The sequence below is a fragment of the Bifidobacterium breve DSM 20213 = JCM 1192 genome, assembly GCF_001025175.1.
In the GTDB taxonomy this organism is placed as follows: Bacteria; Actinomycetota; Actinomycetes; order Actinomycetales; family Bifidobacteriaceae; genus Bifidobacterium; species Bifidobacterium breve.
In genome coordinates, this window is record NZ_AP012324.1 from 1095761 (window position 1) to 1153431 (window position 57671).

General features: G+C 59.4%; 46 protein-coding genes, 5 tRNA genes and 1 pseudogene (1 of these 52 cut by a window edge). 38 read left to right on the forward strand and 14 right to left on the reverse strand.

The window, feature by feature from the left end; translation table 11 throughout:
• The first annotated feature begins 5 nt into the window (after positions 1 to 5).
• The 14 genes from BBBR_RS04615 to BBBR_RS04680 all read left to right on the forward strand — a co-directional run bounded on the left by BBBR_RS04615 (position 6) and on the right by BBBR_RS04680 (position 17009).
• Entirely contained in the window at positions 6 to 563 is a 558-nt protein-coding gene (locus tag BBBR_RS04615) for a SixA phosphatase family protein (RefSeq protein ID WP_003829307.1), read from the forward strand.
• Positions 564 to 811: 248 nt separating this feature from the next.
• Positions 812 to 3115, forward strand: a complete 2304-nt coding sequence (gene metE / locus BBBR_RS04620) for a 5-methyltetrahydropteroyltriglutamate--homocysteine S-methyltransferase (RefSeq protein ID WP_003829308.1) — start codon at positions 812 to 814, stop codon at positions 3113 to 3115.
• Between the two features lie 145 nt (positions 3116 to 3260).
• Complete coding sequence (gene metF, locus BBBR_RS04625; RefSeq protein WP_025262964.1) at positions 3261 to 4115, forward strand: methylenetetrahydrofolate reductase [NAD(P)H]; 855 nt, start codon at positions 3261 to 3263, stop codon at positions 4113 to 4115.
• A 134-nt stretch (positions 4116 to 4249) separates the two neighbouring features.
• The gene (gene bsh / locus BBBR_RS04630) at positions 4250 to 5203 is read left to right on the forward strand and encodes a choloylglycine hydrolase (RefSeq protein WP_014483762.1); all 954 of its coding nucleotides are present in this window, start codon (positions 4250 to 4252) and stop codon (positions 5201 to 5203) included.
• Between the two features lie 56 nt (positions 5204 to 5259).
• The gene (locus BBBR_RS04635; protein WP_003829312.1) at positions 5260 to 8442 is read left to right on the forward strand and encodes a bifunctional [glutamine synthetase] adenylyltransferase/[glutamine synthetase]-adenylyl-L-tyrosine phosphorylase; all 3183 of its coding nucleotides are present in this window, start codon (positions 5260 to 5262) and stop codon (positions 8440 to 8442) included.
• A 310-nt stretch (positions 8443 to 8752) separates the two neighbouring features.
• Positions 8753 to 9715 (forward strand): aspartate carbamoyltransferase, encoded by a 963-nt coding sequence (gene pyrB, locus BBBR_RS04640; RefSeq protein WP_003829313.1) that lies wholly within the window; start codon positions 8753 to 8755, stop codon positions 9713 to 9715.
• Positions 9715 to 10134 (forward strand): aspartate carbamoyltransferase regulatory subunit, encoded by a 420-nt coding sequence (locus BBBR_RS04645; protein WP_003829314.1) that lies wholly within the window; start codon positions 9715 to 9717, stop codon positions 10132 to 10134. Before pyrB ends, BBBR_RS04645 begins: the two co-directional genes overlap by 1 nt.
• On the forward strand, positions 10131 to 11645 hold the full coding sequence (locus BBBR_RS04650; RefSeq protein WP_003829315.1) for a dihydroorotase: 1515 nt from the start codon (positions 10131 to 10133) through the stop codon (positions 11643 to 11645). Before BBBR_RS04645 ends, BBBR_RS04650 begins: the two co-directional genes overlap by 4 nt.
• Before the next feature lie 17 nt (positions 11646 to 11662).
• Entirely contained in the window at positions 11663 to 12616 is a 954-nt protein-coding gene (gene pyrF, locus BBBR_RS04655; protein WP_003829316.1) for an orotidine-5'-phosphate decarboxylase, read from the forward strand.
• A gap of 153 nt (positions 12617 to 12769) precedes the next feature.
• Positions 12770 to 13594, forward strand: coding sequence for a dihydroorotate dehydrogenase electron transfer subunit (locus tag BBBR_RS04660; protein ID WP_015438793.1), 825 nt, complete (start codon positions 12770 to 12772; stop codon positions 13592 to 13594).
• A 2-nt stretch (positions 13595 to 13596) separates the two neighbouring features.
• A complete protein-coding gene (locus BBBR_RS04665) occupies positions 13597 to 14568 on the forward strand; it encodes a dihydroorotate dehydrogenase (protein ID WP_015438794.1) in 972 nt (323 codons plus the stop codon).
• Between the two features lie 3 nt (positions 14569 to 14571).
• A complete protein-coding gene (gene pyrE / locus BBBR_RS04670) occupies positions 14572 to 15267 on the forward strand; it encodes an orotate phosphoribosyltransferase (protein WP_003829319.1) in 696 nt (231 codons plus the stop codon).
• 106 nt (positions 15268 to 15373) lie between these two features.
• Entirely contained in the window at positions 15374 to 15562 is a 189-nt protein-coding gene (locus BBBR_RS04675; protein ID WP_003829320.1) for a hypothetical protein, read from the forward strand.
• A gap of 325 nt (positions 15563 to 15887) precedes the next feature.
• Positions 15888 to 17009, forward strand: coding sequence for a DUF2974 domain-containing protein (locus BBBR_RS04680; RefSeq protein ID WP_003829321.1), 1122 nt, complete (start codon positions 15888 to 15890; stop codon positions 17007 to 17009).
• Between the two features lie 156 nt (positions 17010 to 17165).
• On the opposite strand, the gene BBBR_RS04685 is transcribed toward BBBR_RS04680, so the two are convergent.
• The 3 genes from BBBR_RS04685 to BBBR_RS04695 form a co-directional block, all read right to left on the reverse strand.
• Positions 17166 to 18089, reverse strand: a complete 924-nt coding sequence (locus BBBR_RS04685; RefSeq protein ID WP_003829322.1) for a LysR family transcriptional regulator — start codon at positions 18087 to 18089, stop codon at positions 17166 to 17168.
• A 40-nt stretch (positions 18090 to 18129) separates the two neighbouring features.
• A complete protein-coding gene (locus tag BBBR_RS04690; RefSeq protein ID WP_003829323.1) occupies positions 18130 to 18759 on the reverse strand; it encodes an HAD family hydrolase in 630 nt (209 codons plus the stop codon).
• A 191-nt stretch (positions 18760 to 18950) separates the two neighbouring features.
• Positions 18951 to 20714: a bifunctional ADP-dependent NAD(P)H-hydrate dehydratase/NAD(P)H-hydrate epimerase gene (locus BBBR_RS04695; protein WP_003829324.1), complete on the reverse strand. Its 1764-nt coding sequence runs from the start codon at positions 20712 to 20714 to the stop codon at positions 18951 to 18953.
• 171 nt (positions 20715 to 20885) lie between these two features.
• Between BBBR_RS04695 and BBBR_RS04700 the strand changes: the two genes are divergently transcribed.
• Together BBBR_RS04700 and BBBR_RS04705 are read left to right on the forward strand one after the other, a co-directional pair.
• On the forward strand, positions 20886 to 22487 hold the full coding sequence (locus BBBR_RS04700; RefSeq protein WP_003829326.1) for an ABC-F family ATP-binding cassette domain-containing protein: 1602 nt from the start codon (positions 20886 to 20888) through the stop codon (positions 22485 to 22487).
• A 61-nt stretch (positions 22488 to 22548) separates the two neighbouring features.
• The gene (locus tag BBBR_RS04705; protein ID WP_003829327.1) at positions 22549 to 23256 is read left to right on the forward strand and encodes an SDR family NAD(P)-dependent oxidoreductase; all 708 of its coding nucleotides are present in this window, start codon (positions 22549 to 22551) and stop codon (positions 23254 to 23256) included.
• Positions 23257 to 23321: 65 nt separating this feature from the next.
• On the opposite strand, the gene BBBR_RS11090 is transcribed toward BBBR_RS04705, so the two are convergent.
• The 5 genes from BBBR_RS11090 to BBBR_RS04725 form a co-directional block, all read right to left on the reverse strand.
• The gene (locus BBBR_RS11090; RefSeq protein ID WP_225851430.1) at positions 23322 to 23648 is read right to left on the reverse strand and encodes an ATP-binding cassette domain-containing protein; all 327 of its coding nucleotides are present in this window, start codon (positions 23646 to 23648) and stop codon (positions 23322 to 23324) included.
• A complete protein-coding gene (locus tag BBBR_RS11095) occupies positions 23603 to 23836 on the reverse strand; it encodes a hypothetical protein (protein ID WP_225851431.1) in 234 nt (77 codons plus the stop codon). The genes BBBR_RS11090 and BBBR_RS11095 overlap by 46 nt, the downstream gene beginning before the upstream one ends.
• A gap of 10 nt (positions 23837 to 23846) precedes the next feature.
• The gene (locus BBBR_RS11100; protein ID WP_003829329.1) at positions 23847 to 24026 is read right to left on the reverse strand and encodes an ATP-binding cassette domain-containing protein; all 180 of its coding nucleotides are present in this window, start codon (positions 24024 to 24026) and stop codon (positions 23847 to 23849) included.
• The gene (locus tag BBBR_RS04720; RefSeq protein ID WP_003829330.1) at positions 24026 to 24805 is read right to left on the reverse strand and encodes an MptD family putative ECF transporter S component; all 780 of its coding nucleotides are present in this window, start codon (positions 24803 to 24805) and stop codon (positions 24026 to 24028) included. The genes BBBR_RS11100 and BBBR_RS04720 overlap by 1 nt, the downstream gene beginning before the upstream one ends.
• Before the next feature lie 191 nt (positions 24806 to 24996).
• The gene (locus BBBR_RS04725; RefSeq protein ID WP_003829332.1) at positions 24997 to 26187 is read right to left on the reverse strand and encodes a pyridoxal phosphate-dependent aminotransferase; all 1191 of its coding nucleotides are present in this window, start codon (positions 26185 to 26187) and stop codon (positions 24997 to 24999) included.
• 195 nt (positions 26188 to 26382) lie between these two features.
• Between BBBR_RS04725 and uvrA the strand changes: the two genes are divergently transcribed.
• From uvrA to BBBR_RS04785, 11 genes are all read left to right on the forward strand, one after another.
• Positions 26383 to 29412 (forward strand): excinuclease ABC subunit UvrA, encoded by a 3030-nt coding sequence (uvrA, locus tag BBBR_RS04730; RefSeq protein ID WP_003829334.1) that lies wholly within the window; start codon positions 26383 to 26385, stop codon positions 29410 to 29412.
• 153 nt (positions 29413 to 29565) lie between these two features.
• A complete protein-coding gene (uvrC, locus tag BBBR_RS04735; protein WP_033892632.1) occupies positions 29566 to 31983 on the forward strand; it encodes an excinuclease ABC subunit UvrC in 2418 nt (805 codons plus the stop codon).
• Between the two features lie 235 nt (positions 31984 to 32218).
• Positions 32219 to 33199 carry a shikimate dehydrogenase family protein gene (locus BBBR_RS04740; protein WP_025332269.1) on the forward strand — a complete coding sequence of 327 codons (981 nt, stop codon included), beginning with the start codon at positions 32219 to 32221 and terminating at the stop codon, positions 33197 to 33199.
• Positions 33199 to 34164: an RNase adapter RapZ gene (gene rapZ / locus BBBR_RS04745; RefSeq protein ID WP_003829338.1), complete on the forward strand. Its 966-nt coding sequence runs from the start codon at positions 33199 to 33201 to the stop codon at positions 34162 to 34164. Before BBBR_RS04740 ends, rapZ begins: the two co-directional genes overlap by 1 nt.
• Positions 34165 to 34320: 156 nt before the next feature.
• Positions 34321 to 35271 (forward strand): DNA-binding protein WhiA, encoded by a 951-nt coding sequence (whiA, locus tag BBBR_RS04750; RefSeq protein ID WP_003829339.1) that lies wholly within the window; start codon positions 34321 to 34323, stop codon positions 35269 to 35271.
• Positions 35272 to 35429: 158 nt separating this feature from the next.
• A complete protein-coding gene (locus BBBR_RS04755) occupies positions 35430 to 36635 on the forward strand; it encodes a phosphoglycerate kinase (RefSeq protein WP_014483752.1) in 1206 nt (401 codons plus the stop codon).
• A 151-nt stretch (positions 36636 to 36786) separates the two neighbouring features.
• Positions 36787 to 37590 carry a triose-phosphate isomerase gene (gene tpiA, locus BBBR_RS04760; protein WP_025299821.1) on the forward strand — a complete coding sequence of 268 codons (804 nt, stop codon included), beginning with the start codon at positions 36787 to 36789 and terminating at the stop codon, positions 37588 to 37590.
• Between the two features lie 63 nt (positions 37591 to 37653).
• Positions 37654 to 37902 carry a preprotein translocase subunit SecG gene (gene secG, locus BBBR_RS04765; protein WP_003829342.1) on the forward strand — a complete coding sequence of 83 codons (249 nt, stop codon included), beginning with the start codon at positions 37654 to 37656 and terminating at the stop codon, positions 37900 to 37902.
• Positions 37903 to 37993: 91 nt separating this feature from the next.
• Positions 37994 to 38944 carry an L-lactate dehydrogenase gene (locus tag BBBR_RS04770; RefSeq protein ID WP_003829343.1) on the forward strand — a complete coding sequence of 317 codons (951 nt, stop codon included), beginning with the start codon at positions 37994 to 37996 and terminating at the stop codon, positions 38942 to 38944.
• The gene (locus BBBR_RS04775) at positions 38941 to 39792 is read left to right on the forward strand and encodes an HAD family hydrolase (RefSeq protein ID WP_003829344.1); all 852 of its coding nucleotides are present in this window, start codon (positions 38941 to 38943) and stop codon (positions 39790 to 39792) included. Before BBBR_RS04770 ends, BBBR_RS04775 begins: the two co-directional genes overlap by 4 nt.
• A 118-nt stretch (positions 39793 to 39910) precedes the next feature.
• Positions 39911 to 41446 carry an aminotransferase class I/II-fold pyridoxal phosphate-dependent enzyme gene (locus tag BBBR_RS04785; protein WP_003829345.1) on the forward strand — a complete coding sequence of 512 codons (1536 nt, stop codon included), beginning with the start codon at positions 39911 to 39913 and terminating at the stop codon, positions 41444 to 41446.
• A 491-nt stretch (positions 41447 to 41937) separates the two neighbouring features.
• Here BBBR_RS04785 and BBBR_RS04790 read toward each other — a convergent pair whose 3' ends face one another.
• The 4 genes from BBBR_RS04790 to tkt form a co-directional block, all read right to left on the reverse strand.
• The gene (locus BBBR_RS04790; RefSeq protein WP_003829346.1) at positions 41938 to 43122 is read right to left on the reverse strand and encodes a hypothetical protein; all 1185 of its coding nucleotides are present in this window, start codon (positions 43120 to 43122) and stop codon (positions 41938 to 41940) included.
• Positions 43123 to 43294: 172 nt separating this feature from the next.
• The gene (brnQ, locus tag BBBR_RS04795) at positions 43295 to 44632 is read right to left on the reverse strand and encodes a branched-chain amino acid transport system II carrier protein (protein WP_014483750.1); all 1338 of its coding nucleotides are present in this window, start codon (positions 44630 to 44632) and stop codon (positions 43295 to 43297) included.
• Positions 44633 to 44978: 346 nt separating this feature from the next.
• Complete coding sequence (gene tal, locus BBBR_RS04800; protein WP_003829348.1) at positions 44979 to 46082, reverse strand: transaldolase; 1104 nt, start codon at positions 46080 to 46082, stop codon at positions 44979 to 44981.
• Positions 46083 to 46155: 73 nt separating this feature from the next.
• On the reverse strand, positions 46156 to 48264 hold the full coding sequence (gene tkt / locus BBBR_RS04805) for a transketolase (RefSeq protein ID WP_003829349.1): 2109 nt from the start codon (positions 48262 to 48264) through the stop codon (positions 46156 to 46158).
• A 260-nt stretch (positions 48265 to 48524) separates the two neighbouring features.
• On the opposite strand from tkt, the gene hrcA reads away from it, so the two are divergent.
• Positions 48525 to 49622, forward strand: coding sequence for a heat-inducible transcriptional repressor HrcA (gene hrcA, locus BBBR_RS04810; RefSeq protein WP_025301236.1), 1098 nt, complete (start codon positions 48525 to 48527; stop codon positions 49620 to 49622).
• Between the two features lie 54 nt (positions 49623 to 49676).
• Positions 49677 to 50822, forward strand: a complete 1146-nt coding sequence (gene dnaJ / locus BBBR_RS04815; protein WP_003829351.1) for a molecular chaperone DnaJ — start codon at positions 49677 to 49679, stop codon at positions 50820 to 50822.
• A 145-nt stretch (positions 50823 to 50967) separates the two neighbouring features.
• Here dnaJ and BBBR_RS04820 read toward each other — a convergent pair whose 3' ends face one another.
• Positions 50968 to 51759 (reverse strand): fructosamine kinase family protein, encoded by a 792-nt coding sequence (locus BBBR_RS04820; protein ID WP_025299825.1) that lies wholly within the window; start codon positions 51757 to 51759, stop codon positions 50968 to 50970.
• Positions 51760 to 51909: 150 nt separating this feature from the next.
• On the opposite strand from BBBR_RS04820, the gene BBBR_RS04825 reads away from it, so the two are divergent.
• Positions 51910 to 52794, forward strand: a complete 885-nt coding sequence (locus BBBR_RS04825) for an undecaprenyl-diphosphate phosphatase (protein ID WP_003829353.1) — start codon at positions 51910 to 51912, stop codon at positions 52792 to 52794.
• 150 nt (positions 52795 to 52944) lie between these two features.
• Here BBBR_RS04825 and BBBR_RS04830 read toward each other — a convergent pair.
• Positions 52945 to 53778: pseudogene (locus tag BBBR_RS04830) on the reverse strand (PAC2 family protein).
• Between the two features lie 166 nt (positions 53779 to 53944).
• Here BBBR_RS04830 and BBBR_RS04835 point away from each other — a divergent pair.
• From BBBR_RS04835 to BBBR_RS04870, 8 genes are all read left to right on the forward strand, one after another.
• Positions 53945 to 54017, forward strand: a tRNA-Gly gene (locus BBBR_RS04835).
• A gap of 28 nt (positions 54018 to 54045) precedes the next feature.
• Positions 54046 to 54116 (forward strand) — tRNA-Cys (locus tag BBBR_RS04840).
• Between the two features lie 40 nt (positions 54117 to 54156).
• Positions 54157 to 54228 (forward strand) — tRNA-Val (locus tag BBBR_RS04845).
• Positions 54229 to 54276: 48 nt separating this feature from the next.
• Positions 54277 to 54349 (forward strand) — tRNA-Val (locus BBBR_RS04850).
• 31 nt (positions 54350 to 54380) lie between these two features.
• Positions 54381 to 54456 (forward strand) — tRNA-Gly (locus BBBR_RS04855).
• A 142-nt stretch (positions 54457 to 54598) separates the two neighbouring features.
• The gene (gene thrS / locus BBBR_RS04860; protein ID WP_003829356.1) at positions 54599 to 56632 is read left to right on the forward strand and encodes a threonine--tRNA ligase; all 2034 of its coding nucleotides are present in this window, start codon (positions 54599 to 54601) and stop codon (positions 56630 to 56632) included.
• An 11-nt stretch (positions 56633 to 56643) separates the two neighbouring features.
• On the forward strand, positions 56644 to 57228 hold the full coding sequence (locus tag BBBR_RS04865) for an HIT family protein (RefSeq protein WP_032738186.1): 585 nt from the start codon (positions 56644 to 56646) through the stop codon (positions 57226 to 57228).
• A gap of 139 nt (positions 57229 to 57367) precedes the next feature.
• A protein-coding gene (locus BBBR_RS04870; protein ID WP_003829358.1) for a YebC/PmpR family DNA-binding transcriptional regulator crosses the window boundary here: on the forward strand, positions 57368 to 57671 show its 5' portion. Its footprint extends 452 nt past the window's final position; the window shows 304 of its 756 coding nt (coding positions 1-304); it begins with the start codon at positions 57368 to 57370; its stop codon lies off the right edge, out of view.

The window sequence follows — 57671 nt, forward strand, 5'->3', positions numbered from 1 at the left end:
CACGGATGGGCATCAAGCTGAACAAGGTCGCCAAGGCAGCCAAGGAATATGACCATGTCCTCATCATCATGAGGCATGCCAAGGCTGAGCCGTTCGGAGACAAGGGCGATGTCGAGCGTGAGCTCACCGAGAAAGGCCTCAAACAGGCCAAAGCCGTGGGCAAGGGTGTCGAAGCGCTGGGATTGGTGCCCGACCGGATTTCCTGCTCGTCCGCCACCCGCACCCGGCAGACGCTGGATCGCATGCTCAAGACGTTCGGTGACAAGCCGATCGTCGATTATCGCATCAGCCTGTATGACGGGGGAGTGCAGGCCGTGTTCGACGAACTCGCCCACGTCAAGGACAAGACCCATGTGTTCATGATCGTCGGCCATGAGCCTACCGTGTCCATCAGCGCGCAATGGCTCGCCTCTGCCGACTCCGATTCGGAACGTCTTGATCTGCTGAATCTGGGTCTTTCGCCGGCCTCCATCGTGATTATGGGCTCAGATAAGCCGTTCGATGAATGGCAGGTGCACAGTGGCGAACTGCTCGCCGTCATCAATGCGAAGGACTTCGACTGATTCCATCGCGTCGGCTGGTTTCCATGGTTCGGTGCCACCGGTGATGATGAGGCAAGTCCGCCAGCAATCTGGCGGACCGTTCGTGTTTTCCGGCATGAGGTGTAGTCTCGGCTTTACGCGATGACGTGAGGCCAGTACATGATGCTATAAGTTCCATCTATAACGACACTCTACGATCATTTATAAGCTGTGAATCCGGGCGTTTTGCTACCCTAAGTCGGGTTACGAACGCTTACATTGGAGGATTCATGTCCACTCTGACTTCCGTCTCCGGCTTTCCCCGCATCGGGCAGAACCGCGAACTGAAGAAGATCATCGAAGGCTACTGGAAGGGCGCCAACGACCTGACCGCCGTCAAGGCCACCGCCGCCGAACTGCGCGCCAAGCACTGGAAGCTGCAGCAGGCCGCCGGCATCGACCTCATTCCCAGCAACGACTTCAGCTACTACGATCAGATGCTGGACACCGCCATCCTCCTCAACGTGATTCCGAAGCGTTACGAGCGTCTCGCCTTCGATAATCAGGAGGACACGCTCTTCGCCATGGCCCGCGGCTACCAGGGCGACAAGGGCGACGTGACCGCCCTGCCGATGAAGAAGTGGTTCACCACCAACTACCACTATCTGGTGCCTGAAGTCGAGTCGGCCGCGGAGATCAAGCTCAACTCCACCAAGCCGTTCGACGAATTCAACGAGGCCAAGGCGCTGGGCATCGACACCAAGCCCGTGTTCATCGGCCCGTACACGTTCCTGAAGCTCGCCCGCACCCCGGAAGCCACCGAACTCGAGCTCGACAAGGGCCTGGTCAACGCCGTGGCCGCCGTCTACGTCGAAGTGCTCGCCAAATTCAACGAACTCGGTGCCGCATGGGTCCAGCTTGATGAGCCGTACCTCGTGCTCGACAAGGAGCCGGGCGATGTTGAACTCTTCAAGACCCTGTACACCAAGATCCTGTCCGCCAAGGGCAACGTCAAGGTGCTGCTCAACACCTACTTCGGCCACATCGCCGACGTGTACGAGACCGTCAACCTGCTCGGCTTCGACGGCATCGGCCTGGACCTCAACGAAGGCCGCGAGGAGAACCTCGAAACCGTCGCCAAGTACGGCGTGGCCTCCAACACCACCATCTTCGCCGGCGTGATCAACGGCCGCAACATCTGGCGCAACAACTACGCCACCTCCCTCGGCCTGGTCGATGCCCTGAAGCAGGTCACCGCCAACGTGGCCGTCTCCACCGCATCCTCCCTGCTGCACGTGCCGTTCAGCACCGAAGGCGAGACCGGCATCCCGGCCGAAGACCTCAAGCACTTCGCGTTCGCCGTCCAGAAGCTCGACGAGCTCAAGGAAGTCGCCGCCCTGGCCGACGCCACCGAGGACGAGAAGAAAGTCTCCGCCGCCCTCGCCGCCAACCAGGCTCTGTTCGACGGCACCCGCGTGGCCGCCGACCCGGCCGTCGCCGAGCGCATCGGCAAGCTGTCCGACGCCGACTACGTGCGTCAGCCTGCCCGCGAGGAGCGTCAGGCCCTGCAGCGCGAGGCCCTCGGCCTGCCGCTGCTGCCGACCACCACCATCGGCTCCTTCCCCCAGACCAAGGAGATTCGCGCCGAGCGCGCCAAGCTGCGCAAGGGCGAGGTCACCAAGGAAGCCTACGACGAGTTCATCAAGGCCCAGATCGACACCGTCATCAAGAAGCAGGAGGATATCGGCCTCGACGTGCTGGTCCACGGCGAGTTCGAGCGTAACGACATGGTCGAATATTTCGGCCAGAACCTCAACGGCTTCCTATTCACCAAGAACGCTTGGGTTCAGTCCTACGGCACCCGTTGCGTCAAGCCCCCGATCGTCTGGGGTGACGTGTCCCGCGCCAACCCGATCACCGTGGAATGGTCCGCGTACGCCCAGTCCAAGACCGACCATGTAATGAAGGGCATGCTCACCGGCCCGGTGACCATCCTCAACTGGTCCTGGCCGCGCGAGGACATCACCCACGAGGAGCAGACCAAGCAGCTCGCCCTCGCCATCCGCGACGAAGTGCTCGATCTCGAGGCCGCCGGAATCAAGGTCATCCAGATCGATGAGGCCGCCCTGCGTGAGAAGCTGCCGTTGCGCAAGTCCGACTGGCACGTCAAGTACCTCGACTGGGCCGTTCCGGCCTTCCGTCTGGTGCACTCCGCCGTCAAGCCGACCACCCAGATCCACACCCACATGTGCTACTCCGAGTTCAACGACATCATCCGCGACATCGACGCGATGGATGCCGACGTGATCTCCTTCGAAGCTTCCCGTGGCGATCTGGTGGTGCTCGACGCCATTCACGACGCGCACTTCGAGACCGAGGCCGGCCCGGGCGTCTACGACATCCACTCCCCGCGTATTCCTTCCGAGAAGGAGATCGAGGATCGTATCTACGAGATCCTTGACAAGATGGACGTCAGGAAGGTGTGGATCAACCCCGACTGCGGTCTGAAGACCCGTGGCAACGCCGAAACCTGGCCGAGCCTTGAACATCTGGTCGCCGCCGCCAAGGCCGTGCGCGCCAAGCTCGAGAAGTAGGACCTTATGAGGCCCCCGCTGGCGGGGGCTGTCGCCACAGGCGACTGGAGGTGGTAATGACGCAATTCCAACCACCCCCAGTCCGGCATCCGCCGGACAGCCCCGCCAGCGGGGGCAACTTCATACGTGTAGTAAGGAACTCAATATGCATTCCCCGATGTTCACTCTCGAGGTATTCCCGCCCAAGCGCAACGCGCCGGTCGGCACCATCTACGACACCCTCGACGGGCTCGAGGGCCTGAACCCCGACTTCATTTCCGTGACCTACGGCCATGGCACCCACTCCGACCGCACCGCCACCGCACGCATCGCCCATACGATCAGCAAGGAATACGGCATACCAGCAGTCGCCCACCTCACCGCCCTGTACTCCGACAAGGCCAAGATCGACGAAGCGCTTGACATGTTCGAAGAAGCCGGCGTGAGCGCCGTGCTCGCCCTGCGCGGCGATTACATCGACGGTGAGCAGGCGGTCGGCGAATTCAACCACGCCAGCGACCTCGTATCCTACATCCGCTCCGTGAAGCCGGATCTCAAGGTGTTCGGCGCCTGCTACCCAGAAGGCCATTACCAGGCCGACACCATCGACCAGGATATCGAGAACCTCAAGATTAAGGTCGATGCCGGAGCCACCCATCTGATTTCCCAGTTGTTCTACGACAATGAGGACTTCTACCGTTTCCTCGACAAGGCGCGCGCCGCCGGCATCACCGTGCCGATCGAGGCGGGCATCATGCCGGTGCGTGGCGCCAAGTCCGTGCGTCGCATGGCCGAGCGCAACGCCTCGCGCATCCCGGACAAGCTCAACACCCTGCTGAACAAGTGGGAGGACGACATCCAGTCCCTGCGTGCCGCCGGCATACTCTACGCTTCCGAGCAGATCGCCGACCTCGTGGCCCACGGCGTGGACGGCGTCCACCTGTATTCGATGAACCACCCCGCCACCACGCGCCGTATCTGGCGCAATACGGAACCGTTGTTCCTCGGTACGCAAGGTTGACGCATATCGCGGCGCGGCGCATCTCCATGCGTCGCGCCGCGACGTTAATCCGCTGGCGAAACCCAGAGTTCCCCCAGCGGCCGATGGATATCATGAACGTGCAAGCCAACCAAAGCGATGGAAGGAAGTCCGTTATGTGCACTGGTGTCCGTTTCTCCGATGATGAGGGCAACACCTATTTCGGCCGTAATCTCGACTGGAGTTTCTCATATGGGGAGACCATCCTGGTCACTCCGCGCGGCTACCACTATGACACGGTGTTCGGTGCGGGCGGCAAGGCGAAGCCGAACGCGGTGATCGGCGTGGGCGTGGTCATGGCCGATAGGCCGATGTATTTCGACTGCGCCAATGAACATGGTCTGGCCATCGCCGGCTTGAATTTCCCCGGCTACGCCTCGTTCGTCCACGAACCGGTCGAAGGCACGGAAAACGTCGCCACGTTCGAATTTCCGCTGTGGGTGGCACGCAATTTCGACTCCGTCGACGAGGTCGAGGAGGCGCTCAGGAACGTGACGCTCGTCTCCCAGATCGTGCCGGGACAGCAGGAGTCTCTGCTGCACTGGTTCATCGGCGACGGCAAGCGCAGCATCGTCGTCGAGCAGATGGCCGATGGCATGCACGTGCATCATGATGACGTCGATGTGCTGACCAATCAGCCGACGTTCGACTTCCATATGGAAAATCTGCGCAACTACATGTGCGTCAGCAACGAGATGGCTGAACCGACTTCATGGGGCAAGGCCTCCTTGACCGCCTGGGGTGCGGGTGTGGGCATGCATGGCATCCCGGGCGACGTGAGCTCCCCGTCGCGCTTCGTTCGTGTGGCCTACACCAACGCGCATTACCCGCAGCAGAACGATGAAGCCGCCAATGTGTCGCGTCTGTTCCACACCCTCGGCTCCGTGCAGATGGTGGACGGCATGGCGAAGATGGGCAACGGCCAGTTCGAACGCACGCTGTTCACCAGCGGATATTCGTCCAAGACCAACACCTATTACATGAACACCTATGATGACCCCGCCATCCGTTCCTACGCCATGGCCGATTACGATATGGATTCCTCGGAGCTCATCAGCGTCGCTCGATGACTCCTTCCCGGCTCATGCCCCATTCGGAAGGGCATGAGCGTATATAGTGGAATCTTATGGAATCGTCGATGTTCAAACCCAGCTCCATGGACCTCATCAGGGCAGGTCTGCAAGACCTCGACAAGGCCCGCACCTTGTTCGACCAGCTCAAGGCGGACGACATTCCCGATGAGCGATGCGCCGAACTGCTGAGCGTGCTGGCCCACGCCTGCGACCCCGATGTGGCATTGAGCAATTTCGTGGATATCGTCAACGCGATGCAATCCAGCCAGCGCGATCTGAAACACGTCATCCCCGACAACAACGCCCTGAAGCGTCTGGTCACGGTGCTCGGCGTTTCCGACGCGATGGGCAAGTTCATGCGCTTCAAGCCGCAGCTTGTGGAGGCCGCAGCAGTCGACAACTGCAACAGCCATCTGTTCAATCACACGCAACGCCGTGCACGTCTGCTCAAGGCGGTCGGCGCGGACCCGGACGAACCGGCCATGCCCGTCGCCTCCAAGGATCTGGCCGAAGCGGCCACGGCCTTGCGTTCCAGCTACCGGAACCAACTGGCCGCCATCATCGCCCAGGATGCCGTGGCGGACGACCCGACCTCCATCCAACCGACCATCAGCCGCGAACTGTCCGACCTCGCGGACGCGGCGCTCGAAGGCGCGCTGGCCATCGCCCGTCACGAAACCGAGGGCAGCGAGCATGTGCGCTTCACCATCATCGGCATGGGCAAACTCGGCGCACAGGAACTGAACTACGTTTCCGACGTGGACCTCATCTACGTGGTCGAACCGGTCGACAAGGACGTGGACCATCAGACGCTGATTCGCGTGGGCACCAAGATGGGCACCATGCTGCAGCGCGTCTGCCAGTCCGCCATCATGGGCGTGGCCGAGCAGCCGCTGTGGCAGATCGACGGCGGCCTGCGCCCGGAAGGCAAGGACGGCGCGCTGGTGCGCGTGCTCTCCTCGCACAAGAACTATTACGAGCAGTGGGCCGAGAACTGGGAGTTCCAAGCGCTGCTCAAGGCCCGCCCGGTGGCCGGCGACCCCGACCTCGGCCAGGCCTACATGGACATGACCCGGCCGTTCGTGTGGAGCGCGTCCAAGCGCAAGAACTTCGTCTACGACTGCCAGAAAATGCGCAAGCGCGTGGAGGATTTGATTCCCGCACCCCTGAAGGACCGCGAGATTAAGCTCGGCCGCGGCGGTTTGCGCGATGTGGAATTCACCGTGCAGATGCTCCAGCTCGTACACGGCCGCACCGACGAATCGCTGCGCACCAGCAACACGCTCGACTCGCTGCAGCGCCTGTCCGAAGGCGGCTATGTATCGCGCAAACAGGCCGTGCGCATGTCCCAGGACTACCGCTTCGAGCGCGTGATGGAACATCGCCAGCAGATCTGGTCCCTGAAGCGCACGCACCTGTTCCCGGACCTCGGCCGGGCCTCGGTCGGAGGCCTCGAAAAGAAGCGCGACATCGACGTGGACGAGTTCAACCAGAACCAGGAGCTGCGCCGACTCGCCCGCGCATTCGGCCTGCACCCGGAAGAACTCGTCGACAAGTATGACGACACCCGCCGCGAAGTGCGCCACTTGCACCTCGACATCTACTATCGCCCGATGCTGCCGGTCAACGCCCAGATGGAGAACGACCAAATCGTCCTGAGCGTCGAGGCAGCACAGGAGCGATTCGAATCCATCGGCTTCGGCGACCCGGACGCCGCCATCCGCCACGTGCAGGCGCTCACCGCCGGCGTGGGGCGCGCGGCCAAAATCAACCGCATCATCCTGCCCGCCGTCTTGCAGTGGTTGGGCGAGGGCCAGAACCCGGACATGGGCCTGCTCAACTGGCGCAAACTGGAGGAGAACTTCGGCACCGAATCCGGCTATCTCGGCTTCCTGCGCGACTCCACCTCCGCCGCCCAGCGCCTGTGCCACATCCTGTCCAACTCGCGATTCCTGGGCGACGCACTCAACAAGTCGGTCGAATCGATCAGTTGGCTTGGCGACAACGACAATCTGCAGGCCCGCACGCGCGAGGCCTTGGACGTGCAGACCGGTTCGGCGCTGGAACGCTTCGGCTCGAACATCAACGAGTTCGCCACCTCCATGCGCGCCATGCGCCGCCACGAAATCGAACGCATCGGCCTGTCCTGGATGAGCGGCGTAATCAGCGATTCCGACAGCCTCAAAGCCATGACCGACGTGTACGACGCGATCATCGACGCCTCCCTGACCTGGGCCGTGCGCCACCAGATCGCCGCGTTCGGCGTCGAAACCGCGCCGGCCGGCATCACCGTCATCGCCATGGGCCGTTACGGCGGGCGCGAAGTGAACTTCAGCTCCGATGCGGATGCCATCCTCATCTACCGTCCGGCAGACGACGCCGACGACGGCCAAGCCAACGCTTTCGCCAAAAAGGTCGTGGAAGACCTGCGCAACATTCTGCAAGGCCCGACGACGCTGGAGCCCAAGATCGAACTCGACCTGGACCTGCGCCCGGAAGGCAAGAACGGTCCGCTCGTGCGCTCCTACGCCTCCTGCGAGGAATACTACGAATCCTGGGCCTCGACCTGGGAGCGCCAGGCACTGCTGCGCGCCCGGTACGCGGCCGGCGACGCCGAACTGGCGCGAGACTTCCTGATCAACATCGCCGACCCGCTGCGCTACCCGACCACGGAGCTGACCGAGGCCGAATTGCAGAACATCCGCAAGCTCAAGGCCCGTATGGAGGCCGAGCGTCTGCCGCGCGGCGTGCGTCGAGAACGTCATCTGAAGCTCGGCAAGGGCGGCTTGTCTGACGTGGAATGGACCGTGCAGCTCATGCAGCTCCAGCACGCCAGCGATATCAAAGATCTGCGCGTCAACGGCACGTTGGAGGCATTGGACGTGCTGGAAGCCAAGAAGCTCATCAGCGCTATCGACGCGATTCAGCTGCGCAAGGCATGGACGTTGTGCACCGCGGCCCGCAACGGCAACTATCTGTGGAGCGGGCGCGCCAACCAGGCCGATATTCTGCCTGATGACATCTATTCGCTGGGCGGCATCGCCGTCTACCTCGGCTACGGCGCCCACCGCGGCCAGCATTTCGAGAACGACCTTTTGGCCGTGATGCGCAAGTGCCGTGACGTCTGCCAGAGGCTGTTCTACGGTCAGGTTGACGAAGATTCCCAGAGCGGCGGTACGCGTATGCATGTGCTGGCACCGCGATTGGAGCATAATCGACGCCTTGCACAGCGGTGAACGCCACAAGCTTCACATTCATTAGGTCGATTTGCCGTTCATTAGGTCGGTTACTTCTGTAGAGCGGTGTTGGAATGGCGCCATTCCAACACCGTATGAAGTGAAACACTGACCTAATGAACGGCAAATCGACCTAATGAATAGTTTTTTCTGCATGCTTCACCACGCAAATTCAGTAATTCATTGTTCCCAAGGGTGAACACTCCGTGAACGCGGCTGTCCGAAAAATGGCGTAAGTTAAATTAGGTCACACAAGAGTGGCCACCTGAAACCACGAGCGAAAAGGTGAGCCTTGTCTGAAGAAACACCCATGGTCGGCAAAAGCGTTGTGACGCTGGACGGCCTGTCAACAAACCAGATCCTCGATATTTTGCATAAGGCCGCATATATTGACGGCCATCGTAAGGAAGTGGCTCACACTTGTGACGGACGCGTGCTCGCCACATTGTTCTATGAGCCCTCCACCCGCACCCGTTTGAGCTTCGAGACCGCAATGCTGCGTCTCGGCGGCAAGGTCATCGGCTTCGCCGGCGCGCAGCTGGCCTCTGTGACCAAGGGTGAGTCCATTGCCGACACCTTGAAGACCGTGTCCAACTATGTGGACGTGGTGGCCATCCGCCATCCGAAGGAAGGCGCCGCTTTGGTGGCCTCCCGCGCCGCCTCCGTGCCGGTGATCAACGCCGGCGACGGCGGTCATATGCACCCCACCCAGACGCTGGCCGACCTGGCCACGCTACAGTCGCGCTTTGGCCGCATCACCGACCTGACCGTGGGTCTGTGCGGCGACCTGACCTTCGGCCGTACCGTGCACTCCCTGATTGAGACCCTGTGCCGCTTCGGTAACGTGCGCTTCGTGCTCATCAGCCCGGACGAGCTCAAGACTCCGCAGTATGTGATCGACCGCATCAACGCTACGCCAAGCTGTTCCTATGTGGAAGTGCGTGACCTGGCCTCCGTGATGGGCGACCTCGACGTGCTGTACATGACCCGCGTGCAAAAGGAACGCTTCTTCAACGAAGACGACTACCTGCGTCTGCGCGATACCTACATTCTCGACGAAGAGAAGCTGCAGCTCGCCAAGCCGTCCATGGCCGTGCTTCACCCGTTGCCGCGCGTCAACGAAATCGCCGTGGACGTGGACGATGATCCGCGTGCCGCCTACTTCGAGCAGGTCAAGAACGGCATGCTCGTGCGCATGGCCCTCGAAAGCACCGTGGTGGGCGACGAACTGCCCGGATACGAACCGCTCAACCCCAAGGAGGTTCAGGCCTGATGGAAGTCACCAGCATCCAGAACGGTATCATCATCGATCACGTGCCGGCTGGCACCTCGCTCAAGGTTCTCGACTATCTGAAGATCGACCCATCCAAAACCAAGCTGGCACTCATCATGAACGCCGACTCCAAGCGCTACGGTTCCAAGGACATCATCAAAATCGAAGATGACAAAGACATCGACCTCGACGTGCTCGGCTTCGTGGCCCGTCAGGCCACCGTGGATGTGGTGCGCGGTGGCAAGATCGTCGAAAAGAAACAGCCGAACCTGCCCGAACATATCGTGGGAGTAATCTCCTGTGTGAACCCGCGCTGCGTGACCACCACCGAGCCTGGCATCAAGCAGATGTTCCACCTCGTGCACTCCGAACGACTCGAATACCGCTGCGACTACTGCGACGAGGAAGCCAAACTGTGAGCATAACCCTACGCAACATCAAGGTCTGGAACACCGGCGAGATCATTGACCTCGTGGTGCCCGGGACCGCTGCTGCCTACTTCGCCGACACTTCCTCCGTGGTTGATGGCGCTGACATCGATGCCACCGGTCTGACCTTGGCTCCCGGATTCGAGGATCCACACGTCCACTTCCGCGACCCCGGCCAGACATACAAGGAATCGATGGTCTCCGGTTGCCGTGCTTCGGCGTCCGGCGGATACACGAACGTACTCATCATGCCGAACACGTTGCCGGCATTGGACGGCCAGACCGTTACTGATGCTTCCGCTCCCGGCGCGAAGGAAGTTCTGGACGCCGGCTTCGACAACGTCATCGACTTCCTGCAGCAGTACGATGCCGCGCATAATGTGAAGTTGCCGGTCCGTTACGACCTGTGCGTGTGCGCGTCCAAGGATCGTGCCGGTCACGAGGCAAGCGATGTTGCCGATTGGCTGAAGTATGTGCCCGGCTTTGAGGACGACGCCAAGACACCCGCCATGCTGGCCCACCCTGTCACCGCAGTAAGCGATGACGGTTCTGCCGTGACCCCGAAGATTCTGGATCAGGTGCTGGAGAACGTCAAGACTTCCGATCTGTATCTGATTGAACATTGCGAGCATCACGATACGGGTGCCGTCAACGAGGGACCGGTTTCCCGCGAACTTGGCGTACCCGGCATTCCGGAAGACACCGAACTCAAGATCGTGGCTCGCGACATCGAAGCGGCCCGCCGCACCGGTGTCCACGTGCACTTCCAGCATGTGAGCACCGCGATTTCGTTTGAAGCTATTCGTAAGGCCAAGGCTGAAGGACTGCCGATCACTTGCGAAACCGCGCCGCATTATCTGGCATTGAGCGATGAGGCGTTGCTCAAGTACGGCACGTTGGCCAAGATGAACCCGCCGCTGCGCTCTGAAGCGGATCGCAAGGCCACCATCGCGGCCATCGCGGACGGCACGGTTGACCTGCTGGCCACCGATCATGCGCCGCATACATTGGAAGAGAAGGAACTCGGATTCCTTGAAGCGCCCAATGGCATCATCGGCCTTGAATGCGCGTACGGCGTGTGCCACAAGGTGTTGGTGGACGGCGGCTTCATCTCTGATGAGCGTTTGATTGAGCTCATGTCCGTGGGGCCGGCCGAACTCATGGGCCATGCACCGACCGATGTGGCTGCGCTGGTCGAAGACTATGCGGAACCCGCGCCTACCGGTGAAGACCCGGATGGTGTGATTGCGGGGGAGCAGGTGGCCGACGCCGCCGAATCCGGGGCTTCGCAGCGTGAAGGCGTCAACCGGCTGCTTGATTTCAGTCATGTGGACGATGCCGATGCGGTCGACCTCGTGGTTCTTGACACCGCCGAGGAATGGACCGTGGATCCCGAGCAGTTCCACTCCAAGGCTCGTAACACCCCCTTCGGCGGCTGGCAGGTCACCGGGCGTCCCCTCGCCACGATCATCGGCTCCAAGCTGATGTTCAGCCGTTTGTAGACAACACAAGGAGCAGCATGGATCGCCTAATCGAAGCTATCGACAACACCCAGAACCCCAGCGTCGTGGGCCTTGATCCCACCGAGGCGTTGGTGCCGCCGCAGGTCGTGGCGAGCTTTGCCGACGAGGTACGCGATTCCGTGGAATCTCCGGAAGAGCTCGAATCCGCTCAGCTGGCCGTCGCCTACTTCGAATACAACCGCACGATTATCGACGCCATCGCCGATATCGTGCCCGCCGTCAAACCACAGATCGCCATGTATGAGGCGCTTGGCCCGGCCGGCGTGGACATCTACACAATGACCTGCGAATATGCGAACCAGCAAGGCCTCTACGTACTCGGCGACATCAAACGTGGCGACATCGGCTCCACCGCGGCCGCCTACGCCCATCACCTGAACGGCGTGGGCGATTTCGACCCGTGGCATGAGGACGCGGTGACCGTCAACCCGTATCTCGGCACCGACGGCATCACCCCGTTCGTCGAGGCCGCCACCGAAGCGGACAAGGACATCTTCGTGCTCGTGCGCACCTCCAACCCGTCCTCCAGCGAACTGCAGATGCTTGATCTGGCCGACGGCACGAAAGTCTACGAACATGTGGCCGATCTGGTGGAAGGCTGGGGTGCCGAGACCATTGGCGACCACGGCTACTCCCGTGTGGGCGCGGTGGTCGGCGCCACACATCCGGAAGAAGGCAAGGCACTGCGCGCGCGCATGCCGCACACGTTCTTCCTTGTGCCGGGCTACGGCGCTCAAGGCGGTACTGCCGCGGATGTGGCCGGCATGTTCGATGAGCAGGGCAGCGGCGCCATCGTCAACTCGTCGCGCGGCATCATCGGCGCGTGGAAGAAGAGCGGCAAATACTCCGAATCCATGACCGCCGACGAGGCGCTTGGCTTGGTGGCGGACAGCGCACGCCAAGCGGCACTCGACATGCGCGATAATCTGCGGGTTGCCGTATACCGGTAAGTAGACGAGTGTACTCCCGCCCCCGCTGGCGGGGGGGCTGTCGGCAAAGCCGACTGGGGGTGGCCAGTCGTGGTCATAGAGAACCACCCTCAGTCTCGCTTCTCGAGCCAGCTCCCGCCAGCGGGAGCAATGCAGATGCTGAATAGGAACAACATGACAACTTTCACCCCCACTCATGATGTGGTTGCGGAGGCGACTGCGGCCGGATTCTTCCCGCCGCGTCACAACGTTGAAATCACACAGGTTGCGGAACTGACCGACCGCGTGATGCGATTGACGTTCCGCGACCCGTTCATCGTCTCCCATGCCAAGCCCGCCCAGTTCGTCAATCTGTTCACGCACGACGACTTCATGCTCATGCCGCGTCCGTTCGGTGTCAGCGAGGTCAACGGTGATGAGGTTAGCGTGATCTTCGCCGTAGTGGGTCACGGCACCGAACAGCTGGCACAGCTGCAGGCCGGCGACACCGTGGACGTGCTCGGCCCGCTCGGCCGCGGCTTCAACCTCAAGGAAGACGCCAACTACATCCTCGTCGGCGGCGGTCTTGGCGTACCACCACTGATCTACGCCGCGCAGAGGCTCGCCGAGCACGACGCCTCCTTCGCCACCGCCGTCTTCGGCTATCGCAACGACCACTTCGCCGAGGAATACGTTTCCCGGTACGCGGACTGGTCGTGGAGCATCGATGACGCCGAAGGCAACGTAGTCGACCTGCTCAACAAGCTCGAACAGGACGACGATTTGAAAGCCTACGATCGCAAACCGATCATCCTGTCCTGTGGACCGCTGCCGATGATGAAAGCCGTGGCCGCATGGGCCGCCGAACGCGGCATTCCCGCGCAGCTGAGCATGGAACAGCGCATGGGCTGCGGCTACGGCACCTGCGTGCTGTGCACCATCGACACCATGGACGGCCGACTCAAAGTCTGCTCCGACGGCCCGGTATTCACCCGCGAACAGCTCGGATGGGGGGAGTGACGATGAGCGCAAACAACCAGTCCGTGCAGGGCAACGACAACCACATCAACCTGTACGAACCCCACGTGTGGAAGCACCACACTAAGGTGGCCGGTCTGGAATGGAAGAACCTGGTCGGCACCGCCTCCGGCACATTCCAGTACGCCGCCGTCCGCTGGTTCTACGATGTCAGCCAGCTCGGCGCCGTATGCACCAAGGGTGCATCGCCCGTGCCGTGGGAAGGCAACCCCTCGCCGCGCACCGCTGAATCGCCGGCCGCGAACATCAACGCCGTGGGCCTGCAGAATCCCGGCATCGACCACTATTTGGCCGAAGACCTGCCCAAGCTCAAGGCCGCGGGCGCATTCGTCATCTCCAACGTCGCCGGACATTGTGACGACGACTATGCCGAAGTGGTGGAAAAGCTCGCCGACTCCGACGCGGACATGCTGGAAATCAACGTCAGCTGCCCGAACGTCTCCGCCGGCGGCATGAGCGTAGGCGCCGACCCGGTGGCCCTCGCCAATCTGATGGACCGTCTGCGCCCATTGACCGACAAGCCGATGATCGTCAAACTTACGCCGAACGTCACCGACATCACCGTGCCGGCCCGTGCGGCCGTGGAACATGGCGCCGACGCCCTGAGCATGATCAACACGCTCAAAGGCATGCGTATCAACATTCGTAACGGCGAGCCGATCATCGCCAACGTCACCGGCGGCGTATCCGGTCCGGCCGTATTGCCGATCGGCCTGGCCGCCGTATACCACACACGCACCGTGCTGCCGGACATTCCGATCATCGGACTCGGCGGCATCGACAGCGGCGAAAAGGCGCTCGAATACCTGTACGCCGGCGCGAACGCCGTCGAAGTGGGCGCGGCCGCGCTCTTCGACCCGGTAGCCCCGCTGCGCGTCGCCCGCGAACTGGACGACCTGCTGGACAGCCGTCCCGAACTCGCTGCTAAACTGGCCACAGGACAGACCTGGAGGTAAATCATGGCAGAAACACTCGCACATCGTTTCACGGAATTCCTGCTGGAATCCAATGCGTTGAAGTTCGGCGACTTCACACTGAAGTCCGGCCGTAAGAGCCCGTATTTCATCAACGCCGGCGCGTTCGACGACGGCAAGAAGATCGCCACGCTCGGCGCGTTCTACGCCGAGAAGATCAGCCAGGCCATCGTGCACAACACGATTCCCCGCAACATCGACACCGTGTTCGGCCCCGCCTACAAGGGCATTCCGCTGGCTGTATCCACTGCGATCGCACTAACCGCCGGCCACAACATGACCGTCGGCTACACGTTCGACCGCAAGGAGAAGAAGGACCACGGCGACGGCGGCTGGATGGTCGGCACCCCGCTGACCGACGGCATGAAGGTACTGCTCGTGGACGACGTGATGACCGCCGGCACCGCCGTGCGTGAAGTCATCCCCAAGCTCAAGGCCGAGGCGAACGTGGAAGTCGTGGGTCTGGTACTTTCCGTGGATCGCATGGAGAAGACCAAGGACTCCGACTTGTCCGCCGTCAAGGCCGTGGAAGCCGAGTTCGGTTTCCCGGTGCTTGCCATCGCCAACGTACGTGAGATCTTCGACGCCGCTGCCAAGATGAAGAACGCCGACAGCACCCCGCTGCTCAGCCACGACATCCAGCAGCGCGCCGCCGCCTACCTCGAAGAATATGGAGCCTGATCGTCTTCAATCTAAAACCAAAAGCGGGCTTGCGATCCCGCTTTTTTATTACGATTCATGAACAGCAGCACCATATTAAGGCAAAAGCTTTGGCAAGGAGCGTGCTATGAACTGGTTAGTTGGTATAGGGCTGTTTGTGCTCGTGGGGATATGCAGTTACTTCGGTATCGAGCATCATCTGGACAGCAAAGCGAACAAGTTGTCGCAAGGTAATGAAGAAGACCGCCGAGATGCTGCCGAATTACGTGATATCGCCGCCAAAATCGATCACGGCAAGTATTACCCGATGCTGTAACGGGCAATCTGGGCCTAAATTGATGCTATCTCCGTTTCGAGGGGCTGATGTCGTGGTTTCCAGAGGTCTACTTCCGTTTCGAGGGGCTGATGCCCAAGTAGAAGTAGCATGAAAATGGCGGAATGACGTTGGTGTGATGCCGCTCATACTCGGGATATGACGGATGAACAGCCCCTTGAAACGGAGATAGATGTCTCCAGAAGGCCAAATCAGCCCCTTGAAAGCGAGATAGGGTTCTAAACTCCGGAACCGGGTCGCCTGTGATGAAAACCCGCGCGGCGTAGAATTACCGTAGGTTCGTTGCATTCGAACAAGGAAGGCCGCTATGGGGAACATCACCGACGATATTCGGCAACATTTCGACACTTTCGCCGAACTGCCGTTCACCGAGGCGGATAGCCTCGCTTTGTCCCAGTTGGCCTATGCGCGCATGCCGGATAACGTGCCGCGCTATCACGAGAATGCAGAGACCGCTGACGGCATGATCGTCACGGTTCCGATTCACGATTTGCTGCGTGCCGAATGCTATGACGACATGTTCGGCAAGGTGTGGTCGCCTTCGATGAACGTCGATCTGTTACGTGCGATGAGCGAGAGCCCACGTTGGAGGAACCTACGCGTAGGCGCATATGTGGACGAATTCGATGCCGAAACCACCAAGCAGTTCTCGGCCTGCGTGTTCGAACTGGGTAACGGCACGCTCTATGTGGCTTTTCGCGGTACCGACAGCTCGATCGTCGGGTGGAAAGAGGACTTCATGATGGCGTTCCGCCGCCCGGTCGCCTCGCAGGAGGCCGCCGCGTGTTATCTGACCGAGCTGGCTGACCATTGGGCCGGGCCGATTATGGTCGGCGGCCATTCCAAAGGCGGCAATCTGGCGGTGTATGCGGCGGCCAATGTGCCTAGCGAGATTCAGGAACGCATCGCGGTCGTATATTCGCACGATGGACCTGGATTCGATGAGGCGTTCTTCGATGAAGACGGGTACGTGCGCATTGCGTCGAAGATCCATAAATCGGTACCGGGCTCGTCGATTATCGGCATGCTGTTTGAGACTCGTGAGCATGTGGAAGACGGCTATACGGTGGTCAGCAGCGATGGAGCCAGCATCATGCAGCATTTCGCATTGCACTGGCAAGTCGATCATGGCCAATTCGTACAGGCTGATGGACTGACAAGTAGCGCGCAATACCTGGCACGCACGATCAACGGATGGATGGCAAAATACGACGACGAGCATCGCCGCAAGTTCATCGAAAACCTGTTCGCGATCTTCGAGGCCGGCGGATACGCCACATTCGGCGACCTCACTTCGCATTTGACACAGTCATTGCCGGTTATGCTCGCCGCGGCCCGCAACATTGATGTCGAAGATCGCGACGTGATGATCGAAGTGCTCAAAGGCTTCGCCGCGACAGCCGCCACGTCGGTAATCTCGGCCAAGTAGTCGGAGGCCATCAAACTGGTTTTGCCATTCAGTCTCAATAGCGCAAGAGCCGGCCCCTGAGATACTCAGGGCGTCCGGCTCTTACTTCCATTTCCCCAGCGGGGTTGGCTTAATCGCGGTATATCTCACTGCTGACCATGCCTGTTTTACTTACTCCTAATCAATGAGTTTGTAGCCGTGATCGGCGACTACGGACTTGAGCTTGGTGAGGTAGGTTTCGGCGGCCTTGGAGAGCTTGGAGCGCTCGTTGGTGATCCAGCCGACCAGCATCGTCTCATCGGTGTCGAGCGGCACGGTGACGATCTTCTCGTTGTTGAGGTCGCCGTTGTCGATGCCGGTGCACACTGTGTAGCCGTTGAGGCCGATGATGAAGTTCAGGATTGTGGCGCGGTCGGTCACGTTGATTTGCTTGGGGGAGTACTCCGGCCAGACCGCTTCCTCATAGAAGTAGAACGAGCCTTCCTCGCCCTGCTCGTACTGGATGAACGGGTATGGCTTGAGGTCCTCCATGGTGATGACCTTCTTGGAAGCCAGTGGGTTGTTGCGCGAAATGAACACGTGCAACGGCGCGCGGAAGAGCGGATGGAATTCGAGGTGCTTCTCGCGCAGGAGCTTGCCGATCACATCCTTGTTGAAATCGGACAGGTAGATGATGCCGATTTCGGACTGCATGTTGGCGACCTGGTTGATGATGTCGCGCGTACGGGTCTCGCGGATGGTGAACTCGTATTCGTCGGACTTGATGGAGTTGATCATCTCCACGAACGCTTCGACGGCGAACATGTAGTGCTGGGTGGAGACCTGGCACAGCTGCTTGCGCGGCTTGGCGTGCTTGTAACGCTCTTCGAGCAGATCGGCCTGATCAAGCACCTGACGGGCGTAGGTCAGGAATTCCGCGCCGTCCACGGTCAGGGCGATGCCCTGCGAGGAGCGGGTGAAAATCTCGATGCCCAGCTCGTTCTCCAGTTCCTTGACCGACGAGCTCAGGGCCGGCTGGGAGACGTACAGAGCGTGGGATGCCTCGTTCATCGAGCCGCACTCGACGATTTTGACGATGTATTTCAGCTGCAGCAGTGTCATAAGGTCTATTTATAGCCTGAGGGATAGTCGGGAGAAGGGTTTATAGCCGTACTCCGAGCTGGGCGAGGGATTCGCGTGCCTGCAGCGCGTTTTCGAAGAGAAGTCCGTGGATGCCGACTTCGTTGGCTCCGACGATGTTCTTGGCGGTGTCATCGAAGAACACGCAGTTGCCTGCGGTCAAGCCAAAGTGGTTCAAAGCCAGCTCGTAGATGTCGGCGTTGGGCTTGTGCATTTTCTCCACGCCGGAGACCACCGTGCCCTGCAGCAGTTCCTCGAGACGCGGGAATTTTTCGAATGCCAGATGGAACGTCTCGTGAGACCAGTTGGTCAGCCCCCACACGCCGTAGCCATGGGCCTTGAGATCTTCGAGCAACTCGACCATGCCCGGCAGCGTGCGGGGTAGCGCGTCATCATAGTGCGCGATGTAATATTCAAAGATCGCGGCAAGCTCATCGCCTTGTTCACGACGGACGTCGGGCAGGATATCGGCCAGATCCTCGCCGGCATCCATGCGATCCTCGTAATGGAAAAAGCCACATGGATCATCGTTGGCACAAATACGGTTCACCACGTCGTCGGGAAACTTACCTTCGAGGCATGCGCGGGTATTCCAGTCCAGCAGCACGCCGCAGAAGTCGAAAATCACATCGGTGATGGGGGAGTTGGCCATGATGCTCCTTGGTTTGTGGGCTATCTTCAGTGGTTCCTGTAATTAGTGTACGGGTTGATTGCCCGAAATTGGGGTACATGGAGTTTAATTCTTGGCTCAACCTTTGCCAGGCTTTTCTCTCCCTCCGTCTCGGCTTCGCCGATCCACCTCCCTCATCAGAGGGAGGTCATATTATTCGGCGAGGCCAAGAACTACGCAATTACGTCGGCGATGGCTTCGGGAATCGCGCGAATCACGTCACCGGCTACAATCGGGTGTCCGAGCGTCATGAAGCGCTGATGATGTTCCTGGCCCACCAGTTCCGGTTCCTGCCAGCCCTGCTGCTCGGATTCCGAAGCGATTGCGGCGGCCATGCCATGCAGATAGGCCGCGGAGGCGACGGTCTCCGCTGTGGTAATCAACGCATCCTGCTGGGCGAGCAAGGCACCGGTAAGACCTGCCAGCACATCACCGGCACCAGCGGCGGCCAGCCATGCCGGCGCGCTGCCAGAAACATAGACATGATCCTCGTCCACCACAATGGTCACCGCGCCCTTCAGCAGCACGGTCGCACCGGTCAGCTCATGCGCACGCAGAGCACAAGCCAACAGATGAATCTGCACATCGTCAACGGTGTAAGGTTCACGCGGCTCAGCATGTTCGGCCGCATCCTGCCGCGCTTCCAGCCGATTCAGCAACTTGGCCATCTCGCCGGCGTGAGGCGTAATCACCACCTGCCCTGGCACACGTTCGGGCAACAAGTCAAGTGCGCCGGCATCCACCACGATTGGTGGCATGTCATAAGCATTGCCGGCATCGTCTTCAGCAGACGCATCATAATGCTTGAGCAAGGCCGCTATGGTTTCGCGTTGCATATCCGTGCCGGCACCATCGGCATCGGCATCCGGTACACCGGAGCCGACGACCCAGGACTGTACATGTCCCTTGCCGATCACGGCTTCCGGCAGCGCGGCAAGCACCATATTCTGGGCACGTTCCGGTCCGAGATAGCGGACCATGCCGGTATTCGCGCGTGCGGCCGCACGGGACGTCAGCACCGCGGCACCCGGATAGGACTGCGAACCAGTGACCAATCCGACCACGCCGCGTGAATACTTGCCATCCTCAAAACGAGGAAGACGAATCGAGTCGGCGGCGAAGGTGTTGTTCACGACTTCGACCGCAGGTTCACGCTCGTCAATATCGAATCCAAAATCGACCAACTCGATTCGACCACACGAGAACGTTGCGGGAGGCAGCACGGCGCACGGTTTCATCGCACCAAACGTCGCCGTGACCGTAGCCGGAATGTACGGGCCGGGCAACGAACCGTCGTTGACCCCGATGCCGGACGGCGTATCCACCGCGAGCACCAGCGGAAAGTCACCGGACGATTCGCGGTTGGGAAGAGCCGGCTCATCAGGGACCTCACCGTCAAGACCCAAGGCGGAAGCCAACGCTGCGGGGATTCCACGCAATGCGTCTTCGATGCCGATGCCGGTCATCGCATCGATAATGAGATGCGACTGCTGAGCCACGGACACCGCGGTTTGCAGGCGTTCGCCCGCCTCGCCAGCGGAGAAGCCGGACGAACAGCCGGGAATTTCGGCGGCCGGGTCAAGTACCAAGACTTTGCCGCCAGCGCGAACGAATGCGGCGAATCCGGCCTCATGCAACGACTTGCCCACGGCTATTGCAGTAACCTTGGCCCCCTCCTGCGCCAGAGCGGCGGCGGCGAACAGCCCATCGCCGCCATTGTCGCCGGCCCCGGCAAGCAGCACGATGGAAGTATCCTCGAGCGCCAGATCCTCGTCATCCAGCATGCCGGCAGCAATATGGGCTGTGGCCTGTGCGGCCATGCGCATCAGCGGCACGCCCTTATCCAGCAGCGGACGTTCCATATCCCGCACCGTGCCGGAGTCATAGGCACTATGCAATAACAGTTCACGGCGATCGACGTCATCGGCGTATTCCATGGCAGACCCCTTTGCGGTGCTTACGAACGAACACCATTGATTTTAGCCCGTTTGCCGAGTCATGCCGATAGCAAACATGAACATTCATGCTGTCGTCCACCTTCTTCATGGCTTCCGTTACTATGGTCTGTTGGTTTAACAGGACTCTATACGGAAAGCAGCAGGTGAAGCATGGCGATCGAGGCACAGGGTCTGGAGATTCAGATCGGCGCGCGCACCCTGCTCCATCCCACCAATTTCCATGTGGCCAAGGGAGACAAGATTGGTCTGGTGGGCCGCAACGGTGCCGGCAAGACCACGCTGACCCGTGTGATCACCGGCGACATGCTGCCGACCGCCGGCAAAGTACGTGTTTCCGGCAAGCTTGGCTACCTGCCTCAGGACACGCACGCTTCCGATCCCACGCAGACTGCGCTCGACCGCATGATGAGCGCGCGTGACATCGCCACCATCATCAACCGTATCCGCAAGGCCGAGAAGGAAATGACCGACCCGGATCCGGACGTGATGACCAAGGCCATGAACCGTTACGACAAGGCCATGCAGGACTTCGACAAGGCCGGTGGCTATGCGGCACAGTCCGAGGCGATTTCCATGGCGACTTCGCTTGGCTTACCGCAGGAGGTCATGGAACAGCAACTTGGCACCCTGTCCGGCGGTCAGCGCCGTCGTATCGAACTGGCGCGAATCCTGTTCTCCGACGCCGATACGTTGATTCTCGACGAGCCCACCAACCATTTGGACGCGGACTCCATCGAATGGCTGCGCGGCTACCTGAAGAAGTACGAGGGCGGCTTCCTGGTCATCTCCCACTCCACGGAATTGCTGGATGAAGTGGTGAACAAGGTGTGGCATCTGGACGCGCAACTCGGCCAGATCGACATGTATTCACTGAGCTGGAAGGCCTATCTGCACCAGCGCGTGGTTGATGAGGAGCGTCGCCGCCGTGAGCGTGAAGTGGCGGAGAAGAAGGCCGAACGCTTGATGAAGCAAGGCATTCGTCTGCATGCCAAGGCCTCCAAGGCGGTGGCCGCGCAGAACATGATGCGCCGCGCCGAGAAACTGCTGGAGAACACCTCGGAGGCGCAAAAGGCCGAGAAGGTGGCGGATATTCGCTTCCCCGAGCCAGCACCGTGCGGTCGTACGCCGATTATGGCCAAGGATATTTCCAAGGCGTATGGTTCCAATATCGTGTTCGCCGGCGTGAATCTGGCTATCGACAAGGGCTCACGTGTGGTGATTCTCGGCTACAACGGCGCCGGTAAGACCACTACGCTGCGTCTACTGGCCCACATCGAGGAACCGGACACCGGTTCTGTGGAATACGGTCACGGCTGCAAAATCGGCTACTTTGCGCAGGAGCACGATACGTTGGATCTGAACGCCACTGTATTAGAGAACCTGCAACACGTGGCTCCCGAGCTCGACAACACACAGGCCCGTTCTATTCTCGGCTCGTTCCTGTTCTCCGGCGATGACGCGATGAAGCCGGCTCATGTGCTATCCGGCGGTGAGAAGACCCGTCTGGCCTTGGCCACGCTGGTCACCTCGCGCGCCAACGTGCTGCTACTCGACGAGCCCACCAACAACCTTGATCCGGCCTCCCGCGAGGAGATCTTGAAGGCCATCGCCAAGTACGAGGGAGCAATCGTGCTCGTCACCCACGATGAGGGCGCCGTCGAGGCTTTGAACCCCGAGCGCGTGCTGCTCATGCCTGACGGCGACGAGGACCTCTGGAATGATAGTTATTTGGATCTGGTTGCCGAAGAATAGTCCCATCTTGGCTCCCTCGCTGAGGGGAGTGACCTAACGAAAAGCAAAGGAGCCACCTGCCATGGCCACCACAACAGGCAAGAACATCGCCATCGTCACCGGTAGTGCCTTGGGCCTCGGCTACGAACTAGCCAGCCAGCTCATCGACAAAGGCTGGCTCGTAGCCGGCATCGATTTCAACGCCGAACGCCAGGCCGAGCTCACCGCACAATGGCCCGCTGATTCCTACCGTGCCTACATCGGCGACATCACGGATGAAGCGTTCGTCAAGGAATCCGTGGCGGATATCGCCTCACTTGGCCACATCGACCTGCTTATCAACAACGCCGGTCAGCCCTCGTTCAAAGTACCCACCGCTTACGAAGCCGCCGACATCGACAAATGCCTCAAGGGTCTTAAAGGCATGATCCTGTGGACCGTGGAGACCCTCAAGGTCTGCGGCGAACGCGACGTGAAAATCGCCCAGATCATGAGTACTGCCGCCACACGTGGCAATGCGAACGAGAGCGTGTATTGCGCCACCAAGTGGGGCGAGAAGGGCTACACCAAGAGTCTGCAGGCCGCATACAAGGGCACCAGCGTCAAAGTGGTCGCCATCTATCCAGGTGGCATCGACACCGCCTTCTACCGCGACAGCCACGATTACGTTTCCGAAGACAAGCAGCACACCTTCATGCAGCCCGGTCCACTGGCTGAAGTCATCCTCTTCAACCTGATCAACGAGGCCAACCTCACCGTCACCGACATCGAAATCAATCGCAACAGCTGACTGTCAAAATAATCAGCCAAGAGCCACCGGAACCTCGTATAGGCGCCCGGTGGCTCTTCTGCTATTTACTGCAAGTGATGCAGGGCTCGGATGATGGCGCAGCGGTCCTCGGCGGTTCCCTCATTAGCGCACATGGTGGCGTACCAGCGTGGGTTGCGCAGGGTTTCGGTGCCGGTGGCCTCGTCCGTGGAGACGAGCGTGTGCGAGTCATTGGCGTACTGGAAGTGCAGGTGGCTGAGCAGACCGCCGCACATCAAAGCCGAACCAATGATGACCCGCTGCTTCTGTCCGCCGGACAGGTGAAAAATGCTGCGATTCAGCAAGTGCTTGATACCGAAGCGCTCGGTCACAGCCGTGATACGGCGATTAATCTCTTCAGCTGGAAGTCCCATGTTTTCGACAGGGAAGCAAGTTCATCGGTGACGTTCGCGTTGAAGTACCGGGTTTTCGGGTTTTGGAATACGCTGCCGAACAGCGGGGTGGGCCGGTCGATTGGCACGGTCTCCACGTCCATTCCACACGTGGTCTGGCGGCCGGCAAACACGCCATGGGAAAACGAGGGGATAAGTCCGTTGACCACGCGCGTATAGCTAGCTGGTCTTGCCGCAACCGCTCGCCCCGCACAGCACAATGCACTCGCCTTCAGGAATGGTCAACGTGACGTCGCGCAATGCCGGTTCCGTGGCATGGTCGTAGGTAAAGGAGATATCGCGAGAAGCGATGGTTCCCGCGAAAGCCGTTGCATTCGACTGAGGCTGCTTATCTCCCATCACATCCCCCACGCAATATCCAGAGCGAGCGGCACGGTGACCACAATCATGACCAGCCAATCAATCACGGTCATGCGAATTTTCGTGTGCGAAGTGTGCTCGCCCTCACGTCCGAGCCCTTTGGTCAGCGCCGCCACCGAACCGGCCTTGATGAAGTGCTTCTTCATCATGCGCTGACCGAACCAGCCGCCGAGAATCGCGCATACCAGAATCGCGATCATGGAGATGAAGAACGTGCCGGTGTTGATGTTGTCGAACACGCCATCGATGTATGCCGCGTCCTTGCCACGCGCCTGAAGGCTCGCCGCGTAGGCGTCCTTCATGAACCACAGGGGCAGAATCGGGCCGGTCAGGCCGTAGGAGAATACCACATAGCTGACGAGCAGCAGCGCCTTGCTCTTGTATTTGCCGGCGCTGGCGATGAGATCGGCGGCCACCGGGAATACGATGCTGGCGATAAACGAAAGCACGAAATGTCCGGAAATGAAAAGGAACAGGCCGATGATCACGCCCATGACGGTGATGCCGCCGAACTTGCCGAGTCGCGCGGCCAGCAGCATGTACACGCAGCCGGAGATGAGGGCTGCAATGGCAGGCAGGAAGATGGAGCCGAAGCCGCCGGTAAACGGGGTGCTTACCAGCGTGGCGATGCACACCATCACGAAGTACAGGGCCGCGAATATGCCGATGGTGATGAGGTCGGAGACCTCCAGTTTGCCGGATTTGGCGGGTTTGCTGGGCTGGTCGGAGGTTTCGGCGGGCGTGTTCGGTGCGGTCACAATGTTTTCCGTTTTATATGATTGACAGATTTTTCTCTCGCCAATCTAACGATGATTCCACGCAAAGGCAATACCTTTTCACGAAGTTATTAGTGACTTCAATCATTCGTGTCCATAATGCACGCGGAATAACAAAATCGTCCGGCATCTTCAAGACACCGGACGATTCAAGAAACTAACGGTCTGAGCCCTCAGAGCCCATACACCTCGTGGGCGAACTTCTCGAACACGGGGATCGAACGCTTGACCTTCTCGGTGTCGATGCAGTAGGCCATGCGGAAGTAGCCGGGCACGCCGAAGCTGTCGGACGGCACGAGGATCAAGTCGTATCCTTTGGCTTTCATGCAGAACGCCACGGCGTCGTCCTCGAGCGCCTTGGGGAAGATGTAGAACGTACCGCTGGGGCGCACCACGTCGAAGCCGATGCCGGTCAGCGCATCGTAGAGCAGGTTCATGTTCGTCTCGTAGACGTTGAGGTCGGCGGTCTGGTCGATGACCTTGGCCACGCCCAGCTGAATCGAGCTCGGCGGGCAGTTGTGGCCGGTGCCGCGCGAGATCTGGCCCATCATCGGCACCAGCAGATCGGCGTCGGTCGCGTCCGGGTTAACGGCCACGTAGCCGATGCGCTCGCCCGGCAGGCTCAGTGACTTCGACCAGGAGTAGCAGGTTAGCGTGTTCGCGTAGAAGCTGGCCGGATAGGGCTGGGTACCGCCGTCGAACAGAATCTCACGGTACGGTTCGTCGCTGATCAGGAAGATGTCGTGGCCGTATTCGGTCTGCTTGGCGGTCAGGATCGCGGCCAGGCGCTTGAGCGTGTCCGCCGAATACACCGCGCCGGACGGGTTGTTCGGGGTGTTGATGAGCACGGCCTGCACGTTCGGGTTGAGCGCGGCCTCGAACGCCTCGAAGTTGATCTGGAAGTTCTCGGTGTCGGCCGGCACGATGGTCAGCTTGGCGCCGGTGCCCTTGACATACGGCCGGTATTCGGGGAAGTAGGGGGCGAAGGTGATGATCTCGTCGCCTGGCTTGGTCACCGCGCGCATCGCGTGGGACAGCGCGCCCGCCGCGCCCGTGGTCGGGAAGATGTGGTTGCCGGTGTATGCCATGCCGAAACGTTCGTTGAGGTTCTCAGCGACCGTCTCTTTGAAGGACGGGATGCCGAGCGAGGGGGAGTAGCCGTGGATGGCCACCGGGTCGCCGTTCTCATAGAGGTCAATCATGGCGTCGGCGAAGGATTTCGGGGCCGGTACGGAGGGATTGCCAAGGCTGTAATCGAACACATTCTGGTAGCCGATTTCGGCACCGCGGCTCGTGGCATACTCGCTCAGCTCGCGAATCACGGACTTGCCGCCAAGCATGGCCTTGTATTCCTCATTGATCATGGCATTCTCCTCGTATATACGTACTGATGCTTATCCCACTACTACCACCATGTTCCGTTTTGTGCCATCTGCCGCGCCGGACACACCCATCGAACATGTGTTCGAATTTGGTCGTGTGTTCGGGTATTCTTGGGGCAGGCTTTGATACGTGCGGTGTGATGCACGTGGAAAACAGCGAGACGGAAGGCGGGGATTGTGGCGGCAGCGCAGACTGGCACAAAGCGCGCAACTGGCGGAGCGGGCGCGAAAACCGACAAGGGCAAGAACGGCGAAGTCATCGTGGAAAAGGTGATGACCAGCGACTCATTCCTGAGCCGCGAAATCAAAAAAGCGCCGCTCGTCGAGCATGACGGTTCGCTGGTAGCGGACATCTCGCACATCCCAAACGACCTCAAGATCACCATTCAGGGCGCACGAGAGCACAACCTGAAGAACGTGGATCTTGCGATTCCGCGTAACCGCATGGTCGTGTTCACCGGCCTGTCCGGTTCCGGCAAATCATCGCTCGCGTTCGACACCTTGTTCGCCGAAGGCCAGCGCCGGTACGTCGAATCCCTGTCCGCCTACGCCCGCCAGTTCCTAGGCCAGATGGACAAGCCCGACGTCGACTTCATCGAAGGCCTGAGCCCAGCCGTCTCCATCGATCAGAAGACCACCAACCGCAACCCGCGTTCGACCGTCGGCACCATCACCGAAATCTACGATTACCTACGACTGCTATTCGCCCGCACCGGCATCCCGCACTGCCCCGAATGCGGCGAGCCAGTCGCCTCCCAGACCCCGCAGCAAATCGTCGACACCCTGCTTGATTACCCGGAACGCACGCGATTCCAGATTCTCGCGCCCGTGGTCAAGGGCCGTAAAGGCGAGTTCGTGGATATGCTTGAACTGCTGCGCTCCGACGGTTATGCCCGCGCGCTCATCGACGGCGAAATGAAGCAGCTGTCCGACGACATCAAACTCACCAAGCAGAAGAAGCACACCATCGAAGTGGTGGTCGACCGACTTGTGGTCAAGGACGGCACCCGACAGCGCCTGACCGACTCGGTGGAAACCGCGCTGAAGCTCGCCAATGGCAGCATCGTCATCGACTTCGTGGACGAGGAGGAAGGCAGCCCCGCGCGCCGCCGCCCGTTCTCCGAACACCGCAGCTGTCCGAATGGTCATGTGCTCGAACTCGATGAGGTCGAACCGCGCACGTTCTCCTTCAACGCCCCCTACGGCGCCTGCCCGGCCTGCACCGGTCTCGGCTTCAAACTCGAAATCGACCCGGAGCTCGTGATCTCCGACCCGGATAAATCCCTGGCCGACGGTGTCATTGAGCCGTGGAGCGGCACCAAGATGACCTCCCAGTACTACGGCCACATCCTTGAAGGTCTGGCCAAGGAAATGGGCTTCTCTATGAAGACCCCGTGGAAGGATCTGCCGGCCGACGTCAAGCACGACATCCTCTACGGCCATGACTTCAAAGTCAACGTCTCCTACCGCAACCGTTGGGGTCGCCTGCGCGAATACTCCACCGGCTTTGAGGGCGTGGTGCGCACGCTGATGCGCCGCCACGACGAAACCGACTCGCAGTCCATGCGCGAATACTACGAGTCCTACATGCGCGAGGTACCTTGCCAGGTCTGCCAAGGCCGCCGCCTGAAGCCCGAAGTGCTCGCGGTCACCGTGGATGGCAAATCCATCTTCGACGTGTGCGATATGCCCGTCGTGCGCGAGCTCGCCTGGGTCAACGGGCTCAAGCTCGAAGGCTCGGCACAGATGATTGCTGGCGAAGTCCTGAAAGAGATCAAGGCGCGCCTCGGCTTCCTCAATGACGTCGGACTCGACTATCTGACCCTTTCACGCGCGGCAGCCACCCTGTCCGGCGGTGAAGCGCAGCGCATCCGACTCGCCACGCAGATTGGCTCCGGTCTGGTCGGTGTCATGTACGTGCTAGACGAGCCTTCCATCGGCCTGCACCAGCGCGACAACGAACGACTCATCGAAACCCTGCATCATCTGCGAGACCTTGGCAATACGCTGATTGTGGTCGAGCACGATGAGGACACCATCCGTCAGGCCGACTGGCTGGTCGACATCGGCCCCGGAGCCGGCGAGCATGGCGGCGAAGTCATCTACTCCGGCCCAGCCAAGCACCTCATCGAGGCGAAGCGTTCCATCACCGGCGACTACATCGCCCACCGTCGCGAAATCGCCGTGCCCGCCAAGCGCCGCAAGGTGCGCAAGACCCAGATGCTCAAGGTCGTAGGCGCACGTGAGAACAACCTCAAGAACATCGACGTGAGTTTCCCGCTCGGCGTGCTCACCGTGGTCACCGGTGTCTCCGGCTCCGGCAAATCCTCGCTTGTCAACTCGATCCTCTACCCGGTGCTCGCCGACAAGCTCAACGGCGCACGCATCGTGCCCGGCAAGCATACGCGCGTCGAAGGCGTCGACCAGGTGCGCAAAGTGATCCACGTCGATCAGAACCCGATCGGCCGCACTCCACGCTCCAACCCAGCCACCTATACCGGCGTGTGGGACAAGATTCGTGCACTCTTCGCCAAAACCCCCGAAGCACAGGTGCGCGGCTACGGCCCCGGCCGATTCAGCTTCAACGTCAAGGGAGGCCGCTGTGAAGCCTGCCACGGCGACGGCACGCTGAAGATCGAAATGAACTTCCTGCCGGACGTCTACGTGGAATGTGAGACCTGCCACGGCAAACGATACAACCGTGAAACCCTCGAAGTCACGTACAACGGCAAAACCGTTTCCGATATCCTCGATATGCCCATCGAAGAGGCAGCCAACTTCTTCAAGGCCTACACCGGCATTTCCCGATATCTGAAGACCTTGGTGGACGTCGGCCTCGGATACATCCGGCTCGGCCAGCCCGCGCCCACCCTGTCCGGCGGTGAATCGCAGCGCGTCAAACTCGCCACCGAACTGCAACGCCGTTCCGACGGCAAGACCGTGTACATCCTCGACGAGCCGACCACCGGTCTGCACTTCGAAGATGTAAACAAGCTGCTCAAAGTGCTGCAATCCCTAGTGGACAAGGGCAATACGGTTATTGTCATCGAACATAATCTGGACGTGATCAAGGAGGCCGATTGGTTGATTGATCTTGGTCCGGAAGGCGGTGACGGCGGCGGCACCATCGTTACGCAGGGCACTCCTGAGCAGGTTGCCGAATGCGACGAATCCTGGACCGGCAAGTTCCTGAAACCGATGCTATAGCCTTTCAATTACGGCTGACCTTGGGTGGGCTGGGGTGCGCGTCGCTGGACACGCTCCGGGCTGCTCAGGCCAAGTCTTTACGGTCCAGCGACGCACACCCCAGCCCACCCAATCCTGAATCAATTATCTGCTGCTACTTGCGAGAGGAGGATTATGACGAACGATATCGAGCGGCATAGTCCGGACGAGTGGCGCAAGACTGCGGCGGCGTTGATGCCGGAAAGCTCTAGTGCAGGAGCCGAAGAAAGCGCAGCTACGGCGAAGGTGAATGCGAATGGGGCGCCTTTGCTGGGGGATTCTCGTGATCTGTTTCGGCCTAAGACTTCGGACATTCCGGCCAAGCCTGGTGTGTATAAGTGGCGCGATGGGGAAGGGCGCGTCATTTATGTAGGCAAGGCCAAGAACCTGCGCAATAGGCTTACCAATTATTTCCAGCCACTGTATCTGCTGCATCCGCGCACACAGACCATGGTGCTTACGGCACGCAGTCTGGAGTGGACGGTTGTTGCCACTGAGTTGGAATCGTTGACGCTTGAGTACACGTGGATCAAGGAGTTCGATCCGCGGTTCAACGTGCAGTTCCGCGACGACAAGACCTATCCGTATCTGGCGGTCAGCACGGGGGAGCAGGTTCCCCGCGTGTGGGTCACGCGGTCGCGCAAACGCCGCGATACTCGTTACTTCGGCCCATACGCCAAGGTGTGGGAGCTGAGGCACAGCCTCGATCGGCTGCTGCGCACCTTTCCGGTACGTACCTGCACCACGAATGTATTTCATAAAGCTCAGCTGACCGGCCGGCCCTGCCTGCTGGCCTCTATCGGCAAATGCTCGGCTCCCTGCGTGAATCAGATTGAAGCGGACGAACATCGACGGCTGTGCGAACAACTTGTTGGCGTCATGACCGGACGCCTTGGACGGCCGTATATCGCGCAGTTGACCCGCGACATGAAAGAGGCCAGCGCCGAGCTTGAATTCGAGAAGGCGGCCCGTCTGCGCGATCAGATTCAGATGCTGGAGACCGTGGTGCAGCAGAACGCCGTCGTCTTCGATCAGGACGTGGACGCCGACGTGTTTGGCTTTGCCAGCGACGAATTGGAAGCCTCCGTGCACGCCTTCTATGTGCGTGCCGGCTCGATTCGCGGCGAACGCAACTGGAGCGTCGAACGGGTCGAGGACATCGCTGATACTGACTTGATGGCGGATCTTCTGGTGCAGGTGTATTCGGATGAGGCAGGGAATGACCACCCCCAGTCGGCTGCGCCGACAGCCCCTGCTAGCGGGGGCGAAAATGCAGCCGTGCTCCCGCTGGCGGGGGCTGGCACGCGAAGCGTGACTGGGGGTGGCGCTGCAACCATTTCCACCAGTCGCGAAGCCATCGGCTCCACGCAGACCCTTACGGCCACGGACGCGATTGCTCGCGCCCAGGCCACCCGCGAACGCAATACCCGTCAGGAAACCACCGGCCGCGTGGATCTGCTGGCTCCCATTGCGCCTGTGCCGCGCGAAATCATCGTGCCGATCGAACCCTCCCGGCGTGCGGAACTCGAAAGCTGGCTGACCGACCAGCGCGGGGGAGCGGTGACCATTCGCGTGGCCTCCCGAGGCGACAAGAAGCAGCTCATGGATCGCGCCAACGAGAACGCCAACCAGGCGTTGCAGCGCAGCAAGATGAGCCGTATTTCGGATATGGGCGCACGCACCCAGGCCATGAATGACGTGGCCAAGGCCCTGGGCCTGAACCAGGCGCCGTTACGCATCGAATGCTACGACATTTCGAACACCGTGGGTGGCGCCTTCCAGGTGGCTTCCATGGTGGTGTTCGAGGACGCCATCGCCAAGAAATCCGAATACCGTCGTTTTTCCATTCGCGGCAAGGACGGGCAAGGAGCAGTGGACGATCTCTCCGCGCTCTACGAGACGCTGACGCGACGTTTCAAGCATGGTAATATCGCCGGGGATTCCGGCGAGAGCATCGACGCGGAGCAGCGCGCGGCCAAGGCTGAGCAACAGCAGGAACAATCCGTATCCGATGCAAATGGCACCAGCAGTACGACGCCGGCAGCAATTACCGATGCCTCATCATTTGCCGATTCGTCTGAAGTGGTCCAGCAGAACACGAATCGTCATCACTTTGCATACAAGCCGAATCTCGTGGTGGTCGATGGCGGCAAACCGCAGGTCATGGCCGCGGCCAAGGCTCTCAAGGATTGCGGCGTGGATGATGTGGCCGTCTGTGGCTTGGCCAAACGCCTCGAAGAGGTATGGGTGCCGGATGATGACTATCCGATCATCCTCAAACGCCAGTCCGAAGGCATGTACCTGCTGCAGCGCGTACGTGACGAATCGCATCGATTCGCAATCACCTACCATCGCCAGCAGCGCCGCAAAGGCGCGCTGCGCAGTGCGCTCGATGAGATTCCGGGTATTGGAGAGAGCTATCAGAAACGGCTGCTCAATCATTTCGGTTCGGTCAAAGCCATGCGTATGGCCAGCGTCGAGGACTTCGAGCAGGTCAAAGGTGTTGGCCACGCCAAGGCCGAGGCGTTGTATGCCGCGTTGCATGACGAGTAGGTAGACTCAACTGATTCTCTTCGGGACCTCCCCTCAGTCACTTCGTGACAGCTCCCCTTCTGAGGGGAGCCAGTGCAGCAACAGCCCATGACAGTTTCCCATACACAGTCGCGATAATCTCCTTCCCGGAGCCAGTGCCGTCACTCGGCATGAATTTTCGATTACGAATTGCGTAGCGTGACCACACCACAACAAGATGTCGGCTAGCATAGGAGAAGATATTCAAGGAGGGGATATGGCCAACCATCGCTGCGCAGTACTTGGCAAACCGATTGCGCATTCTCTGTCTCCGGTACTGCATAACGCGGCCTACCGGTCGCTGAATCTCAATGATTGGCTGTATGACAAGCACGAGGTGGGGGAGGATGGCCTTGATGCTTTCCTCAAAGGTCTTGACTCCACTTGGGCCGGCCTGAGCCTGACCATGCCACTGAAACGCACCATCCAGCCGTACGGCACCCCGGAGAACCTGTGGGCCAAGGAGCTCAGGGTGGCCAACACCGCGGTGTTCGACTGGAATGACATCACCGATGATCCGGCCTGGCCTCACGGAAAGCCGGCCATCAAACTGTACAACACCGATGTCATCGGCATCCAACTCGCCTTCGACCATATCAACCGGGAGCTCGGCAACCATCATGCGGGCGATCGCGCCGGCACGGCCCTCATCATCGGCAACGGCAACACCGCCACCTCGGCATTGGCTGCGTGCTGCATGATGCCGGAGATCGGCCATATCACCGTCGCCGCACGGCATCCCGGTAGGAACGCCGGATTGAAGCCCGTGGCCGAAAAATTCATCAACACGCATAACCCGTACGACGAAATCGAACTGAGCGACACGTCGGCCCTGCTCAACGCCGCACGCACCGCCACCTATGTCATCAATACCATTCCCGGTTTGGCGGCAAACGGCATCGCGAATGTCATCAACACAGACAGCGAATCGCACGCGGAACCGTATTCTGGCCTGTTGCTGGACGTGGTATACAATCCACGTCCCACCAAACTCATGCAAGCATGGCGGGCCCACGGTGGCCGCGCCATTGGCGGCGAGGAAATGCTGCTGTATCAGGCACTTATCCAAGTGCTGCTGATGACCGGCATATGGGACGACGATCCGCCCAGTGACGCCGACAAGCGGTTGCAAGGCACCACCACCGAGGACGATCATCTGGAAATCGCGATGCGCAACGCGCTCGAGGAGGCATTGTGATGAGTCAGCCATCTTCCATCCACGATTCGGAAAATCAGGTCGACACCCATTCCGATTCCGCCGCTGCGGATAATCAGCCCAATCCGGCCGACGCATTCGAGGTATTGCTCATCACCGGCATGTCCGGCGCAGGCCGTTCCCGTGCCGCCGATTCGGTGGAGGATATGGGCTGGTACGTAGTCGACAACCTGCCGCCTAAATTGCTGGTTCCTCTTGTCGATATGATGACGACCTCCGGGTCAGACAGCGGCGTTCACAAGCTCGCCGCAGTCATTGACGTACGTTCCCGCAGCTACTTTGACGATCTGGCAGCCGTGCTCGGCCACTTGGATGATCTCGGTGTCAAAACCCGCATCCTTTTCCTTGATGCCAACAACGACGTACTTATCAAACGATACGAATCCGTCCGCCGCCCGCACCCATTGCAGCACGGCAACCGTCTTATCGATGGCATTCTCGAGGAACGCCATCTACTGGAAAATCTCAAAGAGCGGGCCGATTGGGTCATCGACACCAGTTCCTTGAGCATCCATCAGCTGTCCACCAAGCTCTACGAGACAATGTTGGGATCCGGGCCCACCACCGTGGCCGTGCACATCTTCAGCTTCGGATTCAAATACGGCATGCCTATAGATGCCGATTTCGTGGCCGATGTCCGGTTCCTGCCCAATCCATTCTGGGTGCCCAGCCTGCGCGAGCTTACCGGAGCCGACAAACCCGTCGCCGACTATGTGCTGTCCAGCAAAGGCGCCAAGGAATTCCTTGATTCCTATGAACGCGCCATTGAAACGGCCATCGAAGGATATGCCCAGGAAGACAAGCACTTTGTGACCATTGCCATAGGTTGCACCGGAGGCCAGCATCGATCGGTCGCGATGAGCGAAGAACTGGCTCGCCGATTACGCGCACACGGCCTGAACGTCACCGTTTCGGCACGGGAACAACACCATCGACGCTCATCCTGAGTGACCACACTGCGAGAAAACAAAGCCCAAAATATATATCAAACGGGTTCGGTTGTCCACCAGATTAGGTATCACAGAAAGCCGATGGCTTCCGACTGCTTGATGGCCGAGGCGCCTAAGGCATTGAGAAGAACGGGACTGTAGGAGGTTGGATCTTTGGCTCTTCTGGACGATGTTAAAAGCGAGTTGGCTGCCTTTGAAGGTGACTCGCCTGCCGCGATCAAGGCCCAAGCAGCGGCCATGATTCGTTTTGGCGGTGGTTTGCGTCCTGTGCAAAACGCGTATGTGATTCAAGCCGTATTTACCTCATTGGATGCAGCCGAGTGGCTTCAAAACACCCTGAAGAACGTATTCGGTCATGAGGCAGAGGTCAATCACCTGACCCGCCAGACTCCGAATGGTCCGGTGGAAACCTATGTGGTGCTTGTCACCCGCAACGTGGTGGCTCTTGCGCTGCAGACCGGTCTGGTCGACCGCCGCAAGCAGCAGGTGCGCGGACTTCCCGCCGAAGTGGTCAACGGCTCCATCGCCCAGATCAAGGCCGCATGGCGTGGCGCTTTCATGGCCCGTGGCTTCCTGTCCGACCCCGGTAAAGCAAGCTTCCTGGAAATCGCCTGCCCCACCGAAGAGGCCGCCATGGCCCTGTGCGGCGTGGCCCGTCGTCTCGGCATTCAGGCCAAGCATCGCACCCTGCGCAGTTCCGAACGCGTGACGCTCAAAGATCCCGACGCCATCGAGCGCATGCTCAAGCTCATGGGTGCCACCCGTTCCGCCCGCGAATGGACCGGCAAACGTTCCGACGGCGAAGCCCGCGGCAAGGCCAATCGTCTGGCCAACTTCGATGATGCCAATATGCGCAGGTCCGCCAAAGCCGCCGCCGAGGCCAGCGAGAAGGTGCAGCATGCCTTCGAGGTGCTGGGCGACAACATTCCGGACAATCTTCGTCAGGCCGGCCAGCTGCGCATCGACCACGTGGACAAGAGCCTCGAGGAGCTCGGCAAGATTGCCGAACCGCAGATCACCAAGGATGCAATCGCAGGCCGTATCCGTCGACTGCTCCAGCTCGCCGAGAAAACCGAAAAGGCCCGGGCTGCCGAAGGGCGGTAAGAGGCAAACCGTCAAGATCGTCCAGCATATGCAACGACTTACGAAACACCGCATTCAGTCATCAGACGAATGCGGTGTTTTGTTCTGGAATGCCTGTAATATGCAAAGTGGCAAAAATTGGCCACTTTGACGTGAAATTCGTCAAGGAAAGGATATTCATGAAGACACTCAAGGACCTTGGAGATCTCAAGGGCAAGCGCATTCTGGTTCGCGCTGATTTCAATGTTCCGCTGGACGGCACCACCATCACCGATGACGGTCGAATCAAGGCCGCTCTGCCGACCATCAAGACCCTGCACGAAAAAGGCGCCAAGGTCATCCTCATGGCCCACCTCGGCCGCCCGAAGGGCAAGGTCGTCCCTGAGCTGAGCCTGGCCCCGGTTGCCGCCCGCCTCGGCGAGCTGCTGGGCACCAATGTGCCGCTGGCCAAGGACACCTACGGTGAGGACGCCCAAGCCAAGGTCGCCGCCATGAACGATGGCGACGTTGTGCTGCTCGAGAACGTTCGCTTCAACCCGGAGGAAACCTCCAAGGACGCCGCCGAGCGCGCCGCCTACGCCAAGAAGATCGCCGCCCTCGGCGAGGCCTTCGTCTCCGACGGCTTCGGTGTGGTCCACCGTGCTCAGGGCTCCAACTACGACGTTGCCGCTGATCTGCCGGCCGCCGCAGGCCTGCTGGTCGAGAAGGAGGTCAAGGCCCTGTCCAAGGCCACCGAGAACCCGGAGCGTCCGTTCACCGTGGTGCTCGGCGGTTCCAAGGTCTCCGACAAGCTCGGCGTCATCGAGAACCTGCTCGACAAGGCTGACCGTCTGGTCATTGGCGGCGGCATGGTTTTCACCTTCCTCAAGGCCAAGGGCTACGAGGTCGGCACCTCCCTGCTCGAAGAGGACCAGCTCGACAAGGTTAAGGGCTACATCGCCACTGCCGAGAAGAACGGCGTTGAGCTCGTGCTGCCGACCGATGTCGTCGTGAACGCTGGCTTCCCGGCCGGTGACACCCCGGTTGCCCCGGAGGTCGTTGCCGCCGACGCCATTCCGTCCGACAAGATGGGTCTGGACATCGGCCCGGATTCCCAGAAGCTCTTCCACGACAAGATCGTCGACTCCAAGACCGTCGTGTGGAACGGCCCGATGGGCGTGTTCGAGGTTCCTGAGTTCGCCGCCGGCACCAAGGCCGTGGCCCAAGGTCTGGTCGACGCCACCGCAGCCGGTGCGTTCACCATCGTCGGTGGCGGTGACTCCGCTTCCGCCGTGCGCAACCTCGGCTTCCCGGAGGATGGCTTCTCCCACATCTCCACCGGTGGTGGCGCTTCCCTCGAGTTCCTCGAGGGCAAGGAGCTCCCGGGTCTGAAGGTGCTCGAGTAAGTTTTATTCTGGCTCCCCTCCTCGAGGGGAGCTGGCTCGCGTAGCGAGACTGGGGGGGGAGTTACGGCGATGTCGGGCTCCCCCTCAGTCAGCTTTGCTGATGGCTCCCCTCAGTGAGGGGAGCCAAGGAACGATAATGAGAGGGGAAATCATGGCGTCCAAGCGCATTCCTTTGGTAGCCGGCAACTGGAAGATGAACTTCGATCATCTGGAAGCCACGTACTTTGTACAGAAGCTGGTATGGCTACTGCGCGACGCTCATTTCGACTTCAAGCGTTGCGAGGTCGCCCTTTTCCCGTCCTTCACCTCGCTGCGCAGCGTGCAGGTGCTTGTCGAAGCCGACAAGCTCCGCCTCACCTATGGTGCCCAGTCGGTATCCGTGACCACGCAAGGCGCCTTTACCGGTGACGTATCCGCCGATATGCTGGCCCACCTTGGCTGCTCGTATGTCATTGTCGGACATTCCGAGCGCCGTAAATACCATCCCGAAGACGATGCCAATATCGTCGATCAGGTGCGTGCCGTACTTGCCGCCGGCATGCAGCCAATACTGTGCGTAGGCGAAAGCTACGAGGAACGCCGTAAGGGCATTGAGCTCGACTTCGCAGTCGGCCAGGTGCGTGATGTCACCCGCGATCTTTCCGATGAGGAAGCTGCCAAACTCATCGTGGCCTACGAACCGGTCTGGGCCATCGGCACCGGCATGGTCGCCACCCCGCAATCCGCTCAGGACGCAGCCAACGCGATTCGCGATGATTTGAAGACCACGTTCGGCCAAAAGGTGTCGGACAGCGTACGCATTCTGTACGGCGGCTCCGTCACCTCAAAGAACGCGGCAGAACTCATCTCCCAGCCCGATGTGGACGGATTCCTCATCGGCGGCGCTGCCCTGGATGTCGAGGAATTGTCCAAAATCGCCCGTCTTGCACTGAAAACAACATCTTCACGGTCGTAATACACCGGTTTTCCGATATGTGCGCTATGCTTATCAACAGTAAATTCAACTCGGAGGTACCCTGTGACCGCTCTTAAGATCACGCTGCAAGTCATCGTCGTGCTGCTCAGCTTCGTGCTGACCCTGCTCATCCTTATGCACAAGGGCAAGGGCGGCGGTCTGTCCGACATGTTCGGTGGCGGTCTGACCCAGAATGCCGGCACCTCTGGCGTCGCCGAAAAGAACCTGAACCGCTGGACCGTTATCATCGCTCTCGTATGGGTGGCTCTGATTATCGGCCTCGACATGATGACCAAGTTCAACCTCGGCTGATTGATTTTGTAAACTTTTCACGACCCATGACCGATATACCGGTCATGGGTCGTAGTTTTTCCATCGTTCATGGCTTGCAACGGAGTGCACTATGGTCACTATGAACCGTAACAAAGTCGTCATTGTGGGCACCGGACAGGTCGGTGCGACCACGGCGTTCAGCATCGTTACACATGGTCTGTGCAATGAGCTCGTGCTCATCGATCATTTTGCCGCCAAAGCTTTGGGGGAGGCCCGTGACCTTGACGATGGTAGCGAGTTCCAAGATCGTCACGTCAAGGTGCGTGCCGGCGACTATGCCGATTGCAAGGACGCGGATATCGTCGTCATCACCGTGGGCCGCAAGCCGCCGGCCAATTCCAACCGTATGGCCGAGCTCGGCTTCACCGTCGGGCTCGTGGGCGAAGTGGTCGACAATGTCATGGCCTCGGGCTTTGACGGCGTAATCGTCATGGTTTCCAACCCGGTCGACGTAATGGCCTGGTACGCATGGAAACGTTCCGGCCTGCCGCGCACCCAGGTGCTTGGCACCGGTACCGCGCTCGATACCTCACGCCTCAAGACCATCATCGGCGAGGAAACCGGCCTTGATCCGCGCAATGTGAGCGGCTTCGTGATGGGCGAGCATGGCGACTCCCAATTCACCGCATGGTCCACCGTCTCGCTCGGCGGCAAGCCGTTCGCTCGCTTCCTGACTGACAACCAAGACCGCTTCGCCTCCGTATCCACCGCCGAAGTCGAGGAAAAGACCCGTACCCGCGGCGACGAAATCGTGGCGGCCAAGGGCGGCACCAACTTCGGCATTGCTTCCACCGTGGCCGGCATAGTGCAGACCATTCTGTGGGATGAGCGTCGCATCGTCCCCGTCTCTACGCTGCTGGACGGCGAATACGGCGAACATGACGTGTTCCTTGGCGTGCCTACCGAACTGCGTGCCAATGGTGCCAATGAAATCGTGGAACTGGAACTAAGTAACGAGGAAATGGCCAAAATGCATCACTCCGCCGAACTTGTCCGAGACCATTGCAAGGGACTGCTGTGACCACAACCATCAAGACGACAACTCGCCCCGAACTGCTGGTCGCCGACCTCGACGGCACTCTATTGCATGACGCCGAGGTCTTTGAGGATCGTTTCATCACCCAGCGCAGCATCGACACCATCGCTCGGGCTCACGACGCCGGCATGAAATTCGCCATCGCCACCGCGCGACCGGTGAGTACCGGACTGCAGTTTGCCGAGAAACTGCCCGTTGATGCTGTGATCTATCTCAACGGTGCCCTCATCGATTTCGACCCGGCCAATTCCGATTTCGATATGCTGACATCCGACTCATCACAGCAGAGCGAGAATCATCTCATTAAAATCGGTTTCTCCTCACAGCGCGCCTGCGAAGTCTGCCTGTTTCTGCTCGACCGTATGCCAAACCTCAAAATCGGCATCGTGATGAACGACGTGCGCTACACCAACTTCGATGTGCGCGTGTATTGGAAGACTCAGGCTTTCCAATACACGAACTTCCATGACGTTCCTGATGGAATCGCAGACAAAATCACCATCTTCCCTGAACCGGAACAATGGAATGAACTGCGTGCGCTGATTCCGCCGGACTTCGACATCTCCATCAGCGAAGGCGTGATGTGGATGCTCATGAATCCTCAGGCCAACAAGGAGCATGCGCTGCGCTTGCTGTGCGATCGTCTCGATGTCCCGCTTGAGCAGACTGCGGCCTTCGGCGACGATCTCATCGACATCAATATGATGAGCGAATCTGGCAGAGGAGTGGCCGTGGCCAACGCGAATCCAAAAGTGCTGTCCATCGCCGACGAGATTTGCCCTCCTAACAACGAGGATGGCGTCGCTCAGTGGATCGAGTCACAGCTTCGATAATTGCTGTGCCGTTCGAACACTGTAAACACGCCAAAAATTGAACACATATTGAACTAGGCGTATGCTTTGAACCGTTGTTCAACAAGACAATTGAACTTCCGGTTGGAGACATGGGACTATGAGCGTATCGGTGTTTGCGGAACGACTGCGCAATGCGATGAACAGTAGGGAATTGAAGCAGGTTGATCTGGTGCACGCCGCCGAACGCCGCGGTGTCAAGATGGGCAAAAGCCACATCAGCCAATATGTTGCGGGCAAGACCATGCCGCGAGAGGATGTGCTGCTGTTTCTGGCTGACGAACTTGATGTCGATGCGAACTGGCTTCGTGGCCAATCCTCGGAAACAAAATTGAACTCCGACGCACAACCCGCTTCCCATATTGACACACCGAGCGGAGCTCCCACGTCGGCGGAAACGGAAATTCCTGCTGCTCGCCGCCGTACCTTTGGCAAATCACACAAGCTTGATGACGTGCTCTACGATGTTCGCGGCCCAGTGGTTGATGAGGCGGCCCGCATGGAACAGGCCGGCACCCACGTACTGAAGCTCAACATCGGCAACCCTGCACCGTTCGGCTTCCGTACGCCGGACGAGGTCGTCTACGACATGGCGCAACAATTGCCTGAAACCGAAGGCTATTCGGCTTCCAAGGGCCTGTTCTCCGCGCGTAAGGCCATCATGCAGTATGCACAGCTCAAGAACATTCCGAACGTCACCATCGAAGACATCTACACCGGCAATGGTGTCAGCGAGCTCATCAACCTGTCTATGTCCGCGCTGCTCGACAGTGGCGATGAGGTGCTTGTGCCATCTCCGGATTACCCGCTGTGGACCGCCTGTGTGAATCTCGCCGGCGGCACCGCCGTGCATTACCTGTGCGACGAGAAGTCCGACTGGTACCCGGATATCGACGATATGCGTAAGAAGATCACCGATCGTACCGTGGCCATAGTGCTCATCAATCCGAACAATCCGACCGGTGCGCTGTATCCAAAGGAAGTGCTGCAGCAGATTGTCGACTTGGCGCGTGAGCACCAGCTCATGATTTTCTCCGACGAAATCTACGATCGTCTGGTTATGGACGGGCTCGAGCATATTTCCATCGCTTCCATGGCTCCGGATCTGTTCTGCGTGACCTTCTCCGGCCTGTCCAAGTCGCATATGATCGCCGGCTACCGCGTGGGCTGGATGATTTTGTCGGGCAACAAGGCCATCGCCAAGGATTACATCGAGGGCATCAATATGCTCACCAACATGCGCATCTGTTCGAACGTGCCCGCGCAGTCCATTGTGCAGACCGCGCTGGGCGGCCATCAGAGCGTGCACGACTATATCGTGCCCGGTGGCCGTATCCATGACCAACGTGATTACATCTATGACGCGTTGAACTCCATTCCGGGCATCACCGCGGTCAAGCCGAAGGCCGCGTTCTATATCTTCCCGAAGATTGATATCAAGAAGTTCAACGTACATGACGACGAGCAGTTCGCCCTCGATCTGCTGCATGACAAGCGCATTCTCATCACGCGAGGCGGCGGCTTCAACTGGCACGAGCCGGATCACTTCCGTATCGTCTACCTGCCACGCATCGAAGTGCTCAAGGATGCCACCAACAAGCTCTCCGACTTCCTCAGCTACTACTGGCAGAGCTGATTTTTTCAATGCCGACGAGTCCACTAATGCGCACTCGTCGGCATATCTTTATATGAATATCGATGTCGACGAACTGTACGGCACCGTAACCATCGATGCACCCCGTCTTTCTGCAAATCTACATCCCATTGTCGATGCCATCGACTGAGCGTGGGGGCGTAACGCCGAAACTAATAAAAATATGAGCCCGAGTGGGACCGTCTCCACATGAGGTCTTTATCGCACCAAAATACCTGCAATGACAATGAGGCCGGCCTTGATTCGTATGGTTTGCAGGTATAAAGGGTCGATCTGGAGTACCTGAACAGCGCTATTCGGGCTTAACTCCATAGATTGCAGGTATAAAGGGCCGTTTTGCGAGCGGAAATTGCAGGCAATTAATGCGATTGCAGGTATAAAGGTGCAAGTTAGAGCCGATTGTGCGCCGTAACTTGCACCTTTATACCTGCAACGCCGCTAACAAGTACCGAAATACCTGCAACTGAATCGGGTTATGCCAAGGTGAAGGCGATGATGAACGCAGTGGCGGACAGTACAGCTGTTAACAGCAGGTAGAATATCGCGGCCTTATTCTGAAAACCAGCTGAATTAGCCGAATTATGACTGTTGCTCATGCTGCCTGTGGTAGCCATAACGGTTGCGATGGCCGAGACGAGGGAAAATATTGGCAGCACGTACAGCAAAACGGCTAGTACGATGAGAGGTCCTGAACCGGTGCAAAAAGCAATAAGTCCTGCATTGTTCGTTGCTGCCAGCGCGGGGCAAAAATCGGTATGGCCGCCAGTGCCGTAACTGTAGGTCAGAAAAGTGATTACTGCCCAAAACAGGCCAAGAGGAACCGATACATGACTTACGGCAGACGCATTGATACTGATAACCCGAAACAGCTTATGCACAGATACAGGTCGTATATCGCGAATCGTCGGCAGTGCTGAACCAACGTTATCTCGTGGAGTATCGATAGAGATGAGATGCACCAGCGCATATGCCGCAAGTCCAAGTCCACAAGCGATGGTCACACCGCCGGTGGAATTGACCTCATCGGACACCGAGTATTCGGTGACGAGCACCGGCATCACGCCAATTTGCCACACGAGCAGCAGCCGCGTCACCAGAGTCCAACCACCGCGCTCGGAGGCAGACTTATCCGAACCCGTCAGATTAGTCAGATCGGCTATATGCTGCTGCTGGATACTAGTGCTGTTGCGCGAATAGGCGGCAAGTATGGCGTAAACCAACCACGTTGCCGCATGTATCGCCCACAACATTACAATTTTGGTATTCGCGCTCAGCACCAATATGAACGCAACGGCCACTGCCGCAAGAAAAACACAGATGACCGTGCGAAGACGATGACGAGCAAAGCCCTGTACTCCTGCAACAGTCAGACAAATGATTGCAACGACGCTCAGCGCAGTCACCGCCAGAAACCACAGTGGCGAAGTGACGCAGGCTCCGTAATCACCAGTTGCCTGGCCAGACAGATAATAAGTCATTCTGCCAATCGTCGGACAGTTCGGATGCAGCATCATGCCGCCCCAGATTCGCTCATATAGTGGCGCGAACGATACGCCAGCACCGCTGAGCGCCGCAATAATCGCCATCACCATGGCCGGAATCAATCCAAGCTCGCGATTCCGGTCGGTTTCCATTATCTGCCTATCACTGGTGTTCATGACGCACCCCGCCTTATGCCGTTATCGATGATGTCAGTATGACTATAGTAGATGAGCGAAGGCCAGCAGTATACAGGAATTCTGTATGCCGCTTTATAGGCGTGATGCTGTGACAGCTAACATGACAACCGCTATCACTGGCCGACCGTCAAACTCCGTGCACACCGGGCAACTACCGCCGGGGAGCATCGGCGATGCCGATGGCGAGACCAATGATGGCCGGCATAACCCAGCCGAGTTGGTATTGCTGCAGGGGGAGCATGGCCAGTGCCGCGTCCAGCCAACCGATGGAACCGCCGAAGACGGCGGCCAGGCTGGAGATGCAAGTGGCGAAGGAGGCGATGCCCACCAGCAGTACAGTCCAGAAGTAGACACGCGGGAATCGCGCGCCAAGCTTCTTATGGGTAAGCGCCAGCAACACCAGCACAATGGCAATCGGATACAACGCGGACAACACCGGCACGGAGACTTTGATGATCGCGCTCAGCCCGGCGTTGGACACGATGAAGCTGAACACGGTGAAGATGATCTGCCAAGTGCGGTAGCTCAGCGTTCGTCCGGCGACGGTCTGGAATCGAGTATGGAAGTAGGTGGCGCAGGTGCAGATCAATCCGGTGCATACGTTGAGGCATGCGATGACGAACACGACGCCAAGGAACGCGGTGCCGAACGTGCCGAACAGGGAAGAGGTGAGGTTGGTGAGTACGGTGGCACCTGTGTCCTTGGCCGGGTCGATAGAAGCGATGGCGCCAGACACCACGCCCACATAACTCAGGGCGCCGTAAATCACGATAAGCAGCACGCCGGTGCCGAGCCCGGCATACGCGGTTTCCTTCTGCACTAGCGATTCATCATCGACTTGCTGGGCGCGGATATTCGCGGAAATCACGATGCCGAAATAAAGCGCGGCAAGCAGATCCATGGTCTGGTAGCCGTCGAGGAAGCCGCGTGCGATTTGGTTTGTGGAGTAATCGCCCATCGGTTTGGCCGGGGTGCCGATGCCGTGGACCAGGCATGCGATGAACAGAACCGCGATAAGCACCAGCAGTAAGGGTCCCATGAATCGGCCGAGCACTTTGGAGAGTTTCTCAGGATGTTGGGCGAACAAGAAGGCAAGCGAGAAGAACACGAGCGAGTAGATAAGCTGGGCTAGCCAGTCATAGGAAGTCGGCACGAAAGGTGCCACCATCATTTCGAATGAGGTGGTGGCCGTACGCGGAATCGCAAAACAGGGGCCGATGGTGAGCATGATCGCCACGCCGAGGAACAGGGCAAATTTGGGGGAGACCCGGCCGGCGAGCTTGTCGAAGCCTCCGGCGAAAGTAACCGCCAGTACGCCGAGAATCGGCAGACCGACCGCGGAGACGATGAAGCCAATGGCCGCCGGCATGGTTGCGGAACCAGCTTGCGCGCCGACGAATGGTGGGAAGATTAGATTGCCCGCGCCGAAGAACATCGAAAAGAACGTGAAGGTCATGACCAACCGTTGGCGTGCGACAAGTTTGTTCAAGGTTCTCCTCTTTCTCTGTGTGTCAGCTACCCACTCTAGCAAGTTCGCCTCTAGTGTGGTCCCTTCGCACCATCCATATGCCGTCATCCACTCCCTAGCATACGTTTTTCTAGATTATTTTCTCCATCATCTGGAAAAACGTACACTGACCGACAGTAAGCGTACATTTTTCCAGAGAAGGCCTGAAATAGTCTGGAAAACCGTACGCTCAGGGTGAGTAAGATCCGAATATGTCGTAACAAAAGAAGGACGAAGCCCTATCCAATACGCAAAAAGCCCCGACCGGTTGGGATCGGGGCTTCTGTGAGCTAACCAGTTAATGCGCTAGGCGCATCGACTAATAATCTCAGGCGTTCACGCGGTCGATGCCGGACTGGACGTCAGCCAGCACGGAATCCCAGGACTTGATGAAGGCGGCGACACCGTCGGCCTCCAGCTTGTCGGTGACGTCCTTGAGGTTGATGCCCAGCTCAGCCAGCTTGTTGATGACGGCGTGGGACTCCTCGTAGGTGCCCTCGATGGACGGAGCGCCGTTGCCGTGGTCGGCCAGAGCGTTCAGGGTCTTCTCCGGCATGGTGTTGACGATGTGCTTAGCAACGAGCTCGTCAACGTACTTGCAGTCGGAGTAGGCAGCGTTCTTGGTGCCGGTGGAAGCCCACAGCGGGCGCTGAACCTTGGCGCCCTTGGCAGCCAGGTCGGCCCAACGCGGATCCTCAGCGAACTTCTTCTCGAAGAGCTCGTAAGCCAGGCGAGCGTTGGCCACAGCGGCCTTGCCCTCCAGAGCCTTGGCCTCGTCGGAGCCGTTGGCTTCCAGCAGCTTGTCGACAGCGGTGTCCACGCGGGACACGAAGAAGGAAGCGACGGAGCCGATGTGCTTCAGGTCGTGGCCGTTGGCGTCAGCCTGGGCGATGCCCTCGATGAAGGCGTCGATGACCTGCTCGTAACGCTCGAGCGAGAAGATCAGGGTGACGTTGACGGAGATGCCCTTGGCCAGGGTGGCGGTGATGGCCGGCAGACCTTCGAGGGTTGCCGGGATCTTGATCATGGCGTTCGGGCGGTTGACCTTCTCCCAGAGTTCCACAGCCTGCTTGGCGGTGTTCTCGGTGTCATGGGCCAGACGCGGGTCGACCTCGATGGAGACGCGGCCGTCGACGAAGTCGGTAGCCTCAGCGATCTCGCGGAAGATGTCGGTGGCGTTGCGCACGTCGGTGGTGGTGAGCTCGCGGACAGCGGTCTCAACGTCAACCTTGCCGAGCTCCTTGAGCTGAGCGTCGTACGGACCGACCTGGCTCAGGGCCTTCTGGAAGATGGACGGGTTGGTGGTAACGCCGACCACGTTCTTGTTGGCGATGAGGTCCTGCAGGGAGCCGGACTCGATGCGGGAGCGGGACAGGTCGTCCAGCCAGATGGAAACGCCGTTGTCGGACGTACGCTGAGTTGCTTCAGTCATTTATTTCTCCTTATATTCCGTTATGGAACAAATCTTGTTAAGCCCTCCCTCTTAGTGAGGGAGGGCAATGAAATCACTTGGCGGCTTCGACTTCGGCGATGGAGGCCTTGGCGGCTTCCACCACGTGCTCGGCGGTGATGCCGAGGTCGATGAGGTTCTGAGCACCGTCGCCCTGCAGACCGAACTGCTCGATGGAGACAGGCTTGCCGTAGGAACCGAGGTACTTGTACCACGGCATGGCAACGCCGGCCTCGACGGAGACACGAGCCTTGACACCGGCTGGAAGCACGGCCTCCTTGTACTCGGCGTCCTGCTCCTCGAACCATTCGAGGGACGGCACGGAGACCACGCGGGCCTTGACGCCTTCCTCAGCGAGGGTCTTGGCGGCCTTGACGGCCAGCTGGACTTCGGAACCGGTGGCCATCAGGATGACATCCGGAGTGCCTTCGGTGTCGACCAGGACGTAAGCGCCCTTGCGGACACCGTCCTTGGCCTTGGCAGCGGTCTCGGCGAGAACCGGGACGCCCTGACGGGACAGCACCATGGCAGCCGGCAGCGTGTTCTTCTTCTCGAAGAAGTAGCGGTAGGCTTCGGCGGTCTCGAAGGCATCGGCCGGGCGAACGACCTCAAGCTGCGGGATAGCGCGGAAGGAAGCAAGGTGCTCAACCGGCTGGTGGGTCGGGCCATCCTCTCCGACGGCGACGGAGTCGTGCGTCCACACGTACAGGTTCGGGATCTCCATGAGGGCGGCCAGACGAACGGCGGAACGCTCGTAGTCGGAGAACATGAAGAAGGTGCCGCCGAACGGACGGGTGTGGGAGCCCAGCAGGATGCCGTTGGTAATGCAGCCCATGGTGAACTCGCGCACGCCGAAGTGCAGCTGACGACCGAACTCGTTGCAGACCGGCCACTGCTTGGTGGCGCACTCAGCCGGAGCGAAGGTGGCAGCGCCCTTGAGGTCGGTCTTGTTGGAGCCACCGAGGTCGGCGGAGCCGCCCCAGAGTTCCGGCATGACAGCAGCGATGGCATTGAGCACAGAGCCGGAGGCGCCACGGGTGGCGACACCCTTTCCGACCTCGAAGGTGGCCTCAAGGTCATCGATGGCCTTGTCGAAGCCTTCCGGCAGCTCGCCGGCCTTGATGCGGTCGTACAGGGCAGCCTTGTCCGGGTTGGCCTTGCGCCATGCGTCGAACTTCTCGTCCCATTCCTTGTGGGCCTCGAGACCGCGCTCAGCAACCTTGCGGGCGTGAGCCAGAGCCTCTTCGTCAACGTGGAAGTTCTCTGCCGGATCGTAGCCGAGGACTTCCTTGAGGCCGGCAACGGCCTCGGTGCCCAGCTTGGAGCCGTGAGAGGACGGATCGTTGGTCTTGCCCGGGGTCGGCCAAGCAATCAGGGTGTCGACCTTGATGAGCTTCGGCTGATCCGGAGCAGCGGCCTCGGCCTTGGCGATAACGTCGGCCAGACCCTCGACGTCCTCCTTGTAGGAGCCGTCGGGCTGGATGAAGCTGAACTCGTCGGTGTACCAGCCGTAGGCCTGGAAACGCTTGAGCACATCCTCGGCCAGCACCAGGTTGGTGTCGCCTTCGATCTGGATGCGGTTGGCGTCGAAGATCACGGTGACGTTGCCGAGCTTCTGGTTGGCGGCAAGGGCAGCGGCTTCGCCGGAGATGCCCTCTTCGATATCGCCTTCACCGCAGATAGCCCAAATCTTGTGGTAGAACGGGGAGTCTTCCTTCGGGGTTTCCGGATCGAGCAGACCACGCTGGAAACGCTCGCCGTAGGCAAAGCCGATGGCGGAAGCGAAGCCCTGGCCCAGCGGGCCGGTGGTCATTTCGATACCGGGGGTCAGGCCGTACTCGGGGTGACCCGGGGTACGGGTGTCAGCGCCACCACGGAAGTGCTTGAGGTCGTCCAGGGTCAGGCCATAACCGGAGAAGTACAGCTGGACGTACTGGGTGAGGGAGGCGTGGCCACCGGAAAGGATGAAGCGATCACGGCCCTCCCAGTTGGGATCGTTCGGATCGTGCTTGATGAAATGCTGGTACAGCGTGTAGGCGATGGGCGCCAGGGAAACGGGGGAACCGGGGTGGCCGGAACCGGCGTTCTCCACCGCGTCAGCCGAAAGGGCCTTCGCCATCTTGATGGCGCGCTCGTCGAGCTCGGTCTCCTTGAATTCGGTCATGGATTACTTTCCTTCCAATTGGTCGGGCCGCGTATCCGGCTTGTGCCGGGCGCTTGACGCCCTCACATTGCGCTTACCATGCTAGCGATGGTTTGCGACGTTATGGTGCAATTTTGGCGTGTTTTGGTAGTTTGTGTTCTGTTAGCGTTCACAATTCACATCACTTCGCCGCAAACGAACGCATTAGCACTCGAAACCAATGAGTGCTAATACAATGAGAGCAGATTGCATACTGCAGATGTACATATAAGGAGGCGCGCATGACGCAATCACGTCGCATGCTGGTACTGCGCGCTGTGGTGGAAGATTACATTCGTTCGCAAGAGCCCGTAGGCTCCGCGGCATTGTCCAAGGAACGCGATTTAGGCGTCAGCTCTGCCACCATTCGCAATGATATGGCCGCATTGGAAGATGAAGGCTACCTGATTCAGCCGCATACGTCCGCCGGTCGCGTACCCACTGAAAAGGGATACCGTTATTTTGTAGATCGACTGGCTACGGTTGTGCCGCTCAGCGAAGCTCAACGCCGCGGTATCAATAGTTTCCTATCCGGCTCGGTCAGCCTCAAGGACGCACTGCAACGTTCCGCACGACTGCTCTCGGAAATCACCGGTCAAGTTGCCATAGTCGCATCGCCTTCATTATCCAAGGCGACGTTACGCCACGTGGAGCTGGTACCAGTGGCCATGAGCACGCTACTTGCCGTGGTAATCACCGATACCGGACGCGTGGCACAGCACGGACTGACCGTCTCGGCCATGCCCACGGCCGACGACATCAACCGCCTGTCCAGTGCAGTCAATGAACAATGCAACGGTCAGTCCTTATCATCCGCATCCGAAACCGTGCGCGCCCTTGGTGGCGGCACCGGATTCGAGACAGTGCGGGAGGCGGCCGACGCCCTGGCCGACGCCTTCGCATCGATGGCATTGGACGAGCGCGCCAACGAATTGTATATGTCCGGCACATCGCATCTGGCGCATTCCCGTTCTCTGACCGATCTGGCACCGCTCTTCGACGCGTTGGAAGAGCAAGTGGTGCTCATGAAACTGATGAGCAACCTCAGCGAAGAGCCAAGCGCCACTGGCGTAGGCGTATCCATTGGCTCCGAAAGCCACACACCTGAACTCTTGCATGCCTCGGTGGTCAGTAGCGGTTACGGACGCAGTACTTCGCCCGTAGCGAACGATTCGGAACGCAACGAGACATCGCCCGATCAGGACAGCACCAACGAACCCATTGCTTTTGTGGGATCCATCGGCCCAACCCATATGGATTATGCGGCTACCATGGCCGCGGTCAGGGCAGTGGCAAGGTATCTCACTTTTTTTGTCTCGGAAAGCGGCTCCGGCGACTGACCGCAGGCTATGGCACAATAACCCGCAGACCAACGAATACAAAGGAACAAACAAGTGGCAGATTATTACGAGACGCTGGGCATCGACCGCAACGCGAGCGACGACGAGATCAAGAAGGCGTACCGCAAGCTCAGCCGTAAGTATCACCCTGATATCGCGGGACCGGAGTTCGAGGACAAGTTCAAGGAAGTGAACAACGCCTACGATGTGCTGTCCAATCCGGATAAGCGCCGTATGTATGATTCCGGCGTTGACCCCAACGATCCGAACGCCGGTGCTGGCGGCTTCTCCGGCGCGGGATTCGGCGATATGGGAGACGTATTCTCCACGTTCTTTGGTTCCGCATTCGGTGGCGGCTCACAGGGCCCGGTGCCGCGCACACAGCCTGGACGCGATGCGCTGGCTTCCGCTTCCATCGACTTGAAAACCGCCGTATTCGGCGGCACGGCGCACGTCAAGATCAATACGTTCTCCCTGTGTCAGGAGTGCGGTGGCTCCGGCGCACAAGGCGGCGCCCAGCCGGTCACTTGCCCGGACTGCCATGGACAGGGCTTCATGCAAAAGGTCGTGCGCACTATGCTCGGCCAGATGATGACCTCCGCTCCCTGCGAGCGCTGCGAGGGTCACGGCACCATCATCCAGAATCCATGCCCGAGCTGCATGGGTCACGGCCGCGTTCGCACCACGCGTAATGTGGGTGTCACTGTGCCGGCCGGTATCAACGACAATGCTCGACTGCGCTTGGCCAACCAGGGTGAAGTCGGTGAGGGCGGCGGCGCTGCCGGCGATTTGTACATTGATATTCGCATCAAGGCAGATAAGCAGTTCACCCGCGACGGCGATGACCTGCATTGCTGGATTCAGGTTCCGATGAGCTGGGCCGTGCTCGGACACGATCTGTCCATTGATACGTTTGACGGCGAGCAGACCGTATCCATTCCGGCGGGCTGCCAGCCTGAGGATACGGTGACGTTGAAGGGTCTGGGCGTTACCAATATTCGCAATAAGGATGAGCGCGGCAATCTGGTTGCCCATGTGAACGTACTGATTCCCACCAAGCTCAGCGAGTCCGAGCGGGGACTGATTGAACAGTTCGCCGCCTCGCATGATTCCGATGCCACGCACGTCTCCCAGGCTTCCCGTCCGCAAACCGGTCAGAAGAAGGGATTCTTTAGCAAGTTGAAGGACGCACTGAGCTGATTCGTTCTTGGCGCCCCTCTCCGAGGTAGGGGGGAAAAAACTGGCAGTGAAGCTGACTGAGGGGGAGCTCGGGTACATCCGCAAGCTCCCCCTCAGTTGTCTAGCGACGACAGCTCCCTTCAGAGAGGGATGCCGAGTCCGCTAACTATTTCAGCAGTGAGCGGCACATGGAGCGATATTCGCTAACGTAGCCGCCGCCGAAGAACACACAATGGCCGGCAATGGGGTAGAGCTGCCAGAGCGTGATGCGATCCTGCCATCCAGCCTTCAGCGGATGCACCGACTGATAGCCCTCGGTAATCTGCGTCAAATAACTCATACCGAACAGGTGCAGCATGGCCAGATCCTCTTCACGGTGACCACCATGTGCCGCCGGGTCGATGAGCACGGCCTCGGTCTGTCCAGAATCAGCAGTCCACATCACATTGCCACTCCACAAATCACCGTGGATGCGGGCTGGCTTGTCTTCGGCGGCACGGCCCATGATGTCAGGCAATGCCTCGATTACCTTTTCCGTCAGATCGACATCACGCTGGTCAAGTTCACCGCGCTTGACGCCAAGCTCGACCATCGGGCGCAGACGGCCATCAGCAAAGTAGCTGATGGGATCGGTCCATTCGCCGGTATCCATCTTTACCGGATCCTGCAACGGCCCGAAGTAGCATGTGCCGTCATATCCTTCCGGCGCAGAACCGAAATATTCGGCACCGGCATCATGCATGCGTGCGAGCGCCGCGCCGAATTCCAATGCGGCCTTGGCCGTGGGGGAGGAGCTGTTCACTCGCTCGATGTCGAGATAGTCTTTGCCCCAGTCATAGACCTGCACCACACGCGGGCCACCCTGCGCATGCGCGGCACCCAACCATTGCAGTCCGCGTCCTTCGCATTCGAAGAATCCCTGAGGAGCAAAAGCCCTGCTTTTACGATATGTACTCATAGCCGTTCCCTCCAGCATGGTTGTGACGTTTTGCACTCGTATTCATTGTAGAAGCCGTGCATGTTACCAATTCTTAGTGCTGTTCTACACCCCAACCGGTAGGGTGTTCAACGTCATAACACATTACGTATAGAGAAATCTCGAGGAATTATGAACCTCTTCCAAGCGATTGTTCTCGGCATCGTTCAGGCACTTACCGAGTATCTGCCGGTATCGTCCAGCGCGCATATCCGCATCGTCGGTGATTTGATGTTGGGCTCCGACCCCGGCGCTGCTTTCACTGCCATCATCCAGATTGGTACTGAGCTGGCGGTTATTCTGTATTTCCGCCATGACATCGCCAATATTCTTACTCACTGGTTCGCATGCCTGTTCGGCAAGAACGGCAAGGACTGGAAGGCCCGCATGGGCCGTGGCGACAACTATGCCACGCTCGGCTGGAATATCATCGTCGGCTCGATCCCGATTGTGATTCTTGGCTTCACTCTGCAGAACGTCATCGAGACCACGCTGCGTAACCTGTGGATCACCGCGACCGTGCTGCTGCTGTTCGGCATTCTGCTGTGGGTTGTGGATGCCCGCGCCAAGCAGACCAAGACCATGGACGATATGACGTATCGTGATGCGTTCCTCTTTGGTCTAGGTCAGTCCATGGCCCTGATTCCTGGCGTTTCCCGTTCGGGCGGCACCATCACCGTGGGCCGTGCGCTTGGCTATGAGCGTGAGGCCGCTGTGCGTTTGAGCTTCCTGATGGCCATTCCCGCCGTATTCGGTTCCGGTCTGCTTGAGGCCGTCAAGGCTGTCAAGGACTACAAGACCGATGCGATGTTCCCCGGCTGGGGTCCCACACTGATCGCCATGGTCATCAGCTTTATTCTGGGCTACATCGTGATCATCGGATTCCTGAAGTTCGTTTCCACGTTCTCCTACAAGGCGTTCGCCATCTACCGCATCGCCTTGGCAGTGGTGGTTGCCCTCCTGCTGATCGCCGGTGTGTTGCCGGCCATCGACCCGTCAGTGGCCGCAGCGGCTTAAAGAAACACTGCATCGTCAATAATGCTCCCGCTGGCAGGAGCTGGCTCGCTTTGCGGGTCTGAAGGTGGTTCTGTCTGGAATACCCAGTGACCACCCTCAGTCGGCTATGCCGACAGCTCTCGCCGGCGGGAGCATTATTGTATTCTCAGGTCAGCTACCCATTTGGCGTAGGAACGCCTCGGCCTCTTTGACGAGCTGTTCCGCTTGGGGCGCGCCCAGCGAGGCCTCGGCATCGGCCTTCTGCTTCAGGTCATAATCATGCTCAAGATGGGTCACATAATCCTGCAGCTGCTCGTTGCAACGCACTAGTACCGATGCCTGTGATTTCCATTGTTCAGCCTTGCGTTCCAACTCGCTGACATCAAAAGAGAAACCGATGCGATGCCCCAAAGCATCAAGCAGGCGCATGGTGCCCGCCGCGCATTCGTCGCTGCCGAGATATTGGGGGATGGAAACCCACATGGAGGCATGGAACATGCCACATTCCGCAGCGAAAATATCCAGCACGGTGGGGATGCCCACAGGACCGTTGTATTCCCGGTCTCCCTCACACTGGCAATTGCCGTCGCTCACGGAAATGGGCAGAGGCCTGGTATGGGGGCAATCAGAGAACATCGAGCCGAGAGTAATCACACCATCCACATCGAGTTCTTCAGCGATGGCGAGACTCTGGCTGCAGTATTCCTTCCAGCGGTAGTTAGGCTCAGGCGCGATTTGGGCAAATATTCGATGCCCCTCATCAAGCACAATCTCGTAGAACGTAGTCTGCGGCCAAATAAGATTAGTACGACCGGATACATGGCACAGCATGGGACGAGACACCTGATAGTCATAGAAGGCGTCGCAGTCTATATGGCGAATCTCACGGGATTCGTAATGCTTGACCAGATAACGGACGACGTTCTAAGCCGCCTGGCAAGCATCATTCCATCCCTCGAAAGCGGCGATCATCACCGAACTTGGGGTATTCGCATCTTCACTCATACCTCTAGAGTAACGTGGACTTGATGTCATATATGTTTGCTTCAGCCATAAGCGAGGAGTCAAGAATGGCACACCAGAAACGACACGCCGCAGCTGGACGAACTACACGCTTGTGAGTATAGTAAACACTTGTGCTTTGAGCGGGGGAAAGCCTCGTGAGGCACATGCGGACATAGCTTAGTTGGTAAAGCGCAACCTTGCCAAGGTTGAGACCGCGGGTTCGAGTCCCGTTGTCCGCTCTAGGTCCGATGAGTTGACAGACCTTACGGTGGGTTAGCCAAGCGGTTAGGCAGCGGCCTGCAAAGCCGTATAGACGAGTTCGACTCTCGTACCCACCTCTCAGGCAGACGAAGAAATTCGCTTGCAGGAGCATGACCCGGGCGGTTGGCGCAGTGGTAGCGCACTTCCCTGACACGGAAGGGGTCACAAGTTCGAATCTTGTATCGCCCACGCAGACCGAAGCAATTCGGCTCGCATAACTGAATACCGATTGATTTCGGGCGATTGGCGCAGCGGCTAGCGCACTTCGTTCACACCGAAGGGGTCGTAGGTTCGATTCCTACATCGCCCACTGGAATCCGCTTCTCACGGCGGAATCCTTTGCGGACATAGCTTAGTTGGTAAAGCGCAACCTTGCCAAGGTTGAGACCGCGGGTTCGAGTCCCGTTGTCCGCTCCATCAAAACCTCGCTCCGGCGAGGTTTTTTCGTATTTGTCAGGCTTTGCCAAATGTCGTACACCCAACCTATCGTGGCCTACGTTGATTACCCAGTCCAGGCCTGCACATTAGTACCGCGGACCCCGATAGCAAAGGACAAATCATGGCGCAAGCTACCATCTCCATCACAGTCAACGGCGAAGCAAAGGAGGTGGAAGCAACCACTACCGGCGTCGAATTGTTCGCAGAAGACAAGAACATCGTTGCGGTCAAGCTCAACGGCGAAAACCGTGACCTGTACACGCCGCTTGCCGACGGCGACACCGTAGAGCCCATCACGCTCGATTCCGAAGACGGCCTCGCGATCATGCGTCACTCGGCCACCCACGTCATGGCCCAGGCCGTGCAGGAGGTCTATCCGAACGCCAAGCTCGGCGTCGGCCCGGTGATCAAGGACGGCTTCTACTACGATTTCCAGGTTGACAAGCCCTTCACCCCGGAAGACCTCAAGGACATCGAGAAGCGTATGCAGCGCATCATCAAGTCCTCCCAGTCCTTCCGCCGCCGTTCCGTGACCGAGGAAGAGGCCCTGAAGGAAGAGGCCGACCAGCCCTTCAAGATCGAGCTGATCGAAGACAAGGAAGCACACCTCGACCCGGCCGCCGCCACTGAGATTTCCGAGAAGGAACTCAGCTTCTACGACAACGTCGACCGTGACGGCAATGTGGTCTGGAAGGACCTGTGCCGCGGCCCGCACCTACCGAACACCCGCTACATCAAGGCTTTCAAGATTGAGCGTTCAGCCGCTGCCTACTGGCGTGGCAGCGAGAAGAACCCGACCATGCAGCGCATCTACGGCACCGCTTGGGCCAACAAGGAAGATCTCAAGGCATACCAGACCCGTCTGGAGGAAGCCGCCAAGCGAGACCACCGCAAGCTCGGCGCCGAGATGGACCTGTTCTCCTTCCCGGACGAGATCGGCCCCGGTCTGGCTGTGTTCCATCCGAAGGGCGCTGCCGTGATCAACGCGATGGAGGACTACTCCCGCGAAATGCACCGCAAGCACCACTACAGCTTCGTGCAGACCCCGCATATCACCAAGGGTGGTCTGTACGAGACTTCCGGTCACCTGCACTGGTACAAGGATGGCATGTACCCGCCGATGCACCTCGATGAGGAGTACGACGAGGACGGCAACGTGACCAAGCCCGGCTTCGACTACTACCTCAAGCCGATGAACTGCCCGATGCACAACCTGATCTTCAAGTCGCGCCAGCGCTCCTACCGTGAGCTGCCGCTGCGCCTCTTCGAGTTCGGTACCGTGTACCGCTATGAGAAGTCCGGCGAGGTCCATGGCCTGACCCGTGTGCGTGGCTTGACTCAGGACGATTCCCACATCTACTGCACCCGCGAGCAGATGAAGGACGAGCTGACCAGCCTGCTGACCTTCGTGCTGAACCTGCTCAAGGACTTCGGTCTGTCCGACTTCTACTTGGAGCTCTCCACCAAGGATCCGGATAAGTACGTCGGCTCCGACGAGATCTGGGAGGAGGCCACCCGTACCCTGCGTGAGGTCGCCGAGGCATCCCACCTCGACCTCGTGGCCGATCCGGGCGGGGCCGCCTTCTACGGCCCGAAGATCTCCGTGCAGGCCCGTGACGCCATCGGCCGTACTTGGCAGGTCTCGACCATCCAGCTCGACTTCAACCTGCCCGAGCGTTTCCAGCTTGAGTACATCGCGAAGGACGGCACCCATCAGCGTCCGGTGATGATTCACCGCGCCCTGTTCGGCTCCATCGAACGCTTCTTCGCCGTGCTGCTCGAGCACTACGCTGGCGCCTTCCCGGCGTGGCTGGCCCCCGTGCAGGTGCTCGGCGTGCCGGTTGCCGACGAGTTCGCCCCGCATCTGGCCGGTTTCGTCAAGTCCCTCGAGGATGAGATGGTCCGTTGCGAGATCGACTACTCCGATGACCGCTTCGGCAAGAAGATTCGCAACGCCTCCAAGTCCAAAGTGCCGTTCATCCTCATCGTCGGTGAGGAAGACATGAACAACAACGCGGTGAGCTTCCGCTTCCGCGACGGCAGCCAGCTCAACGGCGTGCCGGTGGACAAGGCTCGCGAGCAGATCCTCGCCGTGATCGCCAAGCGCGTCCAGGTGAACTCCGCCGACGACTTCAACGCCGCTGTAGCCGAGTAAAGGAATACATGATGGCTGACGTGCGTGTCGATGATCCGGCGGACTTCCCGCCTCAGGAAGACACGGTCGAACGACTGTGGACCCCGCAGCGCATGACCTATGTGCTGCGCAACAGCGAGGATCGTCCGACCAAGTCCAAGTCGAAGGACTGTCCGTTCTGCGACGGACCGAAGAAGTCCGACGAGGACGGCCTCATCGCCTGGCGCGGCACGCACGTGTTCGCCATCATGAACCTCTACCCGTATAACGTCGGGCATCTCATGATTTGCCCGTACCGTCACGTCGGATTCATCACCGAACTTGACGACGCCGAATTGTTCGAGTTCGAGAAGGCCACCACCCTCGCCATGAAGGTGATGGAGACCGTATCCCATCCGGACGGATACAATATCGGCATCAATCAGGGCGAGGTAGCGGGCGCAGGGGTCGCGGCCCATCTGCATCAGCATGTGGTGCCGCGCTGGAACGGTGACGCGAACTTCATGCCCATCGTCGCCCAAACGCGCACCATGCCGATTCTGCTGTCCGATCAGCGGGATGCGTATGCCAAAGCGTTTGCACAGCTGGCTTCCGACTACCATCTGCCGCTCGTCTGATACCGGCACGATACCCTCATGCATCTGGTCGAACCAGCGCATGATTCAAAAAGACAATCGAAAACATCACGGGTATGTCTGATTAACGGCCTACAATCGTTTCGTTTGACATCATCCGTTTATTACTGCTAGGAGCATTATGTCAGGTCATTCCAAGTGGGCGACCACCAAGCACAAGAAGGCCGCCATCGACGCCAAGCGCGGCAAGCTCTTCGCCAAGCTCATCAAGAACATCGAAATCGCCGCCCGCCTCGGCGGTGGCGACCCAGACGGCAACCCGTCCCTGTACGACGCCATCTACAAGGCCAAGAAGGCCTCCATGCCGGCCGACAACATCGCCCGCGCCGTCAAGCGTGGTGCCGGTGACGAAGACGGTGCCGCCAACTACGAGGACATCGTCTACGAGGGCTACGCTCCCGCTGGCGTGGGCCTCATCATCGAGT

What these genes read in the sequence shown, in the direction of transcription:
- pyrE (WP_003829319.1), top strand. Translation starts at nt 14,572, where the DNA reads ATGGCAGAAACACTCGCACATCGTTTCACGGAATTCCTGCTGGAATCC.
- bsh (WP_014483762.1), top strand. Translation starts at nt 4,250, where the DNA reads ATGTGCACTGGTGTCCGTTTCTCCGATGATGAGGGCAACACCTATTTC.
- BBBR_RS04790 (WP_003829346.1), bottom strand. Translation starts at nt 43,122, where the DNA reads ATGAACACCAGTGATAGGCAGATAATGGAAACCGACCGGAATCGCGAG.
- BBBR_RS11090 (WP_225851430.1), bottom strand. Translation starts at nt 23,648, where the DNA reads ATGGGACTTCCAGCTGAAGAGATTAATCGCCGTATCACGGCTGTGACC.
- metE (WP_003829308.1), top strand. Translation starts at nt 812, where the DNA reads ATGTCCACTCTGACTTCCGTCTCCGGCTTTCCCCGCATCGGGCAGAAC.
- tal (WP_003829348.1), bottom strand. Translation starts at nt 46,082, where the DNA reads ATGACTGAAGCAACTCAGCGTACGTCCGACAACGGCGTTTCCATCTGG.
- BBBR_RS04690 (WP_003829323.1), bottom strand. Translation starts at nt 18,759, where the DNA reads ATGGCCAACTCCCCCATCACCGATGTGATTTTCGACTTCTGCGGCGTG.
- hrcA (WP_025301236.1), top strand. Translation starts at nt 48,525, where the DNA reads ATGACGCAATCACGTCGCATGCTGGTACTGCGCGCTGTGGTGGAAGAT.
- BBBR_RS04770 (WP_003829343.1), top strand. Translation starts at nt 37,994, where the DNA reads ATGGTCACTATGAACCGTAACAAAGTCGTCATTGTGGGCACCGGACAG.
- metF (WP_025262964.1), top strand. Translation starts at nt 3,261, where the DNA reads ATGCATTCCCCGATGTTCACTCTCGAGGTATTCCCGCCCAAGCGCAAC.
- BBBR_RS04865 (WP_032738186.1), top strand. Translation starts at nt 56,644, where the DNA reads ATGGCTGACGTGCGTGTCGATGATCCGGCGGACTTCCCGCCTCAGGAA.
- BBBR_RS04785 (WP_003829345.1), top strand. Translation starts at nt 39,911, where the DNA reads ATGAGCGTATCGGTGTTTGCGGAACGACTGCGCAATGCGATGAACAGT.
- BBBR_RS04615 (WP_003829307.1), top strand. Translation starts at nt 6, where the DNA reads ATGGGCATCAAGCTGAACAAGGTCGCCAAGGCAGCCAAGGAATATGAC.
- pyrF (WP_003829316.1), top strand. Translation starts at nt 11,663, where the DNA reads ATGGATCGCCTAATCGAAGCTATCGACAACACCCAGAACCCCAGCGTC.
- BBBR_RS04680 (WP_003829321.1), top strand. Translation starts at nt 15,888, where the DNA reads ATGGGGAACATCACCGACGATATTCGGCAACATTTCGACACTTTCGCC.
- tkt (WP_003829349.1), bottom strand. Translation starts at nt 48,264, where the DNA reads ATGACCGAATTCAAGGAGACCGAGCTCGACGAGCGCGCCATCAAGATG.
- BBBR_RS04685 (WP_003829322.1), bottom strand. Translation starts at nt 18,089, where the DNA reads ATGACACTGCTGCAGCTGAAATACATCGTCAAAATCGTCGAGTGCGGC.
- BBBR_RS04635 (WP_003829312.1), top strand. Translation starts at nt 5,260, where the DNA reads ATGGAATCGTCGATGTTCAAACCCAGCTCCATGGACCTCATCAGGGCA.
- BBBR_RS04695 (WP_003829324.1), bottom strand. Translation starts at nt 20,714, where the DNA reads ATGGAATACGCCGATGACGTCGATCGCCGTGAACTGTTATTGCATAGT.
- BBBR_RS04820 (WP_025299825.1), bottom strand. Translation starts at nt 51,759, where the DNA reads ATGAGTACATATCGTAAAAGCAGGGCTTTTGCTCCTCAGGGATTCTTC.
- BBBR_RS04660 (WP_015438793.1), top strand. Translation starts at nt 12,770, where the DNA reads ATGACAACTTTCACCCCCACTCATGATGTGGTTGCGGAGGCGACTGCG.
- BBBR_RS04645 (WP_003829314.1), top strand. Translation starts at nt 9,715, where the DNA reads ATGGAAGTCACCAGCATCCAGAACGGTATCATCATCGATCACGTGCCG.
- uvrC (WP_033892632.1), top strand. Translation starts at nt 29,566, where the DNA reads ATGACGAACGATATCGAGCGGCATAGTCCGGACGAGTGGCGCAAGACT.
- BBBR_RS04700 (WP_003829326.1), top strand. Translation starts at nt 20,886, where the DNA reads ATGGCGATCGAGGCACAGGGTCTGGAGATTCAGATCGGCGCGCGCACC.
- BBBR_RS11100 (WP_003829329.1), bottom strand. Translation starts at nt 24,026, where the DNA reads ATGGGAGATAAGCAGCCTCAGTCGAATGCAACGGCTTTCGCGGGAACC.
- rapZ (WP_003829338.1), top strand. Translation starts at nt 33,199, where the DNA reads ATGAGTCAGCCATCTTCCATCCACGATTCGGAAAATCAGGTCGACACC.
- tpiA (WP_025299821.1), top strand. Translation starts at nt 36,787, where the DNA reads ATGGCGTCCAAGCGCATTCCTTTGGTAGCCGGCAACTGGAAGATGAAC.
- pyrB (WP_003829313.1), top strand. Translation starts at nt 8,753, where the DNA reads ATGGTCGGCAAAAGCGTTGTGACGCTGGACGGCCTGTCAACAAACCAG.
- BBBR_RS04755 (WP_014483752.1), top strand. Translation starts at nt 35,430, where the DNA reads ATGAAGACACTCAAGGACCTTGGAGATCTCAAGGGCAAGCGCATTCTG.
- BBBR_RS04740 (WP_025332269.1), top strand. Translation starts at nt 32,219, where the DNA reads ATGGCCAACCATCGCTGCGCAGTACTTGGCAAACCGATTGCGCATTCT.
- thrS (WP_003829356.1), top strand. Translation starts at nt 54,599, where the DNA reads ATGGCGCAAGCTACCATCTCCATCACAGTCAACGGCGAAGCAAAGGAG.
- BBBR_RS04675 (WP_003829320.1), top strand. Translation starts at nt 15,374, where the DNA reads ATGAACTGGTTAGTTGGTATAGGGCTGTTTGTGCTCGTGGGGATATGC.
- BBBR_RS04825 (WP_003829353.1), top strand. Translation starts at nt 51,910, where the DNA reads ATGAACCTCTTCCAAGCGATTGTTCTCGGCATCGTTCAGGCACTTACC.
- BBBR_RS04705 (WP_003829327.1), top strand. Translation starts at nt 22,549, where the DNA reads ATGGCCACCACAACAGGCAAGAACATCGCCATCGTCACCGGTAGTGCC.
- BBBR_RS04725 (WP_003829332.1), bottom strand. Translation starts at nt 26,187, where the DNA reads ATGATCAATGAGGAATACAAGGCCATGCTTGGCGGCAAGTCCGTGATT.
- BBBR_RS04665 (WP_015438794.1), top strand. Translation starts at nt 13,597, where the DNA reads ATGAGCGCAAACAACCAGTCCGTGCAGGGCAACGACAACCACATCAAC.